The organism is Methylobacterium sp. Leaf465, from assembly GCF_001424705.1.
GTDB lineage: Bacteria > Pseudomonadota > Alphaproteobacteria > Rhizobiales > Beijerinckiaceae > Methylobacterium.
This window is the reverse complement of record NZ_LMRA01000003.1, coordinates 56,103-111,436: the sequence shown is the minus strand read 5'-3', so window position 1 is coordinate 111,436 and position 55,334 is coordinate 56,103. Positions and strand designations below refer to the sequence as shown.

At 71.3% G+C, this 55,334-nt stretch carries 50 protein-coding genes and 2 pseudogenes (1 of these 52 only partly in view); 26 read left to right on the top strand and 26 right to left on the bottom strand.

All coding sequences use genetic code 11. The annotated features are described in order from the left end of the window. Positions 1 to 875: the 5' portion of a 2-oxoglutarate and iron-dependent oxygenase domain-containing protein gene (locus ASG51_RS04110; RefSeq protein ID WP_056379282.1), read on the bottom strand. 139 nt of this gene lie to the left of the window's left edge; 875 of the gene's 1,014 nt are visible here — the first part of the coding sequence; the start codon lies at positions 873 to 875; the stop codon falls past the left edge of the window. Positions 876 to 961: 86 nt separating this feature from the next. Further along, a complete protein-coding gene (locus ASG51_RS04105; RefSeq protein WP_056215638.1) occupies positions 962 to 1,642 on the bottom strand; it encodes an isochorismatase family cysteine hydrolase in 681 nt (226 codons plus the stop codon). Positions 1,643 to 2,249: 607 nt separating this feature from the next. Here ASG51_RS04105 and ASG51_RS23845 point away from each other — a divergent pair. Together ASG51_RS23845 and ASG51_RS04095 are read left to right on the top strand one after the other, a co-directional pair. Continuing rightward, a pseudogene (locus ASG51_RS23845) lies at positions 2,250 to 2,384 on the top strand ((S)-ureidoglycine aminohydrolase); the annotation flags it as partial. Between the two features lie 59 nt (positions 2,385 to 2,443). Next, positions 2,444 to 2,950 (top strand): ureidoglycolate lyase, encoded by a 507-nt coding sequence (locus ASG51_RS04095; protein ID WP_056379278.1) that lies wholly within the window; start codon positions 2,444 to 2,446, stop codon positions 2,948 to 2,950. Positions 2,951 to 2,997: 47 nt separating this feature from the next. Here ASG51_RS04095 and ASG51_RS04090 read toward each other — a convergent pair whose 3' ends face one another. Next, entirely contained in the window at positions 2,998 to 4,245 is a 1,248-nt protein-coding gene (locus ASG51_RS04090) for an MFS transporter (RefSeq protein ID WP_082501115.1), read from the bottom strand. A gap of 94 nt (positions 4,246 to 4,339) precedes the next feature. Between ASG51_RS04090 and gcvA the strand changes: the two genes are divergently transcribed. Continuing rightward, the gene (gene gcvA, locus ASG51_RS04085) at positions 4,340 to 5,224 is read left to right on the top strand and encodes a transcriptional regulator GcvA (protein WP_056215621.1); all 885 of its coding nucleotides are present in this window, start codon (positions 4,340 to 4,342) and stop codon (positions 5,222 to 5,224) included. Between the two features lie 46 nt (positions 5,225 to 5,270). Here the strand turns inward: gcvA and ASG51_RS04080 are convergent, their stop codons facing one another. Beyond that, on the bottom strand, positions 5,271 to 6,701 hold the full coding sequence (locus ASG51_RS04080) for a phosphatase PAP2 family protein (RefSeq protein WP_056379275.1): 1,431 nt from the start codon (positions 6,699 to 6,701) through the stop codon (positions 5,271 to 5,273). 157 nt (positions 6,702 to 6,858) lie between these two features. Then, the gene (locus ASG51_RS04075) at positions 6,859 to 7,071 is read right to left on the bottom strand and encodes a hypothetical protein (RefSeq protein WP_056215615.1); all 213 of its coding nucleotides are present in this window, start codon (positions 7,069 to 7,071) and stop codon (positions 6,859 to 6,861) included. 158 nt (positions 7,072 to 7,229) lie between these two features. Between ASG51_RS04075 and ASG51_RS04070 the strand changes: the two genes are divergently transcribed. The 3 genes and pseudogenes from ASG51_RS04070 to ASG51_RS04060 all read left to right on the top strand — a co-directional run bounded on the left by ASG51_RS04070 (position 7,230) and on the right by ASG51_RS04060 (position 8,461). Next, on the top strand, positions 7,230 to 7,478 hold the full coding sequence (locus ASG51_RS04070) for a hypothetical protein (RefSeq protein ID WP_056215611.1): 249 nt from the start codon (positions 7,230 to 7,232) through the stop codon (positions 7,476 to 7,478). Positions 7,479 to 7,603: 125 nt separating this feature from the next. Then, a pseudogene (locus ASG51_RS23165) lies at positions 7,604 to 8,168 on the top strand (amidohydrolase family protein); the annotation flags it as partial. Between the two features lie 35 nt (positions 8,169 to 8,203). Further along, positions 8,204 to 8,461 (top strand): hypothetical protein, encoded by a 258-nt coding sequence (locus ASG51_RS04060; protein ID WP_056379269.1) that lies wholly within the window; start codon positions 8,204 to 8,206, stop codon positions 8,459 to 8,461. Positions 8,462 to 8,647: 186 nt separating this feature from the next. On the opposite strand, the gene glmS is transcribed toward ASG51_RS04060, so the two are convergent. The 3 genes from glmS to ASG51_RS04045 are packed head-to-tail and all read right to left on the bottom strand — an operon-like array spanning position 8,648 to position 12,219. After that, positions 8,648 to 10,474 carry a glutamine--fructose-6-phosphate transaminase (isomerizing) gene (gene glmS / locus ASG51_RS04055; RefSeq protein WP_056379266.1) on the bottom strand — a complete coding sequence of 609 codons (1,827 nt, stop codon included), beginning with the start codon at positions 10,472 to 10,474 and terminating at the stop codon, positions 8,648 to 8,650. Between the two features lie 34 nt (positions 10,475 to 10,508). Beyond that, positions 10,509 to 11,438, bottom strand: coding sequence for an NAD-dependent epimerase/dehydratase family protein (locus tag ASG51_RS04050; protein ID WP_056215598.1), 930 nt, complete (start codon positions 11,436 to 11,438; stop codon positions 10,509 to 10,511). A 4-nt stretch (positions 11,439 to 11,442) separates the two neighbouring features. Continuing rightward, positions 11,443 to 12,219, bottom strand: a complete 777-nt coding sequence (locus ASG51_RS04045) for a sugar phosphate nucleotidyltransferase (RefSeq protein ID WP_244472537.1) — start codon at positions 12,217 to 12,219, stop codon at positions 11,443 to 11,445. A gap of 645 nt (positions 12,220 to 12,864) precedes the next feature. On the opposite strand from ASG51_RS04045, the gene ASG51_RS04035 reads away from it, so the two are divergent. Beyond that, positions 12,865 to 13,278 (top strand): phosphorelay protein, encoded by a 414-nt coding sequence (locus ASG51_RS04035; protein ID WP_056379261.1) that lies wholly within the window; start codon positions 12,865 to 12,867, stop codon positions 13,276 to 13,278. Here the strand turns inward: ASG51_RS04035 and ASG51_RS04030 are convergent. Both ASG51_RS04030 and ASG51_RS04025 read right to left on the bottom strand, forming a co-directional pair. Continuing rightward, positions 13,275 to 14,576, bottom strand: coding sequence for an SLBB domain-containing protein (locus ASG51_RS04030; protein WP_056379259.1), 1,302 nt, complete (start codon positions 14,574 to 14,576; stop codon positions 13,275 to 13,277). The genes ASG51_RS04035 and ASG51_RS04030 overlap by 4 nt on opposite strands. Before the next feature lie 80 nt (positions 14,577 to 14,656). Beyond that, a complete protein-coding gene (locus ASG51_RS04025) occupies positions 14,657 to 16,117 on the bottom strand; it encodes a hypothetical protein (protein WP_056379257.1) in 1,461 nt (486 codons plus the stop codon). A 645-nt stretch (positions 16,118 to 16,762) separates the two neighbouring features. On the opposite strand from ASG51_RS04025, the gene ASG51_RS04020 reads away from it, so the two are divergent. From ASG51_RS04020 to ASG51_RS03990, 7 genes are all read left to right on the top strand, one after another. Then, positions 16,763 to 17,542, top strand: coding sequence for a response regulator transcription factor (locus ASG51_RS04020; RefSeq protein WP_056215579.1), 780 nt, complete (start codon positions 16,763 to 16,765; stop codon positions 17,540 to 17,542). A 429-nt stretch (positions 17,543 to 17,971) separates the two neighbouring features. Beyond that, the gene (locus tag ASG51_RS04015) at positions 17,972 to 18,883 is read left to right on the top strand and encodes a hypothetical protein (RefSeq protein WP_056379255.1); all 912 of its coding nucleotides are present in this window, start codon (positions 17,972 to 17,974) and stop codon (positions 18,881 to 18,883) included. Continuing rightward, on the top strand, positions 18,877 to 19,800 hold the full coding sequence (locus tag ASG51_RS23840; RefSeq protein WP_056379252.1) for a hypothetical protein: 924 nt from the start codon (positions 18,877 to 18,879) through the stop codon (positions 19,798 to 19,800). The genes ASG51_RS04015 and ASG51_RS23840 overlap by 7 nt, the downstream gene beginning before the upstream one ends. After that, positions 19,797 to 21,413 carry a GT4 family glycosyltransferase PelF gene (gene pelF, locus ASG51_RS04005; RefSeq protein WP_056379251.1) on the top strand — a complete coding sequence of 539 codons (1,617 nt, stop codon included), beginning with the start codon at positions 19,797 to 19,799 and terminating at the stop codon, positions 21,411 to 21,413. Before ASG51_RS23840 ends, pelF begins: the two co-directional genes overlap by 4 nt. Further along, the gene (gene pelG, locus ASG51_RS04000) at positions 21,401 to 22,846 is read left to right on the top strand and encodes an exopolysaccharide Pel transporter PelG (protein WP_056215564.1); all 1,446 of its coding nucleotides are present in this window, start codon (positions 21,401 to 21,403) and stop codon (positions 22,844 to 22,846) included. The genes pelF and pelG overlap by 13 nt, the downstream gene beginning before the upstream one ends. Next, positions 22,839 to 23,810 (top strand): endo alpha-1,4 polygalactosaminidase, encoded by a 972-nt coding sequence (locus tag ASG51_RS03995; protein ID WP_056215561.1) that lies wholly within the window; start codon positions 22,839 to 22,841, stop codon positions 23,808 to 23,810. Before pelG ends, ASG51_RS03995 begins: the two co-directional genes overlap by 8 nt. A 128-nt stretch (positions 23,811 to 23,938) precedes the next feature. Beyond that, positions 23,939 to 24,937: an SDR family NAD(P)-dependent oxidoreductase gene (locus ASG51_RS03990; protein ID WP_056379249.1), complete on the top strand. Its 999-nt coding sequence runs from the start codon at positions 23,939 to 23,941 to the stop codon at positions 24,935 to 24,937. Positions 24,938 to 25,040: 103 nt separating this feature from the next. Here ASG51_RS03990 and ASG51_RS03985 read toward each other — a convergent pair whose 3' ends face one another. Then, the gene (locus ASG51_RS03985) at positions 25,041 to 25,280 is read right to left on the bottom strand and encodes a hypothetical protein (protein WP_056215557.1); all 240 of its coding nucleotides are present in this window, start codon (positions 25,278 to 25,280) and stop codon (positions 25,041 to 25,043) included. 263 nt (positions 25,281 to 25,543) lie between these two features. Beyond that, positions 25,544 to 26,278 carry a Crp/Fnr family transcriptional regulator gene (locus ASG51_RS03980; RefSeq protein WP_056270124.1) on the bottom strand — a complete coding sequence of 245 codons (735 nt, stop codon included), beginning with the start codon at positions 26,276 to 26,278 and terminating at the stop codon, positions 25,544 to 25,546. Between the two features lie 1,209 nt (positions 26,279 to 27,487). On the opposite strand from ASG51_RS03980, the gene ASG51_RS03965 reads away from it, so the two are divergent. The 4 genes from ASG51_RS03965 (at position 27,488) to ASG51_RS03950 (ending at position 32,119) form a co-directional block, all read left to right on the top strand. After that, on the top strand, positions 27,488 to 28,396 hold the full coding sequence (locus ASG51_RS03965; RefSeq protein WP_056379339.1) for a LysR substrate-binding domain-containing protein: 909 nt from the start codon (positions 27,488 to 27,490) through the stop codon (positions 28,394 to 28,396). 134 nt (positions 28,397 to 28,530) lie between these two features. Continuing rightward, a complete protein-coding gene (locus tag ASG51_RS03960; protein WP_056349023.1) occupies positions 28,531 to 29,724 on the top strand; it encodes a CaiB/BaiF CoA-transferase family protein in 1,194 nt (397 codons plus the stop codon). Continuing rightward, positions 29,721 to 30,689: a hydroxymethylglutaryl-CoA lyase gene (locus ASG51_RS03955; protein WP_244480053.1), complete on the top strand. Its 969-nt coding sequence runs from the start codon at positions 29,721 to 29,723 to the stop codon at positions 30,687 to 30,689. Before ASG51_RS03960 ends, ASG51_RS03955 begins: the two co-directional genes overlap by 4 nt. A gap of 107 nt (positions 30,690 to 30,796) precedes the next feature. After that, positions 30,797 to 32,119 (top strand): MFS transporter, encoded by a 1,323-nt coding sequence (locus tag ASG51_RS03950; RefSeq protein ID WP_056379243.1) that lies wholly within the window; start codon positions 30,797 to 30,799, stop codon positions 32,117 to 32,119. Positions 32,120 to 32,163: 44 nt separating this feature from the next. Here the strand turns inward: ASG51_RS03950 and ASG51_RS03945 are convergent, their stop codons facing one another. Genes ASG51_RS03945 through ASG51_RS03930 form a run of 4 tightly spaced genes read right to left on the bottom strand, consistent with a single transcriptional unit; the run spans position 32,164 to position 37,423 of the window. Next, complete coding sequence (locus tag ASG51_RS03945) at positions 32,164 to 35,247, bottom strand: efflux RND transporter permease subunit (protein WP_056379241.1); 3,084 nt, start codon at positions 35,245 to 35,247, stop codon at positions 32,164 to 32,166. 48 nt (positions 35,248 to 35,295) lie between these two features. Then, positions 35,296 to 36,561 carry an efflux RND transporter periplasmic adaptor subunit gene (locus ASG51_RS03940; RefSeq protein ID WP_082513863.1) on the bottom strand — a complete coding sequence of 422 codons (1,266 nt, stop codon included), beginning with the start codon at positions 36,559 to 36,561 and terminating at the stop codon, positions 35,296 to 35,298. Continuing rightward, positions 36,558 to 37,187: a TetR/AcrR family transcriptional regulator gene (locus ASG51_RS03935; protein WP_056215532.1), complete on the bottom strand. Its 630-nt coding sequence runs from the start codon at positions 37,185 to 37,187 to the stop codon at positions 36,558 to 36,560. Before ASG51_RS03935 ends, ASG51_RS03940 begins: the two co-directional genes overlap by 4 nt. A gap of 2 nt (positions 37,188 to 37,189) precedes the next feature. Continuing rightward, the gene (locus tag ASG51_RS03930; protein WP_056215530.1) at positions 37,190 to 37,423 is read right to left on the bottom strand and encodes a hypothetical protein; all 234 of its coding nucleotides are present in this window, start codon (positions 37,421 to 37,423) and stop codon (positions 37,190 to 37,192) included. Positions 37,424 to 37,656: 233 nt separating this feature from the next. Here ASG51_RS03930 and ASG51_RS03925 point away from each other — a divergent pair, with 233 nt between their 5' ends. From ASG51_RS03925 to ASG51_RS03910, 5 genes are all read left to right on the top strand, one after another. After that, positions 37,657 to 39,537, top strand: coding sequence for a glycoside hydrolase family 15 protein (locus tag ASG51_RS03925; RefSeq protein WP_244480052.1), 1,881 nt, complete (start codon positions 37,657 to 37,659; stop codon positions 39,535 to 39,537). A gap of 87 nt (positions 39,538 to 39,624) precedes the next feature. Beyond that, positions 39,625 to 39,843 carry a hypothetical protein gene (locus ASG51_RS03920; protein WP_056270138.1) on the top strand — a complete coding sequence of 73 codons (219 nt, stop codon included), beginning with the start codon at positions 39,625 to 39,627 and terminating at the stop codon, positions 39,841 to 39,843. A gap of 69 nt (positions 39,844 to 39,912) precedes the next feature. After that, positions 39,913 to 40,791 (top strand): SDR family oxidoreductase, encoded by an 879-nt coding sequence (locus tag ASG51_RS03915; protein WP_056379240.1) that lies wholly within the window; start codon positions 39,913 to 39,915, stop codon positions 40,789 to 40,791. A 69-nt stretch (positions 40,792 to 40,860) separates the two neighbouring features. After that, on the top strand, positions 40,861 to 41,136 hold the full coding sequence (locus ASG51_RS23160) for a BrnT family toxin (RefSeq protein ID WP_082501120.1): 276 nt from the start codon (positions 40,861 to 40,863) through the stop codon (positions 41,134 to 41,136). Then, positions 41,105 to 41,383, top strand: a complete 279-nt coding sequence (locus ASG51_RS03910) for a helix-turn-helix domain-containing protein (protein WP_056215521.1) — start codon at positions 41,105 to 41,107, stop codon at positions 41,381 to 41,383. The genes ASG51_RS23160 and ASG51_RS03910 overlap by 32 nt, the downstream gene beginning before the upstream one ends. A 13-nt stretch (positions 41,384 to 41,396) precedes the next feature. On the opposite strand, the gene ASG51_RS03905 is transcribed toward ASG51_RS03910, so the two are convergent. The 3 genes from ASG51_RS03905 to ASG51_RS03895 form a co-directional block, all read right to left on the bottom strand. Further along, the gene (locus tag ASG51_RS03905; protein WP_056379238.1) at positions 41,397 to 42,947 is read right to left on the bottom strand and encodes a GMC family oxidoreductase; all 1,551 of its coding nucleotides are present in this window, start codon (positions 42,945 to 42,947) and stop codon (positions 41,397 to 41,399) included. Then, complete coding sequence (locus ASG51_RS03900; RefSeq protein WP_056379236.1) at positions 42,944 to 44,350, bottom strand: alpha/beta fold hydrolase; 1,407 nt, start codon at positions 44,348 to 44,350, stop codon at positions 42,944 to 42,946. The genes ASG51_RS03905 and ASG51_RS03900 overlap by 4 nt, the downstream gene beginning before the upstream one ends. A gap of 103 nt (positions 44,351 to 44,453) precedes the next feature. Continuing rightward, entirely contained in the window at positions 44,454 to 44,882 is a 429-nt protein-coding gene (locus tag ASG51_RS03895) for a MarR family transcriptional regulator (protein ID WP_056215699.1), read from the bottom strand. 260 nt (positions 44,883 to 45,142) lie between these two features. Here ASG51_RS03895 and ASG51_RS03890 point away from each other — a divergent pair, with 260 nt between their 5' ends. Then, positions 45,143 to 46,240, top strand: a complete 1,098-nt coding sequence (locus ASG51_RS03890) for a branched-chain amino acid aminotransferase (RefSeq protein ID WP_056379234.1) — start codon at positions 45,143 to 45,145, stop codon at positions 46,238 to 46,240. A gap of 24 nt (positions 46,241 to 46,264) precedes the next feature. On the opposite strand, the gene leuD is transcribed toward ASG51_RS03890, so the two are convergent. From leuD to ASG51_RS03860, 6 genes are all read right to left on the bottom strand, one after another. Beyond that, on the bottom strand, positions 46,265 to 46,873 hold the full coding sequence (gene leuD, locus ASG51_RS03885; RefSeq protein ID WP_056379233.1) for a 3-isopropylmalate dehydratase small subunit: 609 nt from the start codon (positions 46,871 to 46,873) through the stop codon (positions 46,265 to 46,267). 2 nt (positions 46,874 to 46,875) lie between these two features. Then, a complete protein-coding gene (gene leuC, locus ASG51_RS03880) occupies positions 46,876 to 48,324 on the bottom strand; it encodes a 3-isopropylmalate dehydratase large subunit (protein WP_056379231.1) in 1,449 nt (482 codons plus the stop codon). A gap of 297 nt (positions 48,325 to 48,621) precedes the next feature. Further along, positions 48,622 to 49,734 carry a hypothetical protein gene (locus ASG51_RS03875; RefSeq protein ID WP_056379227.1) on the bottom strand — a complete coding sequence of 371 codons (1,113 nt, stop codon included), beginning with the start codon at positions 49,732 to 49,734 and terminating at the stop codon, positions 48,622 to 48,624. Positions 49,735 to 49,891: 157 nt separating this feature from the next. Continuing rightward, a complete protein-coding gene (locus ASG51_RS03870) occupies positions 49,892 to 50,914 on the bottom strand; it encodes a glycosyltransferase family 4 protein (protein WP_162242116.1) in 1,023 nt (340 codons plus the stop codon). 31 nt (positions 50,915 to 50,945) lie between these two features. Then, positions 50,946 to 51,764 (bottom strand): hypothetical protein, encoded by an 819-nt coding sequence (locus tag ASG51_RS03865; protein ID WP_056379223.1) that lies wholly within the window; start codon positions 51,762 to 51,764, stop codon positions 50,946 to 50,948. 119 nt (positions 51,765 to 51,883) lie between these two features. Then, positions 51,884 to 53,113, bottom strand: coding sequence for a lytic murein transglycosylase (locus tag ASG51_RS03860; RefSeq protein WP_056379219.1), 1,230 nt, complete (start codon positions 53,111 to 53,113; stop codon positions 51,884 to 51,886). A 290-nt stretch (positions 53,114 to 53,403) separates the two neighbouring features. Here ASG51_RS03860 and ASG51_RS03855 point away from each other — a divergent pair, with 290 nt between their 5' ends. Beyond that, positions 53,404 to 53,634 (top strand): hypothetical protein, encoded by a 231-nt coding sequence (locus tag ASG51_RS03855; RefSeq protein WP_056215483.1) that lies wholly within the window; start codon positions 53,404 to 53,406, stop codon positions 53,632 to 53,634. Between the two features lie 426 nt (positions 53,635 to 54,060). Further along, a complete protein-coding gene (locus ASG51_RS03850; protein ID WP_056348982.1) occupies positions 54,061 to 54,858 on the top strand; it encodes a lytic transglycosylase domain-containing protein in 798 nt (265 codons plus the stop codon). Between the two features lie 45 nt (positions 54,859 to 54,903). Here the strand turns inward: ASG51_RS03850 and ASG51_RS03845 are convergent, their stop codons facing one another. After that, positions 54,904 to 55,278, bottom strand: a complete 375-nt coding sequence (locus ASG51_RS03845) for a hypothetical protein (protein WP_056379217.1) — start codon at positions 55,276 to 55,278, stop codon at positions 54,904 to 54,906. Positions 55,279 to 55,334: the final 56 nt, after the last annotated feature.

The window sequence follows — 55,334 nt, the reverse complement described above, 5'->3', positions numbered from 1 at the left end:
TAATTCGGCTGGTGGAAGAACACGATCGACAGGCGGTCGACGTTGTCCTCCGATCCGAACGCGGGATTGACCACCCGGTGCACCGTCGAGGACCAGGTATCGTTGGTCCATTGCTGCATCAGGTCGCCGATGTTGACGATGAAGGTGCCGGGAATGACCGGCACGTCGACCCACGCGCCGAGCTTGTTCTTGACCTGCAGGCTCTTGTCACCGAGTTCCTTGCGCAGGATCGTCATGCTGCCATAGTCGGAATGGGCACCGGCGCGGAGCTGACCGGGCAGCGGCGCGCTGGTCTGAGCCGGGTAGCGCAGCGCGCGCATCATCGAGATGTTCTTGTCGATGGTCGGGTCGAAGTGGGTCTCGTCGAGCTTCAGTCCCAGCGCGAAGATGCGCATCAGGTCACGGGCGAGCGTGTCGACGGCGCGGAAATACGCGCTCCAGACCTCCTTCAGATCGGCAGGCTCGGCGGGCCAGACGTTCGGCGCGAAATGCGGACCGGCCGCTTCGCTGGTGTAGTAGGGGTCGCCCGCCGGCACGTCGACGGGGCCGATGGACAGCGACTCCTTGATGTCCGGCGGTGTCGGCTCGTCCAGGCTGAAGGACAGGCCTTCCCCGCCCACGGCGCTGTAACCCCGGACCTGATCCGGGGCGGGCCGGTCGACAGCGAGCTTCTCCGCATGCGGCCGGTCGAAGAACTGGCGCGACACCGCGTGGGTGCGCGCGATCAGCGCTTCCGAAATGCCGTGGCCGGAGACGACGAGGAAGCCGATGTCGCGGCAAGCCTGGTCGACCTGGGCGGCGACGGCGGCTTTGCCCTCCGGCGTACCCGAGCGGTAGGGGCTGAGATCGATGACGGGAACCTGAAGCAGAGGCATGGCGGCATCCAAAGTTTGACCACCTGGTCCGACATGCCATGGCAACGACCGTGCCAAGCCGGGCCCCGGCGTCACCGGCCGCGTCCTCACGCCGCCCGGACGCGCCAGGCCGCCAGGATCTCGGCGGCCTCCGTGACGAGGCCGAGATGCGTCGCGACGATGCGCAAGGCCGCGTCCTCCAGCGCCGCACTGGTGCCGGCCACGAGGTCGGCGGCCACCACGACGTGGTAGCCGAGGTTCGACGCATCGAAGGCGGAGTTGAGAACGCAGCAGTCGGTCAGGCAGCCGTCGAAGACAACCGTGCGGATGCCGAGGTTCCGCAGAAGAAAATCGAGGTCTGTCGGGTAGAAGGCCGAGAGCCTCTTCTTGGTTTCGACGATCAGGTCGTCGTCCGTCACCTGGGTGACGAACGCGTTCCAGCGCGTCCCCTCGATCGCATGCTCGTCGGCGTTCGGGATTTCGCCCACATGCAGGGGGAAGACGAGGCGCCAGGCCGCCTTGAGGCCGTTGACGTCGTCGACTCCGCCCCGACGCAGCTTGCTCCGGACGTGGATGATCCGGATGCCGGCCGCCCGCGCGGAGTCGTGAAACGCATCGACCGCCGGCACGATGGCGCGGGCGCGCGGTGCCGGACAGGGGCAGGCGGGATCGTCGTCGAGATGGCCGCGGTGCAGGTCGATCGACACGATCGCCGTGGATTTCGGATCGAAATACGGAGCGAAGGCCGCTCCGAGATCCCGCATTTCGCCGTCGACGTAGCTTCGCATGGGTACCGCTCCCCGCTCCGGCACCGAAGGACCGGCGCCGTGTTCCGACACAGACTTTTCAAGCGATCCACACGGCCTTGAACGCGGGACCGTATGTTCGGGCATTGAGAGGAAGGGGCATGCACAGAGCCCCCCGCCAAGCTCAGAAGCCCAGCAACACCGGAGACGAAGGGGTGAGCCTTTGGCTGCCCTCTCGCCGGATGCATCGATTTTTCTATCTGGACCCTTCTCGGCGTTTCGCGGCGCAAGGCCGGACGACGAGACAATGAACAAATCAGCTGAGTTATTTCTTGGACCCGAATATCGACATCCTATTGGCAGTTTAAGCAATATTAAAATTTGAATTGCTGGGGCAATAGGCAAACTGATGGACTAATAGGCAAGTCGTGCCGCAACGTCTTGCTGCAGCGGTCCGGTGACCGGACGCCAGGGGGCTCCCGGCCCGACGCCGTCGCGGCGCGCTCGGCAGGGCTTCCCATCCCCTGGGAAACGGGACCGTCGAACCGCCACGGCCCGTGGTCCGCGTCCCGGCGTCTTGACGCGCTCCGGCGAAGTTCGTCACACCTGCCCGGCACGGAGCCCTCTGGATGACCGCCTCGCCCGACAATTCACCGAGGCCTACGCCGTCATCCCCCGGGGCGTGATGAGCGACATCGTCACCTCCGTCCTGCCCTTCTGGGAGCACACCCAGGCCTGGATGCTGGCCCGCCCCCTCTCGGGCTTCTCCGAGACCTTCGCCCAGTCCCGCCTCCACAAGGACGTCGACCGGCATCCATCCCTCGCACCCCTCCGGGGAAACCCATGAGCGACCGTCGCATCGTCGCCGCGCCGCTGACGGCGGAGGCCTTCGCCCCGTTCGGCACGGTCATCGACAAGGACGCCGTCGCGCCGCGTCCGATGAATGCCGGCAAGGCCCGCCGCTTCCACGACCTCGCACAGGTGCATGTGGCGGGCGCGGACGGGCACGTGGTGATCGGCTACGTCGAGGCCGACCCCTACGGCCTGCCCCTCGCCGTCAGCCTCGTGGAGCGCCATCCGCTGGGCGCACAGGCCTTCCTGCCCCTGAATGGGGCGCCGTTCCTCGTGGTGGTCTGCCCCGACGAGGGCGGCCGCCCCGGCCGGCCGCGGGCCTTCGTCACGGCGCCGGGGCAGGGCGTCTGCTACGCCATCGGGACGTGGCACGGGGTGCTCACCCCCGTCGGCGCCCCCCAGGACTTTCTCGTGGTCGACCGCGGCGGGCTGGGCACGAACCTGGAGGAATACGTGTTCGACCAACCCTGGACGATCCAGGCGCCCCCGGCGCCCTGAGCGGTCTCGAGCCCCCGGACCGGACAAGGCGGGACCGCGCCCGCCCGTCAGCGCGGCTCCGCGGCCGGGGAGGCGCCGGCGGCGAGGCGGGGCGACAGGACGACCATGAGCGGTACGACGGCCAGCGCCGTCGCGGCGGCGGCGAGCATCGCGACGCGGGGCCCGGCCGCATCGCCCAGCGGCCCGTAGAGCAGGGGGGCCGCCAGGGCGCTGCCGCCCAGGGTCCAGGTGTAGAAGACCGCGAAGGCCCTCTCGACCTGCCCCCCCGGCGCCAGCTCCGGCACCGTGCCGTAGAGCACGGAAGAGGTCCCGTTCAGCATGATGCCGAGGACCGGCAGGAGTGCCAGGACCGGCCAGAGCGGGAGCACGGTCACGGCCAGGATCGCCAGCGCCGTGCCCGTCTCGGTCAGGATGACGGTCCGGGTCACGCCGAAGCGCTCGCCGAACCGCCCGCAGACGGCCTTGCCGAGGGCGCCTCCGATGAACACCGCCGAGAGGGCGAAGCCCACCAGGGTCAGGCCGGCGCCCTTCTCCTGAAGCAGGAAGGGGAGGTAGAGGAGGAAGGCCGGACGCGCGGCGTTGTCGAGGGTGCCGATGGCCACGAGCAGCCCGAAGCCGGCGCCTCCGGTCCCGCCGGGCGCAGCGGCCCGCGGCGATCCGGCCGCCCCCCCGTCCCGTGACGCGGGATCACGCGGCAGCAGGCGCAGGAGGCCGAGCGCCACCGCGAGGCCCAGGGCGGCGATGAGCCAGAGCGCCGAGCGCCAGTCCATCAGCGACAGCAGCAGGCCGAGCAGGGGCGGCACGCTGGCCTTTCCGAGGTCGCCCGTGAAGTTGTAGGTGCCGAGCGGGCCGCGGGCCGAGCGGCCGTAGGCGCGGGCGATCACCGCGGAGGCCAGGGGATGCTGGGTGCTGCTGCCGATGCCCCCGAGGGTCAGGGCCAGGCAGAGGCCGGCCAGGCTCCCCGAGAGGCCGGCCAGGGCATAGCCGCCGGCGCTCAGCAGGGTCCCGAGCACCAGCACCCGCCGCGCGCCGAACCGGGCCGCAAGCTGGGCCGACGGCATCTGCAGGGCGGCGAGGGCACCGTTGTACAGGCTGCGCAGCAGGGCGAGGGCGGCGTAGCCGAGGGCGAACTCCGCCTGCCAGACCGGCAGGAGCACGTAGATCAGGTCCGTGTAGCCGTCGTGCAGGGCGTGGTTGAGGCCGACGGCCGCCAGCGTCCGCCGCGCCCCCGGGCAGGGCGGGGCGCCGACGACGGACGTTCGAAACGGAGCGCTCAGGTCCTGTGCGGACGACATGCGGGACTGATCCTGGTTTGCCGACGCAGGATCACCCGCTCGTCCGCGGCTGACAAACGCCTTATGCTGACACTCGCGTGAGGAAACCTGACCCGTGCTGCGTCGCCTGCCGCCCCTGAACGCGCTGAAGGCCTTCGAGGCCGCCGGGCGCCATGCCAGCTTCACCCGGGCCGCCGAGGAGTTGCGCGTCACCCACGGGGCGGTGAGCCGGCACGTCCAGGCGCTCGAAGCCTGGCTCGGCCAGCCCCTCTTCGAGCGGCACAACCGCCGCGTGGTCCTGACGGAGGCGGGCGCGAGCTACCTCGCCGAGATCGGCGCCGCCCTGGACCGCATCGCCCTCGCGACGACGCGACAGGTGGAGCGCGGACGGCCACGCCTGCTCCGCGTGAACGCGCTGGCGACCTTCACCCTGCGCTGGCTGATCCCGCGGCTCTCCGGGTTCCAGCGCGCCAATCCCGCCGTGGAGGTGCGCCTGACCACCTCGAACGTGCCCCTGGCCAACCTGGCCGAGCCCTTCGACGTCGCCATCCGAGGTGGGCCCGACCGGCGGACGGGCCATATCGGGCGCCCCTTCCTCACCGAGCGCCGCATCCCCGTCTGCAGTCCCACCCTGCTGCGGCGCCTGCCGCTCACGGAGGCGGGACAGCTCCGGGGTCACACGCTGCTGCACGCGGCGACGCTGCCCCAGGTCTGGCCGCAATGGCTGGAGGCCGCCGGGGTGCCAGGCCTAGAGCCGCGGGCCTCGGTGACGCTGGAGCATTTCTACCTCACGCTCCAGGCCGCCCTCGACGGCCTCGGCGTGGCGATGGGGCCCGAGCGGCTGATCGCCGACGACGTCGCAGCCGGCCGGCTGACCTGCCCCTTCGCCGGCCCCTCCCTGCCGGCCCGAAGCTACTTCACCTACGTGCCGGAGGCCCGCGCGGACGACCCCTCGGTCCGCGCGTTCTGTGCCTGGCTGGTCGCCGCGGCCGACCCTTGAGGCCCGGGGCCGTCGCCGGTCCCCCGGCGAGCCCCGTCCGCCGGTCTCACCGGGGGGCCGGAGACGGGGCCTGCTTGGCGGCGGCCAGGGCGGCCGCCTTGCCGGCGGCGGCGTAGAGATCGAGACGCGCATAGATGCCGAAGGCCGATCCGTCGTCCAGGAACCCGCCGCCCGGTCCCTGGGTCTCCGTCAGGATCGCGTTGGCCTCCGCGAGGCTGAGTACTGGGAAGGCGGCCGTGAGCAGGTGTCCGGCCTCCGGCGCGAGCCGGCCGACATCGTCCGTCGTGCCCACCCGCTGCGGATGCACGACGGGCAGGCCGTAGGTCTGGGTCGCGTCGTAGAGGGCCGCGTTGGCGGCGGCATCGCGGAAGCGTCCGGTATCGGCGCTCGCGCAGGCTGCGACGGTGCCGCCGCAGGCGTCTTTCAGGAAGGCGGTCAGGTCCGTGCGGGCGGCTTCGACGGCCGCCCGATAATCGGGGATCGTCACGGCCGCGTGGGTCTCGCGGCCCATCTCGGCGACCACCGCCGGGTTGCGACGCATCTGGCCCACATAGGCGGGATCGTTGGCCAGGAGATGGGCGACCGCGTGCAGGGCGACCGCCCGTCCGCCCAGCACATCCATGGCGTAATGCGCCCCGACGACGATGCGGTTGGTGCCGTACTCGGCGGCGCGGGTGATCATCTGCTGGTAGCGCTCCGGCACCAGGATCGCGAGCACGACGGATTCGGTGTAGCCGTAGGTGGTGTGCCCGCTCGGATACGAAGGGCTGTCGAGCAGGTTCATGCGCGGGCCGCGCAGCCAGTCCAGGCTGTGGGACGGCCGGCCGAAGTAGTCGGTGCCGCGATAGGCGAACAGGCTCGGCAGGGTCTGGAACGGACGGGCATCGCCGTGGGCATCGCTCCCCGGCGTCCCGGCGGGTCGGCCATAGGCCTTGCCGAACACGTCCGTCGTGCCGCCGCGCTCCGTCAGGAGGACGGCGGCGGCCTCCGAGACCGGCGCCTTGCCGTTGGTGGTGGCGTTCGCGAAGAAGTACTTGCCCGCATTCGAGTCGGACTTGGCGACGTGGTTGGTGTAGCCGAGGAGGTCGGCGACGGACGGCGCCACGTTGGTGAAGGTCTCGTCGGCGGCGTAGCGGGCCTTGGCCTGGTAGACGCCGCCGAGCCTGCTGCCGAGCCCGTCGGCGAGTTCCGTCGCGTTTCCGTCGGTGATGAAGGAATCGCGCAGGGCGAGCTGACGCTGATCGCGGAGCGGCAACAGGAAGGGCACCGCGCCGGTCCCGGCCTGAATCGCGCCCGTGACCGTCAGGTTGGCATCGAGGGCGGCCCGTCCCGTCTCGCTAGCGCCCAGGGCGCTGACGGGCGCGAGCCCCTTCAGGGCGGCGAGGGTCTGCGCCGACTGCGCCGCGGCCGGGAGGGGCGCTAGGAGGGGCGACAGGAGGCACAGGGCCGTCGTCCAGGATCTCAGCGTCTTCGCCATGGTGTCGTCTCCGGTGCCCGGTGCCGCTCCCGGTCCAGAGGCTCCGGCCCCCGGGAATCCCGGGCCCGGACCGGACGGGATCGGGAAGCTCGGATCGGGTCATAGAAGTTGTATGTGACGGCCGGACGTCGGGACCGTGCCGGATGCGGTCGACGGGTCAGGCGGATCGACCGGGGCCGATGGAGGCGTCCCGGTCCGCGTCGAGCTGGACCATCAGCTCGGCGAGCCGCGGGTCGAGGGGCTCGTCGATGACGGGCTCGTAGAGGGCTTGCAGCTGACGGCCGAGACGGAGCCGGGTGGCCTCGTTCAGGGTCGGCAGGGAAATCTCATCGGGACGGCGATGCCGTTCGTGCTCAAGATCGCTGGCCATACGCCTCATGTGGCGGACGAACGGTTGCCGGCAATGGGCGCGGCCGGCCCGGACCACAGCCTTTCGCGCCGTCGCCGATCCGTCCCGTCTCCGTTCCCCGCTGGAACACGCCGATCCCGCATCCGGTTGGACGCTCACGGCAATCGGAGGAATCATCCATGAACAAGGCGTCATCCGTGAAGACCAGTCTCGCCTGGACGGCCGGCCTCGCCCTGGGTCTCATCGCCCTCGCGGGCCAGGCGGAGGCCAAGGGCTGCATCAAGGGGGCGGTCGTCGGCGGCGTCGCCGGACACATGGCCGGGCATGGAAAGATGGGCGCCGCCGCCGGCTGCGCCGTCGGGCACAGCAAGGCGAACAAGAAAGACAAGCAGCCGAGCGGGGCTCAGCAGCCGCCGCAACAGAACTGAAGCCCTGAACCTCCAGCCGCGGCGGCGGCCCTGAACGCGGGTGGGCCCGGAGGAGCCGGCCGGGCTTCTCCGGGCCGGGCGTCATCGAGAAGGCCTGCGCGGATCGACAGGAGGTCGGACAAGACTTGATTCCCCTCGGCCTGCCCCACCGGGCGCTCGCCGCGCTCCAGGAGGCCGGCGTGACGGCGCTTTGCCTCAACGTCCTCGTCGGCGGCGGCGTCGGTCTCGCCGACGTCGAGGCCTACGAGCAGCTCGCCCGCGAGATGGGCTGGCACCTGCAGGTCCTCCTCGACGCGCGCGACCTGCCGGTGCCGGTGGTCATCGATCACATGGGCGATCCCATGGGCCATGTCCCCACCTCCGCGGGCCGCGCGGATCCGGGCTTCCGCACCCTCGTCGACCTCGTGCGCGACGGCGCCTGGCTGAAGTTCCAGGGCGCGTCCCGCACCTCCACGGCGGGGCCGCCCTACGCCGACACGGTCCCGTTCGCGCGGGCCCTGAACGAGGCCGCGCCGGATCGCTCCCTACTGGGGCTCGAACCGGCCGCACGTGGCGACCTGGGGCCCGATGCCCGCCATCGGCGACCTGCTCGACCTGATGGCGGACTGGGTTCCGGACCCGGAGCGGCGGCGGAAGTACTTCGTCGACGATCCGCACCGGCTCTACGGCTTCCCGCCAGGGCTTCGTTAAGGCTCCGTGCAGGGGAGGCGGATTAGGGTCCGGTCATGCGCTACATCTCGGCCGCCGGCCTGCTCCTCTGCGTCTCGCTCCACGCCGCGGCCGTGGCGGCCGGACCGCTCGATCGCCTGATGGGTGCGCCCGACACCCCCGGCGTGGTGACCGGCGGATCGTTCGGCCCGAGCGGAAACGACTATTACGGCGACATGCGCCTGCAGCCCGCGGGCTCACGGTCCCTCGCGACCCGTTACGCCAGGGTCAAGCCGCGCCACTCCAAGGTCGACAAACCGGTTCCGAAATCCTGACGCCCGCACAAGAAACCCGCCGCGGCCGGAGCCGGGCGGGTGGAGGTGTTCGCCTCTGGGAGGAAAGCGTCCGTCCTTCCTAACGGGTCCTCCGGCCGGCACCACTTCGCCGGGCGCGGGTCTGGTATGCCAGAACGGCGCAAGCCCCGGGACGGGCCGTTCCCCTGGGGGCCGACCCCGTGACGGTCACTCCACGGTAACGGACTTGGCGAGGTTGCGGGGCTGGTCGACGTCCTTCCCCATGGTCACGGCCGCGTGGTAGGCCAGGAGCTGGATCGGGACGGGGTAGAGGATCGGAGCCACCACCGGTTCGACCTCCGGCATCATCACCGTCGCCAGGGTATCCAGGCCGTGCGCGGCCGCCCCGGTGGCATCGCCGATGAGGACGATCCGTCCCCCGCGCGCGGCGACCTCCTGCATGTTCGACACCGTCTTCTCGAACACCGCGTCGTGGGGCGCGATCACGATGACCGGCATCGCCTCGTCGATCAGGGCGATCGGGCCGTGCTTGAGCTCGCCCGCCGCGTAGCCCTCGGCGTGGATGTAGGAGATCTCCTTCAGTTTCAGGGCCCCTTCGAGGGCGAGCGGATAGGCGGTGCCGCGGCCGAGATAGAGCACGTCGCGGGCCTTCGCGATCTCCTGGGCCAGGCCCTGGATCTCGGATTCCTGGCGCAGGGCCTGCGCCAGGAGGCCGGGCATGGCGATCAGCGCGTCGACGAGCCGGCGCTCCGCGTCGGCGTCGAGATGCCCGCGGGCCCGGCCCGCCGCGATGGCGAGGCACAGGAGCGTCGTCAGCTGGCAGGTGAAGGCCTTGGTGGAGGCGACCCCGATCTCGGGTCCGGCGAAGGTCGGCAGCACCACATCGGATTCCCGCGCCATGGTGGAGGTCGGCACGTTGAGGACCGCCAGGATGTGCTGACCCTGGGCGCGGGCGTAGCGCAGGGAGGCGAGGGTGTCGGCGGTCTCGCCCGATTGCGAGATCACCAGGGCGGCCTCGCCCCGGCTCAGCGGGGCCTCGCGGTAGCGGAACTCGGAGGCGACGTCGATCTCGACCGGCAGGCGCGCCAGGCTCTCGAACCAGTACTTGGCCACGAGGCCGGCATAGTAGGCCGTGCCGCAGGCGGTGATGGACAGGCGCGTCAGGTCGGCGAAGTCGAAGGGCAGCGTCACGGGAAGCCGGACGCGGCTCGCCGCGAGGTCGATGTAATGGGCCAGGGTCCGGCCCACCACCTCGGGCTGCTCGTGGATCTCCTTGGCCATGAAGTGGCGGTGGTTGCCGCGGTCGACCAGGTAGTTCTGCGTCACGATGGTCTGGCGCGCCCGGGTGGCCGGCGCCCCCGCGGCATCCCGGATCTCGGCCCCCTGGCGCGTCAGCACGGCCCAGTCGCCGTCCTCCAGGTAGGTGATCGAATCGGTCAGCGGGGCCAGCGCCAGGGCGTCCGACCCGAGATAGGTCTCGCCCGCGCCGAACCCCACAGCAAGGGGAGCGCCGTGGCGGGCCCCGATCAGCAGGTCGGTCTCGCCGGCGAAGAGGAAGGCGAGGGCGAAGGCGCCGCGCAGCTGGGGCAGGGTGGTGGCCACCGCCTCCACCGGGTCCAGGCCGCGCTCCATGTGCCAGCTCACCAGCTGGGCCACGACCTCGGTGTCGGTTTCGGTCTCGAAGGCGACGCCGTCGGCCTCCAGCCGCCGCTTGAGCGTGCGGAAGTTCTCGATGATGCCGTTATGGACCACCGCCAGGCGCGCGGTGGCATGCGGATGGGCGTTGGTCTCGTTGGGCCGCCCGTGGGTCGCCCACCGGGTGTGGCCGATCCCGATGGGGCCGGTGAGCGGCGACTGGATCAGCTTGAGCTGGAGGTTGACGAGCTTACCCTCGGCCCGGCGCCGCTCCAGCCGGCCCGCCTCCAGGGTGGCCATTCCGGCGGAATCATAACCCCGGTACTCCAGGCGCCGCAGCGCCTCGACCACGGGCCCCGCAACCGCCTCGCGGCCGACGATTCCGACGATTCCGCACATGGGTGGACTCCTGAAGGCTGGAAGGACGGCAGGCTCAGGCGGCGCGCAGGGGCGCCGTCAGCATCGTACCGGCGGCTTGGCGCAGGTCGCGCCGCGGCGGCTTCGCGCCGAGGGCGGCCAGGGCGTCGGGCGAGCCGACGATGACCCGGCGCTCGCCGCGGCGCAGCCGGGCCGGGTCATGGGCGATCGTGATCGGCTTGCCGGAGGCCAGGATCATGCCCTCCAGGAGGTCGCCGATGCGGGTGGGGACGCCGGTGCACAGGTTGACCACCCCGGAGGCCGCCGGATTGGCGGCGAGCTCGGCGAGGGCCCAGGCGACATCCTCGACGAGGAGCATGTCACGGCAGACCTCGATGTCGCCGGTGACGAGGGTTCCGCCGCCGGCACCGAACGCGTCGATCTGGCGGGCAAAGTCGCCCAGCGCGAGATGGCCGGGCAATCCCCGCCCGATCGGGTTGAAGATCCGCGCCACGAGCACGCGGATTCCGGTCTCGGCCGCGAAGGTGAGGGCGGCCCGGGTCTGGGCGAGCTTGCTCCGGCCGTAGGCCGTGAGCGGTGCGCAGGGCGCGTCTTCCCGCACCGGAACCCCGTCGACCACGGCCTCGCCGTATTCGGCGGCGCTTCCCGCCAGGATGACGGTCGGGCGCAGCCCGGTGCGGCGCAGGGCGGCGAAGAGCGCCTGGGCCAGGCCGAGATTGACCGCCTGCAACCCCTCGGGCGTCCCCTGCGTCGCGCCGGCGAGGTGGAACACCGTGGCGGGCCGGAAATGGTCGAGGGCCTTCCCCCAGGTCGCGACGCTCCAGTGCCCGGGCGCCACGGTCCAGTGCTCGGCCCGGACATCCCGCCGGGTGCCGACCGTCGCGACGGGCAGTCCGCGCCCGTCGAGATGCGTGGCGAGGGCCCGGCCGATGAAGCCCCCCGCGCCGCTGATCAGGATGCCGCCACCCGGCTGGTGCGACGACATCGGGTCACGAGGCCAGGAACAGGCTGCGATCCGAGACGAACATCTGCTGGGCGAGGGCGAAGTCGTCGGGACGCCCGATGTCGAGCCAGACGCAATCCTCGTGGAAGCAGGCCACGTCGCCGCCGGCCGCCTTCACCTGGGCGATGAGGTTGGGCATGTCGAGGAAGGTGTTGGGCACGAGGTGCTGGCGCACCGCCTCCCGCGACAGGGCGTAGACGCCCATGCTGACGAAGTGCGTGCTCTTCGGCTTCTCGCGATAGGCCGTCATGCGGCTGCGCTCGTCGATCTCGATCAGGCCGAAATCGATCTTCACCTCGCGCTCGAACACGCCGATCGAGATGTCGGCCCCGGCCTCCCGATGGGCCGCCATCATGTTCTTGAGGTTGAGGGTCGTGAGAAGGTCGCCGTTGGTGACGAAGAAGGCCTCGTCGAGGTCGTCCAGCATGGCGCCGAGGGCGCCGGCGGTGCCGAGGGGCTGGTCCTCCAGCCGGTAGCGGATGTTGAGGCCCAGACGCTCGCCGTCCCGGAAGAACGCCTCCAGCAGGTGACTGAGGTGGTTCACCGCCAGGATCACGTCGGTGATGCCCGCGCATTTCATCTGGCGCAGCAGCAGCTCCAGGACCGGCATGTCGTTGAGCGGCATCAGGGGCTTGGGGAACAGCGCCGAGTAGGGATGGAGCCGCGTCCCCTTGCCGCCAGCCATCACCACCGCCTGCTTGATCGCCGGCGTCGAGGTGATCTGCGGCGCCAGGCGCTCGGATGCCGCGTCGTAGAGATGCAACGCATGCGCGGATTCCGAAGATCTCAGATGATGATCTGCCCGGTCCGGAACGACCTCAAGCATTGCGCCCTCCTAAATTTTCCGATTGAAATTGAATTTGTGGCTGACGAATATTGTCCTCGCAGGAAGGATTAACGGATTTTTAAGACTTCATAGCAACCGCCATGGTGGGCTTAGCGGCCGCATCCAAGGGACGCGCGCACTAACCCGATTTCGCTACGGTGTAGAGCAGTTGGGGGGAGCCCCTCCAAAGCGTGAAGCCCGGACATCGCTCCGGGCTCCCACGTGCCGCCGGGACGCCCCTCCCGCAAAGTCGCATGGACCGACATTCGTCGACGAGGTTGATGCGTGGCCTGCCCGGTCACGGCTCCGCTCCAGGCGAGCGCACGCGCAGGTCGCCGATCGTATCCAACGAAGCCGAACGCCTGGCGGCGCCGATCATCGCCATGACGGCCAACGTCCTGCCCGAGCAGATCCGGATGTTCCGGGAGGCCGGGATGGACGACCCTATCGGCAAGCCGTTCCACCGGGCCGCCCTCGACCGGATGGTCGACAAATGGCCGTGCTCGGGGTCGGGGGCGATGCCGCCCGCCGACCAGGCGGCCGCGGAATCCGGCCTCGTCGATCGCCGCATCGAAAACCGAGATGGTCGTAAGACGAGATCGTCGCCCTATCGGCGCGCCGCGCACCACCGGCCTCCTCCTGGCCTTCGCGGAGGAACTGGACACGCGCTTCCTGTACGAGGCCGAGACCGAGGAGGCTCGCAACGGCCTGCGCTTCGAAGCCCGAAGCTGCGTCTCATCGGCGGGGACGCTCGGCTTCACGGCGCTCTCGGACGCCTGCCGCACCCTCGACGGCCGCGACGAGCGGCGAATCGCGCAGGCCGGGCCCGAGACCTTCCGCCGGCGGCTCGGCGCGGTGCGGATGCTGGCCCGCCGGTCCGCCGCATGCGCGGCGGCGCTCCCGCCCCACGGCCGGCCGCGGGCGACCAGCCCGGCGACCCATCCGCGATCCGCCGCCGGCCAGGGCCGACCGTCCGGCGTTCGATCCGACGGCTAGGGTGCCGCGTCGGCCCGGGATGGGGTCGCCTCGGCCGTGGCGTTCCGGGGATGCTCGTCTCCGCGCGGATCGATCACGACCTTGAGCACGTCGCCGGGCTCGAGGGTGTCGGTCTCCGTGACGGAGAGGACCTGTGCGCCGCCGGCCCCGCTGCGCACGATGCGATAGGCGAGGACCGGATCGCGTGCCCAGCCCGCACTCATCGTCGCGCCCACGACGGAGGCCGTCGACAGGGCGCGTTCGGCGGAGGCGATCTCGGCATCGATCAGGGCGATCTCGCGCTCGGCGGCGAGGCGGTGCCGGGCATTGCCCTGGTCCAGGGCCTCGCGGGCCATCCTCTGGCGCTGCTCCGCCTGCAGGATCCCGACTTCGTAGTCGCGCCGGCGTCCCTCCATGTCGATGAAGTCGCGGCGGACGTCGGCGACGCGCTCGCTCTCGACCACCTGCCGGGAGAACAGCGCCTCCATGGTGCGCAACCGGTCGCCGCGGGCCGCGATCTGGGCCCCATAGGTCTCCAGGCGCTTGCGCAGGAGGTCGACTTCGGTGCCGGAGGCGTCCGCCGCGGCCTTGCGCGATCCCTCGTCGCTGGTCTGGAGGCTCGCCTCCAGGCGCAGCACCTTCGCTTCGGCGCCCAGGAGAGCCGTCGCCTCCTCGGGTCCCGCCAGGGTCCGAAGCCGCTCCTGCGCCTCCGTGCCCATCCGTCCCGTGGTCAGCGCGGCCTTGCGCGCCAGCGCGCGCTTCAGCCGGGTGCGGGCACCGTCCTCCCGCTCCCGTTCCCGCAGGGTCTCCACCACCCCCGAGAGGGTGGCGGGATCCTTGTCGCGCCCCCCCGCGAGGGCCACCGCCTGCAGCACGATCATGCCGCCCGCGTACGGGTAGGCACCCGGCGCGCGGACGGACCCCACGACGAAGACGGGCGCACGCTGCACGAGGCCGACCGTGACCCCGCCGTGCCGGCCGAAGGCGGTCTCGAAGACGCCCATCAGGTCGGTCTTGAGCGTCTCCAGGGGCTTTCCGGCCGCCGGGACGAAGCCGAAGAACGGCAGCGAGAGGGCGCCACCCTGTTCGACGGCGTATTCGCCCGAGAGGTCCACCCGCTGGTAGAAGGTCTGGATCACCGCGGCGGCGCCCGCGGACTGGCCCTTGTCGCCGGGCGCCGGATTGGGGATCTCCATGGTCTCATAGAAGGTGATCTTGAGCCGGTCCCCGGCGCGGAGGACCGGCCCGCCCTCGGCCAGGGCCGCCCGACCGGCCAGAAGGGTGAGCACCGCGAAGGCGACGGCTCGGCATCTCGACATGACCTCGGCTCCTTGAGTTCGTGGGATTCGGCGTGTTCGTGGGATTCGCCCCGGTGATCGGGGTGTCGTCGGGGCGCCGCTCACTGCACACTCCGGGCGTCGAGCCCGGCCTTCGCTGTGGATTGAACCTGCGCCTGCTGGGCCTGCGCCTGCCGCGCGATGGTCGCCGGGGCGAGGGCGCTTCGACGCAGGGCGTCGAGGCCGAGGCGCTGCTCTCCGCCATGGCCGAGGCGCTCGGCCAGCCGCAGCTGGACCGGGAGCAGGTCGGTCGGGAGCCGGTCCCGGCGCAGGAGATCGCCCAGGGCCGCCAGGGCCGCCGCGTCGCCGGAGATCAGGCTGACGAGCGCCACCCACTCGATCCGGGCCGGAGCGGTCAGGGTCTCCGGATCGACGGATTCGAGGACGCGGCGGGCCAGGAACGGGTTGCCCTCGTGCAGCGCCAGCCGCGCGGCGAACAGGGGCTGGCGCTGCAGGGCGGCCCAGGGCAGGCGGGGACGCAGCGGCGCGATCGCATCGAGGCCGTAGCGCAGGGCCAGGGCTTCCACGATCGCGATCTGCGCCTCGTACCAGCCGGGTTCGGCGAGGATCCGCGAGGCCTTGCGCCAGAGCGCCGCGACGTCTCCCACCGCATAGGCGGCCGCCACGTAGCCGGCCACCGCGTCGGAGGAAGGCTGTGGACCGCCCTGCGCCCAGTCTTCGAGGAGCAGGGTGGCGATGCGCCGGCTCCCGTCCTCAGCCACCACCCGCGCCAGGTAGAAGCGCGTCGCCGGGCTGAGGGCGATCACCTGCGCGCCGAGGGCGACGGCGGAAGCCGGGTCCCCCCGCGCCGCCATCCGGCGCACCACGTGCACGCCGAGCCAGGGCTTGTCGCGCCAATCGGCGACCCAATGGCCGGCGCGCTCGGCGGCCTCCTCCCGCAGGCCTTCGGCGAGAAGGAGGTCGAACAGGACGATCCGACCGATCTCCTGCGTGGCCGGCATCAGCGCGTCGGCCCGGCGCAGGGCGTCCAACGCCGCCGCGCGCTCCCCGGCCCAGGACAGGAGAATGCCCAGGCGCTCGACGTCCACGGGCCGCAGCAGCGTCTCGTCGACGATGCCCTTCAGGAATTCGCGCTCCTCGTCGAGGCGCTCCTGGGCCCGGTAGAGGTCGAGGAGCGCCCACAGGCGCGGCCGGGTCGGGGCCAGGGCCACCAGGGTCACCAGGGTACGGGTGGCGGCCGGACGGTCGTCGGACGCCCGGTAGAGATTGGCGAGCCATTCCAGGACCTGCACGTCCCCGGGCCGCTCCACTAGGTACCGCTCGAGGAGATCCTCCGCGAGCCCCCGGTTGCCGGTGGACTCGAGGGCGCGCGCGGCCGCCGCGAGGAAGGCCGGATCCCGGCGTCCCAGGGCGAGGAGCCGCGCCAACTCGCTCGCAGCCTCGCTGGTTCGCCCGTCCCGCGCCAGCATCGCGAGCTGCTCCTCGGAGCCGGGCGAGAGGGCGTAGGCGGTCGCGGCGGCGGCAAAGGCCCAGAGACCGAGGAAGCGCCAGCCGATCCTCATGGCCGCCCCGCCGCACCCGCGCGTCCGGGTTCACGAGGACGACCGATCGACGATGTGCCGTGACTGGCCAACATGACGCGTTGTCCGCACCCAAGCTCCGATGCGAGCCATGAGAGCAAGTAAAAAACAAAACACAAGAATTCAAAACTAAGGTTTTCAAGCTGGATGATACCGCGAATGCGTCCAAAACCGGTGAAACTAATTCTTTTTCGCTAAAGGATGACCTCCTTTTTCATCGGGATCTGCTCGACGGACGCAGGCGATCCTCGGTCAACAGACGTAGGAGACCGTGAGCGTTGCCGCTTGGGAACCGTACCGTCCGCTCCCCCTGTGGCGCACGGAGGACAGCTCCCAGCCGCGCGTGGGGAGCCTGCGCGCGCCGAGGCCAGCGCCCATAAGGTTTCAGCAGAGCATTCGGAGCCGGATTTCCGCGATCGATCCCGAAGGAGACCGGTAATTCGCTATTCCGGAAGTCGAAAAACTACCGATATTCTATCAAAGATTAATACTGAAACGATCGTTAAGTAATTGCTTGTAATCCGCACAATCCCAATGTAGCTAATCAAATCGTCGCGGCACACATCTCGGATCTCACGAGTGGTGCTGGAGTCGGCGCATGCCGAAGACCGCATGGGAGGGCTGACTATGTCACTCGTCGCAATCGAATCGGGCATTTCCGTTGCGAGGGCTGAACAATCCACGGTCGTCATCATCGACCCCCGGGTCCTGTTCCGGGAGAGCTTGATCTCCCAGATCCAGAAAAGTGCCGACGCCCCCCAGGTCCTGGGCTTCTGCAGCGTCGGACTTTGGCAGAAGGCCGCGACGGAACGGCCCCCGGCCTCCGTCATCGTGATCGCGGCGACCCATCGCAGCATCGCCCAGATGGAGAGCGAGCTGGATACCCTCGTCAGCGTCAGTCCCGGCGTTCCGATCGTCCTTCTGTCGGAACTCGAGGATTACCATCAGGTCACCGAGGCGATGCGACGGGGGCTCAGCGGATTCATCCCGATGACGAGTTCCGTGAAGGTGGCCCAGAGCGCCATCGCCCTGGTGCTGGCCGGCGGCTGCTTCGTCCCGTCCGGGATCGTCTGCACGCCCCCCGCGCCTCCGGCCGCGGAGGCGCGCGGACGCGGGTCGGTCCGGCTGACGGAGCGCGAGGCGGCCGTGCTCGGCGTCCTGCAGATCGGCAAGCCGAACAAGGTGATCGCCTATGAGCTCAACATGTGCACCAACACGGTGAAGGTGCATGTGCGCAACATCATGAAGAAGCTCCAGGCCAAGAACCGGACCGAACTCGCCTATCTGGTGAACACCAAGGGCGTGGTGTCCTGGGCTCCCCATCTCGGCGGCGCCTGGTTCCACGCCCGGCCCTCCGCGGATCAGGCGAAGGCCGCGCAGACCCTGACGGTGACGCACAACGCCTGATGCGGGCTCCGCTCGATCGCGAAGCGGTGTCCGTATCGGCAAGCCGGCGCGGCGCTCGAGCGAAGCCCGCATCCGCCATCCCCAAGGGATCGGACGGATGTGGTCCGACACGGGGCTTCGTCCGCCGCCCGGGTCCGATCCGAGCCGCGCCCGGCCGACCGGGCGCGCCCCCTCGGCCGGGCGGAAGACGGGCGGCCGGACGGGTAACACGGATGGATGACAGCATTGGTCCTGCGCTAATCCAAGATCGCTAGGTCCGGCGATATTTCTTCCCAGCTGAATTCCTGCTCTTTTCAAGATGTTTCAGGATCTTGCGGTGCGCCGGCGATCGACTTCGATGGCCTGCCGCGGATGCCTGTGGGGGGCCATGCGGTGACGACTGCGGCGGCGGGTGAGCGGGGCGCATCGGATCAGGATCGGTCCAGCCCGTTGCTGGGATGGCGGCGCTACGTCCCGGAGGCCATCGGGCTCGTCCTGCTCCTGGTCCTGATCGACCACCTGGTCTTCGACGGCAGCCGCTATGCCTGGATGACACCCCGGCCGTTCTGGATCCCGGTCATCCTGATCTCGGCGCAGTACGGCCTCGCGGGCGGCGTCTTCGCCACCCTGGTGGCGACCCTGGCGCTGTACAGCTCGGCACTGCCCTCGCAGCTCGCGACCCAGGATTACTACGCCTACTCACGCCAGGTCGTCGCCGAGCCGACGGCGTGGCTGGCCTGCGCCCTGGTCCTCGGCGGGTTGCGCAGCCTCCACATCTTCCACGCGGCCGAGTTGCGCCAGCAGCGGGACGACGCCCTCGACGAGGCCGACAGCCTCGGCCGGGGCCTCTCCGCCGCCATGGCGGAGATCGGTCGCCTCGAACTCCGATTCGCCGCCGAGACCCGCACCCTCGGCAGCGTGAGCAAGGCCTTCGCCTGCCTGGACGCCGAGGATGGCCTCCGCCTGGCGACGAGCCTGGCGGAGCTGGGCCGCCGGCTCGTGGGAGCCTCCCGACTCACGGTCTACGCGGCCACGCCCCGGGGCCTCGCCCCCCTGGCCACGGTCGCGGAGGGCGGAGCGCGCGACCGGGCCACCGCACCGGCCATCGATGGCATGCTGGCCGAAGCCGTCGCGCAGGCGCCGGACCGGCTCTGGCGCCGGGATCGCGCCGCGGATGCCCGGAGACTGCCGGACGGCGCGGTCCTCGCCGTCGCCCTTCCGGCCCACGGCGCCCCGGGCCCGCGCGGCCTGCTCCTGATCGAGGGCCTGCTGCCCAACCAGACCCTCGCCGAAGCCGCGCCGCGCGCGCTGGACCTGGCGCTGGCCATGGGGAGCCTGGTGGCCGGGGCGGAGCGATGCTGATCGACGTCCCGGATCCGCTCGCCGCCGCGCGGCCCCGGACCGCCTGGGACGCGCACCTTCGCGTCCCCCGTTCCCCGACCGTGGTCGCCCTCGCCACGGCGCTCGGGGAGCTCGCCCTCGCCGCGGCGCTGCTCCATGCCCTCGTGGGTCCCGTCGTCGTCCTCGCGGGGCATGTCGGCCTGTGCCTGATCCTCGGCCTGCGCACCCTGCAGGACGCTCAGGCACCGGGCGAGGCGGCGCGGCTGGCGCACCTCACCCTCTGGACCTTCATCGGCGGTCCCTTCGGCACCCTCCTGGCGATCGGCCTCGCCCTCCTCGATCGCGGCGCGGCGCCTCCGCGACCGGCCGAGGCTTTCGGAACCTGGCTCGAGACGGAGGGTCATCTCGACCCGCGAACGGATTGCGGCCGGCTCAGCAGCGACCTGCGCGATGGGCGTCTCCGGGTCGGCAAGGCCAGCAGTGTGGTGCCCCTGGCGGACATCCTCGATGGCGGCGCGAAGGAAGCCAAGTTCGAGGCGCTGGCGATCGTGGGGCGGCGCTTCGATCCGTGCCTCACCCATGTGATCCGCGCCGCGCTCCAGGATACCGACGCCTCCGTGCGCGTGCTGGCCTCGACGGTCCTCGCCAAGCTCCAGACCCGCTTCACCCGGGACCTCATCGCCCTGGAGGTGGCCGTCGCCCAGGCCCCGGGCGCGGCCGGCCCCTGGCTCGCCCTCGCGGCGGCGCGCCGCGCCTACGCCGAGTCGGGCCTGACGGAGGCCCTGCAGGCCCGCACGGAGATGGCGGCCGCCCGCGTCGCCGCGAGCCAGGCCCTGGCGGCCGAACCGGAGAGCATGGCCGCCCGGGCGCTGCTGGCCGCCATCGAGGCCGAGAGCGGCGCTCCGACCCCGCCCCTCCCGCGGGAGGCCCTGCCGTGAGTACGCAGACCGCCTCCGGCCCATCGGACGTGTGCCTGCTCGTGGAGGGCGGGTACCCCTACCTCCTCGGCGGCGTCTCCTCCTGGACCGACAGCTTCATCCGCAGCTTTCCGGACAAGCGCTTCAGCCTCGTGGCCTTCACGACCTCGGACCAGGAACGGACCCGGAAGTTCGACCTTCCGGCGAACGTCGAGCGCATCGTCGACGTGCCCATCGACGCCTGCCCGCCGGGACGCCTGCCGCTCCTGCGGGGGCGGGAAGCGATCGCGCCGCTGATCCGGGACCTGCAGGCCGTCCTCACCGATGGGGGCGCGCAGGCCTGGGTCCGGTGCGTCCGGGAGCTCGACCGGTGCGATCTCCGGCAGCGGGCCCTGCTCGATTCGCGCCCGGCCTGGACCGCGCTCGAACGGATCTACGAGGAGATGCTCCCCGGGGCGCCCCTCGTCGATTTCTTCTGGACCTGGCGCTTCCTAGCCCGCAGCCTCATCGCGATCGCCACCGCGCCGATCCCGCCGGCCCGCATCTATCACGCCATCTCGACAGGCTATCCGGGACTGTTCGGGGCCCGGGCCAAGGCCCTGACGGGGCGGCCCTTCGTGGTGACCGAGCACGGCATCTACACCAACGAGCGCCGGATCGAGCTCTCCGTCGCCGACTGGATCTACGAGTCCGGCGCGGGCGGGTTCGACGTCACCGGCACGGCTCCCGAGCTGCGACGGGTCTGGCTGAACGCCTTCAACGCCATGGCGCGGATCACCTATGACGTCGCCGACCTCATCACGACGCAGTTCCGGACCAACCAGCTCTACCAGATCGAGGACGGGGCAGCCGAGGCGAAGCTGCGCATGATCCCGAACGGCATCCGCCTCGACCAGTTCGCCGACATCCCGCCCGGTCCGCAGCCGCGCCGCCCCACCGTCCTCCTGGTCGGCCGCCTCGTCCCGATCAAGGACATCCGCACCTTCATCGAGGCTGCCGGCCTGCTGCGCCGTCAGGTCCCCGACGTCGACGCGATCATCATCGGGCCCGAGGACGAGGATCCCGCCTACGCGGCCGAGTGCCGGGCCCTGGTGCGCCAGCTCGGCCTGCAGAACACCGTCCGGTTCCTCGGCCGGGTTCGGGACGTGAAGACCTATTTCGGACAGACCGACGTCATCGCCCTCACCAGCATCAGCGAGGCCCAGCCCCTGTCGATCCTGGAGGCGGGAGCCGCCGGCGTGCCCGCGGTGACGACCGATGTCGGCTCGTGCCGCGAGATCCTCGAAGGACCGGACGGGCCCGACTCCGACACGGCGGGCGGATTCGTCGTGCGCGCCTGCGACCCGCAGGCGACGGCCGATGCCCTCGCGCGCCTCCTGCGCGACGGCGACCTGCGGGCGCGCATGGGCCGGAGCCTGCGCGCGCGCATCCGTACGGTGTTCGATCAGGACCGGGTCGTCGGGCTCTACGAGGCGCTTTATGCCTCGCTCGACCCGGCCTCGCTCGACCCGGCCTCGCTCGACCCGGCCTCGCTCGACCCGGCCTCGCTCGATCCACCAGCCCCCCGAAGCTCTCAATCCCTGCGGGATGACGGTCCGGCGGCGGAGATCGGGAGGATTCCATGGCCGGCCTAGGCTTCGCCCTCGAGCGCATGACGCAGGGGCGCTCCCTCACCAGCACCGCCGGAGCCTACGTCTACGCGGCCCTGCTGGTGGCGGGTCCGTGGATCTTCACGGTCCTGGCGATCGGCGGCATCGATCTCGCCGCCTGTCCCACCGACGACTGTCCCGGACTGCCGCTCTTCCGCTCGGTCATCATCTACAACGCCCTGATCTCGGCGATTCTCACCGGCCCGATCGCCTTCGTCTGCACGCGTTTCGTCTCGGACCAGGTCTGGCTGAAGCGCGACACGAGCGTCACCTACGCGTTCGTCGCCGCGCAGGCCCTCTTCGCCGCCGCGGCCCTCGTCGTCGCCGGCCCGCTCTACCTGTTCGCGGCGGACCTGCCCGGCCCGGATACGGTGGCCGGTCTGCAGAACCTGCTGCTGATGGGCGCGGCCTGGCTCCTGATCCCCTTCATGGGCGCGATCCGGAGCCACGTCATCGTCGCCGTGGCCTTCGGCGCCGGTGCGGCCGTCATGGTCGCGCTCATCGCGATCGCCCCGAGCAGCGAGCCGCTCCGGCTCCTCACGGCCTTCAACATCGGGCTGACGGTCGTCGACCTCGTCCTCGCCCGCCGCCTGCTGCAGGAATACGGGGTGGCGCTCGTGCCCGATGCCGCGCTGGCGCGGTCCCTGCGCACGCACTGGGACCTGCCGCTGATCGGGCTCACCTGCGCCCTCGGCCTCTGGGTCGACAAGCTCATCATGTGGGTCGCCGCGCCCATCGGCGTGACCACAGTGGGCGGCGCCTTCCGGACCATGCCGAACTACGACACGCCGATGTTCTGGGCGCAGCTCGCGTCGATCCCCATCCTGGCGGTGTTCTTCGTCCACGTGGAGACCAACTTCTTCCGCCTGAGCCGCGCCTTCTACGGCAGCCTCGCCCACGGGGTCAGCCGTCGCGACCTCGCGCGAAAGCAGGCACGCCTGTCGCGCTTCGTCATGGCCAAGCTGTCCGGGTTGTTCATCGCCCTCGCGGCCGTCGCCCTCATCGCCATCCTGGTCTCCTACGTGGCGATCGAACCCCTCGGACTGCGGGCGAGCCAGATGGGCATCCTGCGGGCGGCCCTGGTCGGAATGGTGTTCCAGACCAGCGCCTCCTTCTGCTTCATCTTCCTGCTCTACTTCGACCTGCGCCGCCACGCCCTCGCGGTCTCGGCGACGTATTGCATCCTGAACGGAACGCTCACCGCCGCCCTCCTGCCCCTCGGATTCCCGTTCTTCGGATACGGCAACCTGTTCGCCTCGGCCCTCACGTTCCTCCTCGCGGTGACGCTCCTCGCCCACGAGCTGCCCTGGCTGCATTTCCATGCCTTCGTCACCAACAACACGTCCCTGCGCCCGGCCGAGGCACGGGCCCGGCCGGTTCGCCGCTACTTCCGATTCAGAAGGTCGAGCGATGCGTGATCCCGCCGATGGACGCCGCAGCGTCGGGCGCCCAAGCATCCTGCGTCCAAGCATCCTGCATCCCAGCATCCTGCGCCCCAATATCTTGCGCCGAAGCGTCCTGCGGCTGCTCGCCGGCCTCGGGGCCGCGGGCCTGCTCCTCGACCGGCCGGCCCGCGCGCGCGACCGGCTCCGCCACCCCCATCTGGCCTGGACGCTGTTCTACGGCGAAGACCTGGAGCCGGCCGCATTCGAGGGCTTCGACCTCGTCGTGCTCGATCCGGGCTTCAAGAGCCCCCTGACGCCGATGCGGGACCTCGGAACCGAGGTGCTCGGCTATCTCAGCCTCGGCGAGATCAAGCGCACGAGTCCCTTGTTCGCGCAGCTCGACGACCCGGATCTCCTCCTCGGCGAGAACCCGAACTGGCCCGACACCGTGCTGTGCGACGTGCGCCGGCCCGCCTGGCGTGCCCTGATCCTGGACGTCGCGATTCCGGCTCTGCTGGAACGCGGGTTCTCCGGGCTGTTCTTCGACACCCTCGACACCCCGCCCCATCTCGAGCAGACCGACCCCGAGCGCTATGCCGGCATGCGCTCGGCCGCCATCGACCTCGTCCGAACCATCCGCCGGCGCCATCCCGACCGGATGCTGCTGATGAATCGCGGCTACGCCCTGCTGCCCGAGCTCATCGGGCAGGTCGACGGGGTCGTCGCCGAGAGCCTGCTGACGACCTACGACGCCCCAGCGAACGGCTACCGCTGGACGGAGCCCCGCGAACTCGACCCGCACCGGCAGGCCCTGCGCCCCCTCGCCGAGGCGGAGCCGCCGGTGCCGATCCTCAGCCTGGATTACTGGGACGCCGAGGACAGCGCGACCATTCGCGAGATCTACACCCGTGAACGCGCCCTCGGGCACCGCCCCTACGTCGGACAGATCCTGCTCGACCGGGTCCTGCGCGAGCCGCACGCCCGTGCTGAGCGCTGAGCATCCTTCGGCCCACGCCCGAAATCCCGCTGAAAGCTTCCTAATCCGTTTGTGTCGATTGCGCAGATCCTGACCGTGCGCTGAACTACTTGAAACTGTGTTTCGGTAAAGCCGTTGGGGAGCATGAGATGGACGGAACAGCATGGCAGGGCAAGCGGGTCGCGGTGACCGGCGCCGGCGGATTCATCGGCAGCCACCTCGTGGACGCCCTGGTGCGGGCCGGCGCCGAGGTCACGGCGATCGTGCGCTACAATTCCAGCGCCCGGGTCGGCAACCTCGACTTCCTCGACCCCGAGGTCCGGGCCGCGATGACGGTGGCCTTCGGCAACATCGAGGACAGCGACTTCATCTACCAGACCCTCGAGGGCCTGGACGTCGTGCTGCACCTCGGCGCCCTGATCGCGATACCCTATTCCTACGAGGCGCCGCGCAGCTACGTCCGCGCCAACATCGAGGGCACCCTGAACGTGCTCCAGGCCGGGCGCCGCAGCGCCGTCGGGCGGATCGTCCATACGAGCACCTCGGAGGTCTACGGGACGGCCCTGCGCACGCCGATCGACGAGACCCACCCGCTCCAGGGGCAGTCTCCCTATTCCGCCTCCAAGATCGCCGCCGACAAGCTCGCCGAGAGCTATGCCCGCTCGTTCGAGCTGCCGGTGGTGACCCTGCGGCCCTTCAACACCTACGGGCCGCGCCAGAGTGCCCGCGCCTTCATCCCGACCATCATCTCGCAGGCCTTCGCCCGGGACGAGATCCGTCTCGGCTCCCTGACGCCGGAGCGCGACATGACCTACGTCTCCGACACGGTGGCGGGCTTCCTCGCGGCCGGCTCGCAGCCGGACATCGAGGGGATGACGATCAATCTCGGCACGGGCGAGACCTACTCGGTCGGCTGGTTCGCCCACCGCATCCTCGAACTGATGGGTGTCGACAAGCCGATCGTGACCGAGGCGCAGCGGATGCGGCCGGAGCAGAGCGAAGTGCTCAAGCTGATCTCCGACAACGGTCTGGCGCGCCGCGCCATGGGCTGGGCGCCGCGAATGTCGATCGATGACGGCCTCTGCCGGATGATCGACTTCGTCCGCTCGAACCCCGGCTTCTACGCCACCGACCGTTACGTCACCTGACCCGGGCGCCCTGTCCCTGGCGCGGCGTTTCGCCAACCCGGCCCCGGCCGGCGCCGGACGCAGCCGGGGCTTCCCCGGCGTGACGGGGGGCCCGGACCGGCGATCAGCGAAGCAACCAGGTTCCGATGCAACACAGGGCGGCCGAATACACCGGATGGCCCTCGTCGTCCGTCACCAGCACCGTGAAGGCTTGGCAATGTCCGTCCGCCCAACCTTCGTGGATCGCGATCTCGGGCAGGATGCGCTTGGCATGAAGGACGGCTTCCCGCGGACCCGCGAATTCCGTGCCGACATCGTCGCGCTCGGTGTGTCCGTCGTAGATGTCGAAGAAGTACCGAGGCATGGATCCCTCCGCACAGGCCCCGAAGAGCCGCGACGGCTCGTACGTGCGGGAAGGCCTCAAAGGAGCGCGATCACCGGACGCGAATCCTGTTCAGCACGCCGCCGGGCGGCATTGATCCATCGCAATGCAAGCGAAAGACCGCGGATCATGGTCGGCAAGCTGTCCATGATGACAGCCGCTACCGCTGGTGTCTGGACCTCTCCAAACAGGCGCCGGCGGTGGCGTCATGCCTCCGAACGGCCGCGGCATCGCGGGCCGACGGCCTACGCCACACGCGGTGCGTTCGCCTCGGGCGCGAGGTGCAGGTAGGCCGGGTCGAACATCGCGAAGTCCTTGAGCGCTTCGACATCGGGGATGGCCACCCGCTTGCCGTCGAGGGCGATCAGCCTCCGGCGCTTCAGGCTCCCGAGCGTCCTGTTCACATGAACGGGCGACAATCCGAGCGCATCGCTCAGGTCGACCTGCGTGAGGGGAAGCTCGTACCCGTTCCCGGTCGCCAGCCCGACGGATTGGAAGCGCACCAGAAGTTCGCAGAAGACATGCGCGAGCCGCCTGTCGGCCGGGCGATGCCCCACGACGAGCAACCACTCGCGCAGGATCGCCTCATCGACCAGCGCGGCGCAGCGAAGGACGTGATCCAGCGACGGATAGCTGGCCGTGAGCCGGCCCAGAACGTCGTGCGGGACCCGCGCCACCTCGCACAGGGTGAGCGTCGCGATGGAATGGTCGAGCGCACCGATGATCGGCACGTTGAGATCGCAGACATCCCCCGGAATGAGGAAGGCGAGGATGACCCGGGTCCCGTCCGGCAGGAATTTGCAGCGGCAGGCCAGTCCGCTGCGAATGATGTGGAGGTGATCCGGAACGTCGCCCTCCGAGACGATGTCCGTCCGGGGACCGACGAAGCGGCCGTGAACGTTGGCCTGCTCGAGAGCGTCCCGGTCCGCATCCGAAAGACTGAAACGAGGTTCGAACTTGCGGATAAAAGATCCGAACACGTGCCCCTCTGAAGTCGCCACCGAAGATCAACATTTGATATTAGATCATAGCGATCCTCGAAAATATATAGTCAAAAAGTATGATCGTCTCCGATCAGCATCAGGATCGAATAAGTCGCTTTTGACGGATCATGCTGGGTCTGACGCCGGATATCGCGATCATCCAGGGCAGGATGCTTGCGAAGGGGTAGAGAATCCGAAGCATTACCCGAAGCTCTGATCTTCGGAAGAGTGTCGCGGCAGAGACCCATCGCAGGGCCCGCGATGGCGCGCTCATTCTCACCCGGGCAGCGCCTTCACCTCTCCGGGGCCTCTGTCCGCCCCCTTGGGCGTTCGGAGGGTGGCACCGGGAACGTCGGCGGCGCGGGAACCTCCGGCACTGCGGCCGGCGCGAGGGGCCGCGTCGTGGCGGCCGAGATCCGTCGGGGTCCGGCAGCGCCCGTCGTTCAGGGGCAGCGACGTGTCGAGGTCGTGGGGCAGAGCGGGAAGCCGAAGCGGGAGACCCCGAAAAGGCAGGGCGAGCGTCGGCCGCCGCCACGCGGTCGCGATCGGCCCGAACCGCTGCGCCGGCGTGGTCACCCCCCGGACCTCGTCCGCACCGCCGGCCATGGCGTGCGGGACGATTCCGTCGCCTCGGCGGTCGTCCGGTCCGAAGGGGCCCGCCCGAGCACGCGGACCGACCGGGTCGCGGCGCTCGCCCGCTGCGACACCCTCCCGGACGACCTGCCGTCCGCGTCTTCCCGCCTGCAGCCCTGTCCCTCGACACCGCCGTCCTGCGGCTCTCCCGGCCCGTGCCCGGACGCGAACCGCTCCGGCTCGGCCGGCCCACCGTGCCCCAGGCGCTGACCCTCACCGGGGTGGGGCTGTCGCGCCAGGGGCATCGGCTTCCTCAGGACGACCCGCCTCGACCCGGTGCTGCGCACCACGACAGGCCTCCTCATCGCGGTCGCCCGCGGCGGGGCTGAGGTCTGCATGGGGGATTCGCGCGGCCCCGTAGTCGCCGACGGCCCGGGCGTCTGGGGCGTCGCCGGCGCCGTCCGCTGGCCCGAGGCCGACCCATCGGCCCCGGAGGCCGGTTCTCCGGGCCTTCGGAGACGGACGCGCCGATCTGCCGCCGCCGGGCTGGTCCGTCGGGCCGTCCGGCGCTGTAGTCTCGCCGGAGCCCCGGGGTGCAGTCCGCGCCGGTCGGGGCCGGTGAGAGGGATGGACATGCTGGCCCCGACGCTCCTGCGGCGCCTCGATCCGACGACGCTGCGCCTGTTCGTGGCGATGTGCGAGGACGGCACCCTGACCCAGGCGGCCCGGCGGGCGGCGATCGCCCCCTCCGCCGTCAGCAAGCGCCTGGTCGAGCTGGAGCAGAGTCTCGGCGTCCAGCTGATGACGCGCCAGGCGCGGGGCATGGTGATGACCCCGGCCGGGGAGACCCTGCTCCATCACGCCCGGCGCATGCTGCACGACGTCGAGCAGATCGTGGTGGAGCTCGCCGAGCACGCCAAGGGCGTCCGGGGCATCGTGCGGATGTTCGCCAACCTGTCGGCTATCGTGCAGTTCCTGCCCGAGGACCTGCGCGCCTTCCTGGCGCGCCAGGAGGCCATCAAGATCAGCCTGGAGGAGCGCCCGAGCGGCGGCGTGGTGGCCGGCGTCGAGGCGGGCCTGGCCGAGCTCGGCATCTGCTCCGGCAGTATCCCGGCCCGAGACCTGACCAGCGTGCTCTACCGCCGCGACAGCCTCGTCGTGGTCATGCGCCACGACCATCCCCTGGCGGACCGGCCCGCACTCGCCTTCCGGGACACCCTCGACCACGACTTCGTCGGGCTGCACGCCGAGAGCTCGATCTATGCCAGCGTGCGCGGCGAGGCGCAGAGCATCGGCCGCCCCTTGCGCCTGCGCGTCCACGTGCCGGGCTTCGACGCGGTCCTGCGCATGGCCCAGGCCGATATGGGGCTCGGCGTGGTGCCCCTCGGGGTCTTCGCCCTCCTGGGAAGCGCCATGGACCTCGCCGCGATCCCCCTCACCGACCCCTGGGCCCAGCGCGAATTGCGCATCGTCTCCCGCCCCGGCGAACGCTCCCCGGCGGCGAGCCTCCTCGTCGCGAGCCTCACCGCCGACGCGGTCTGAGCCGCGAAGCGTTCTCCGGACGCGAACGGTCGTCGCCGAAAGACGGTTGGCCTTCGCCGGCCCTGCGCGGCTATCGATGGGCAGGAAGACGATCCGAGAAGACCGTCGCCGACAGACCACCGGAGGAACCGTTCATGGCCGGACCGCTCGCCGGAATCCGCGTTCTCGAACTCGGACAGCTCATCGCCGCCCCCTTCGCCGCCCGCCTGATGGCGGAGTTCGGTGCCGAGGTGATCAAGGTCGAGGCACCGGGGGAGGGCGATCCCCTGCGCAAGTGGCGCAAGCTGCACGAGGGCACCTCCCTCTGGTGGTACCTCCAGTCCCGCAACAAGAAATCCATCGCCGTCGACCTGAAGGCGCCGGAGGGCGCCGCGGTGGTGCGGGCGCTCGCCACCAGCGCCGACGTGGTCATCGAGAATTTCCGCCCCGGGGGGCTGGAGAAGCTCGGGCTGGGCTGGGCGGACCTCTCCGCCCTCAACCCCAACCTCGTCATGGTCCGGATCTCCGGCTACGGCCAGACCGGTCCCTACCGCGACCGGCCGGGCTTCGGCGCCATCGGCGAGGCGATGGGCGGCCTGCGCTTCACCACCGGCCATCCGGACAGCCCGCCCGCCCGCGTCGGCGTCAGCATCGGCGACACCCTGGCCTCCCTGCACGGGGTCATCGGCGCGCTGATGTCGCTCCTCCACGTCAAGACCGCCGGCGGCAAGGGCCAGGTCATCGACGTCTCGCTGGTGGAGAGCGTCTTCAACGTGATGGAGAGCCTCGTCCCGGAATACGACCTCCTCGGCGAGGTCCGTACCCGGACGGGCGGCGCCCTGCCGGGCATCACGCCCTCGAACACCTACCCGACCCAGGATGGCGGCTACGTCGTCATCGCGGGCAACAGCGACCCGATCTTCCGGCGCCTGATGCGGGCGATCGGCCGGCCCGACCTCGCCGACGACCCGGCCCTGCGCAGCAACGACGGCCGCTCGGCCCAGGCCGCGCGGCTCGACGCGGCCATCGCGGACTGGTCGGGCGCGCGCAGCATCGCCGATGCGCTGGAGGCCCTGGAGGCGGCGCAGGTCCCCGCCGGCCGGATCTACTCGGTGGCCGACATCGTCGCCGACCCGCACTACCAGGCCCGCGACATGATCCTGCCGACCGCGCTGCCCGGCGGCACGGCGGTGAAGATGCCCGGCATCGTGCCCAAGCTCTCCGAGACCCCCGGAGAGGTGCGCTGGTCCGGTCCGGCCCTCGGCGCCCACACCGACGCGGTGCTGGCGGATCTCGGCTACGACGCCGCGGCGATCGCGGCCCTGCGGACCACGGGAGCGGTGGCGTGAGCGGCGGCTTGAGGCGCAGCGGGACGGGAAGCCCGGGCGACGAGACGCCCCTGATCGTCCAGGAGGTCGCGCCCCGCGACGGCCTGCAGATCGAGCCCGCCTTCGTGGAGACCGCCGACAAGGTCGCGCTGATCGACGCCCTCTCGGCGGCGGGCTTCAGCCGGATCGAGGCGACCTCGTTCGTCTCGCCCAAGGCGGTTCCCGCCTTGCGCGACGCCGCCGAGGTGCTGGCCCGGATCACCCGGCGCCCGGGCACGCTCTACGTCGCCCTGGTGCCGAACCTGAAGGGCGCCGAGCGGGCGCTCGCGGCCCGCGCCGACGAGCTCAACCTCGTCATGTCGGCGAGCGAGACCCACAACCGCGCCAATATGGGCCTGACCCGCGAGGCCTCCCTCGACGCCTTCGCGCGGATCGTCGCGGCGGCGCGCGGCACCGGCGTGCGCCTCAACGCGACGGTGGCCACCGCCTTCGGCTGCCCCTTCGAGGGCGGCCAGCCGGCGGAGCGGGTCCTCGACATCGTCGCGCGCTACCGCGCCCTCGGGATCGACGGCATCACGCTGGCCGACACCACCGGCATGGCCAACCCGCGCCAGATCGGCGACCTCGTGGCCCGCGCCCTCCGGCTCGTCCCGGCCGAGGCGCTGACGCTCCACTTTCACAACACCCGCGGCCTCGGCCTCGCCAACGTGCTGGCGGCGCGGGCGGCCGGCGCCCTGCGCTTCGACGCGGCCCTCGGCGGCCTCGGCGGCTGCCCCTTCGCCCCGGGGGCCACCGGCAACATCTGCACCGAAGACCTCGTGAGCATGGCCCACGAGATGGGCATCCCCACCGGCCTCGACCTCGACGGGCTGATCGCCCTGTCGCGCGGGCTGCCGGCCCTCGTCGGCCATCCCGTCCCGGGGCAGGTGGCCCAGGCCGGGCGCCCCGGCGACCTCCACCCGCCGCCGCCCGGGATCGCGGCCTGAGGCGGGGGTTCGACGCAAGACAAGCCCAACACGCAAGATCGGCAGAACCCGCAAGACCGCCCGGATAAGGGCGGCGCGCCATCGAGACGCCTCCAGGGAGAGACACCATGACCCTCGCCGCTCCGGCCGCCCTCGGCGCGCCCGCAGAGACCCGCGAAGCCGCCACCTACCGGAAGATCGCCTGGCGGCTGATGCCGCTGATCATGGTCTGCTACTTGTTCGCCTTCTTCGACCGCATCAACATCAGCTTCGCCAAGTTCCAGCTTCAGAGCGACCTCGGCTTCAGCAACACCGCCTACGGCCTCGGCGCGAGCCTGTTCGTGGTCGGCTACGTTATCTTCGAGGTGCCCTCGAACCTGATCCTGTACCGGGTCGGCGCCCGGCGCTGGATCGCCCGGATCATGATCTCCTGGGGGCTCGCCACCGCCGCCATGGTGTTCATCACCCAGGAATGGCACTTCTACGCCCTGCGCTTCCTCATCGGCGCCATGGAGGCGGGCTTCGCCCCCGGCATCCTCTACTACCTGACCCTGTGGTTTCCGGCCTCGCGCCGCGGGCGCATCACCTCGATGCTGTTCGTGGCCTCGGCCTTCTCGGGCATCGTCGGCGCCCCGGTCTCGGGGCTGATCCTGAGTTCGCTCAACGGCGTCGCGGGACTGGCCGGATGGCAGTGGCTGTTCCTTGCCGGCGGCCTGCCCTGCCTGCTCCTTGGCGCCCTGGTGATACGCCGCTTCGACGACCGCGTCACCGATGCCCGCTGGCTCACCGACTCCGAGAAGAGCCTGGTGGCGAGCCAGATCGCCGAGGCCAACCGCGGGATCGGCGACCACTCGCTCCTGGGCGCCATCCGCAGCCCCGGCTTCCTCAAGGTCGGGCTGATCTACTTCCTGCTCCAGATCGGCTCCTACGGCCTGAACTTCTGGGGGCCGGACCTGATCCGGACGGCGAGCGGTGCCAGCACCGGCCTGGTCGGGCTCCTGGCGGCGCTGCCCTACATCTGCGGGGCGATCAGCATGGTGGTGATCGGGCGGCTGTCCGACGCCTCCGGGAACCGACCGAAATTCGTGGCCGGCCTCGCCATCGCGGCGGCCCTGGGCTTCTTCGCCGCCGGCCTGTTCGACCGGCAGATCGTGCCGCTGATGCTGGCCCTCTGCCTCGTCGGCACCGGGATCGTCGCCTCGATCCCGACCTTCTGGACCCTGCCGCCGAAGCTCGTCACCGGGGTCGGCGCCGCCGGCGGCATCGCCCTGATCAACACCCTCGGGCAGTTCGGCGGCATCGTCAGCCCGGTCATGGTGGGCTGGGTCAAGGACCTGACCGGATCGACCACCCCGGCCATCTGGGTGATCGCCGGGCTCTGCCTCGCGGCCGCCGCCATCAGCCTGTTCGCCCTGCCGGCCCAGCTGCGCCGCAGCGACCGGATCGACTGATCCGTCGCGGGGGCGCCCCTTGCCCGGGGGCGCCCCGCGTGACCTCAGGCGTGGGGGACGGGGAGGGGCGCCTCGTCCGTCGCGCCGACGAAGCGGCCGAGGAGCCGGCCGAGGACGGCGCCGAGGCTGTCCATGAGCAGGAACACCGCCGGCACGAAGACCAGCGAGAGCAGGGTCGAGACGATCAGGCCCGAGATCACCGCCACCGCCATCGGCGCGCGGAACTCGCCGCCGATGCCCAGCGCCATGGCGGAGGGCACCATGCCGGCCGCCATGGCGATGGTGGTCATCACGATGGGCCGGGCGCGCTTGCGGCCCGCATCCACGATGGCGGTGACCCGGTCGACGCCGCGGGCCATCTCCTCCACGGCGAAGTCCACCAGCATGATGGCGTTCTTCGTCACCAGCCCCATCAGCATCAGGATGCCGATCACCACCGGCATCGAGATCGGCATGTTCAGGATCAGCAGACCGAGGATCGCGCCGCCGATGGAGAGGGGCAGCGAGAACAGGATGGTCAGCGGCTGCAGGAACGAGCCGAACAGCAGCACGAGCACCGCGTAGACCATCATGATCCCGGCCCCCATCGCCATGAGGAAGCCCGAGAACACCTCGCCCATGATCTCGGCGTCGCCGGTCTGCCGGATGGTGACGCCCGGCGGCAGGGTCTTGGCCGTGGGGGTCTCCAGCGCCTGGGCGATGAGGGAGCCGAGGGCGTCGGAGCCCTCCATGTTGGCCTCCACGGCCACGCGCACCACGCGGTCGTAGCGCTCGATGGCGCCGGGCCCCTGGTCGAGCTCGATGTCGGCGACGGCCGCCAGCGGCACGGCGGCGCCGTTCTTGGCCGGCACCTTGAGGTTCTCGAGACGCGAGACCGCGCCGCGGGCGCTCTCCGGCAGTTGCACCCGGATCGGCACCTGCCGGTCGGGCGCGTTGAACTTCGCCAGGTTCAGCCCGATGTCGCCGATGGTGCCCACCCGGACGGTCTCGGCGATGGCGTCGGTGGAGACGCCGAGATCGGCCGCCGCCCCCGCCTTCGGCCGGATGCGGACCTCCGTGCGGTTGAGGGGGGCCGTCGACATCACCGAGACCAGGTGGGGGATCGCCGCCATGTCGCGCTGGAGCCGGGCGGCGACCTCGGTGACCACGTCGACATCGGGTCCGCCGACCACGAGAGCGAGGTCGCGCTGGCCGCCGTCGCGCAGGGTCCAGGAGCGGATGTCGGGTTCCTGGGCGAGCAGGCCGGCGATCTCGGTCTCGATGGCGGCCTGCTTGGCGGAGCGCTGATTCTTCGGCGTCAGGTTGACGATCAGGGTGGCGAGCCGGGTCTCCTTCTTGCCGCCGGCCTGGCGGCCGCCGTCGACGAAGACCGAGACCACCTCGGGCAGGGCCCGGATACGGGCCACCACCCGGTCCGAGACCGCGACGGTGTCGGGCAGGCGGGCGCCGGGCGCGAGCTCGACCATGAACAGCGTGCGGGCATTGTCCTGCTTCGGCACGAACCCCGAGGGCAGGAGGCCGGTGGAGGCCAGCGAGCCGGCGAACAGCGCGAGGCCGACGATCAGCGTGACGACGCGGTGGCGCACCGACCAGCCGACGACGCGGCCATAGGCGCGCATCACCGGGCCCTCCTTCGCCTCCTCGTGGTCGTGGTCGCGCAGGAAGTAGGCGGCCAGCATCGGGGTGATCAGGCGCGCGACCAGCAGCGACATGAACACCGAGACCGCGATGGTGAGGCCGAACTGCATGAAGTAGCGGCCCGCGATGCCGCCCATGAAGGAGACCGGTGCGAACACCGCGATCAGGGTCGCCGTGATGGCGATGACCGCGAGCCCGATCTCGTCGGCGCCCTCGATGGCGGCGCGGTAGGGCGATTTGCCGAGCCGCATGTGCCGGACGATGTTCTCGATCTCCACGATGGCGTCGTCGACGAGGATGCCGGTGACCAGCGTGATGGCGAGCAGGCTGATGCCGTTCAGGGTGAAGCCCATCGCGTCCATCGCCCAGAAGGTCGGGAAGACCGAGAGCGGCAGGGCGATCGCGGCGATCAGCGTCGCGCGCCAGTCGCGCAGGAACAGGAACACCACCAGCACGGCGAGCGCCGCCCCCTCGATCAGGGTGTGCATCGCCGAATCGTAGGAGCCGATGGTGGCCGCCACCGAGGAGTCGATGGTCTCGAACCGGATGTCGGGATAGGCGGTCTTGAACGCGGCGATGCGCGTCTCGACACCGGCCGCGACCTCGGCGTCGCTGGCGCCCGAGCCGCGCGAGACCGCGAAGGCGACCACCGGCTCGCCGTTGAAGCGCGCGAAGGTGCGCGGCTCCTCGATGGCATCCTCCAGCGTCGCCAGTTCGTCGAGGCGGACCTTGCGGCCCCCGGAGAGCACGATGGAGGTGGCCTTGAGGTCGCGCAGCGAGCGCGAGGCGGCCAGCGTCCGGATCGACTGCTCGCGCCCGCCGACCTCGCCGCGACCGCCCGCCATGTCGGCGGAGGTCAGGCGCAGCTGACGGTTCACGTCGGCCGCCGTGATGCCCAGCGCCAGCAGGCGGTCGGGGAGCAGGGTGACGCGCATCTCGCGGGCGACGCCGCCGACGCGCTCGACGCCGCCGACGCCCTTCACGCCCTGGAGCGAGCGGGCGACCTTGTCCTCCACGAACCAGGACAGCTCGGCCGGCGTCATGCCGGGCGACGTCACGCCGTAGATCAGGATCGGCAGGCCGGTGATCTCGACGCGCTGGATCACCGGCTCGTCGATGGTGCGGGGCAGGTTGATGCGGATCTTGGAGACCGCGTCCTTGACGTCGTTGACGGCCCGGTCGGTGTTCACCTCCAGGCGGAACTCCACCGTGGTGACGGAGGAGCCCTCGGTGATGGCCGAGGTGATGTGCTTGACCCCGCGCACCCCGGCGATGGAATCCTCGACCCACTTCGTGACCTGCGTCTGCAGCTCGGCGGGGGCCGACCCGCTCTGCGTGATCGTCACCGAGACGATCGGCACGTCGACGTTGGGCATCCGCGTCACCGCGAGGCTGCGGAAGCTGACGAGACCGAGCACGATCAGCACCAGGAACAGCACGAGCGGCGCGATCGGGTGGCGGATCGCCCAGGCGGAGATGTTCAGGCGCATGCGTCGGCTCGATGGGGGGTTCGGATCGGGAGACGAGGCGGCGCCCGGTCAGGGCGTCCCGGCCTCGGCGGTCTCGCGCGGGGAGGGGGCGGCGGCCACGGCCGGCTCCGGCACGGCCAGCGCCACCGGGCGGACCCGGTCGCCGTCGCGCAGGAAGCTGCCGGCGCGGGCCACCACGCGCTCGCCGTCGGCGAGTCCGGCGCGGATCTCGATGTCGTCGTCGTCGGACAGGCCGGTGCGGACCTCGCGGGCCTCGACCACGTCGTCGGCGACCACGAGGACGGAGCTGCGCTTGCCCCCGCCGTAGAGCACGGAGGCCTGCGGCACGGTCACGCCGCGGGTCCGGGCGAGCTCGACGGCGCCCCGCGCGAAGGTGCCGATGCGCAGGCGCGGATCCGGCTCCAGGCGGACGCGGACCTTGCCGAGGCGGGTCGCCCGGTCGACCTCCGGGTAGACGGTCCGCACGCTGCCCGACAGGCGGACACCGTCGCCGAGGTCGATCCAGGCCGGGGCGTTCTCGCGCAGCTGCGGCAGCTTGGTCTCGATGACCTCGCCCTCGAGTTCGATCTCGCCCCGGGCGATCAGGCGGAACAGGGGCTCGGCCGAGGCGGAGGCGGCCAAGCCCACCCGGGCGGTGCGGCGACTGACGATGCCGGCCTCCGGCGCGCGGATCTCCGTGCGGGCCAGGCGCAGGTTCAGTTCCTCCAGCACGGCCCGGGCCTGGGCGAGGTCGGCCCGGGCGATGCGCAGGCCGTTGCGGGCGAAGGCGAGCTTGCCCTCGGCCTGGCGCAGGCTGGCGGTGCGGCCCTCCATCACGGCCGCGGTGGCGTTGCCGGTCTTCAGGAGCTGCTGCACCCGCTCGAAGGCGAGGCGCGCCTCGGTCTCGGCGGCCTCCGCCTGCTCGATGCTGCTCTGGGCCTGGGGCACGGCGGCCTCGGCCTTCTCCACCAGGGCCGCCTGCTGGGCGAGCTGACGGTCGATGAGGTCGCGCGAGAGACGGGCGAGCACCTGCCCCCGGGCCACCCGGGCACCTTCCTCCACCAGCACCTCGGTGACCCGGTAGCCCTCGATCTCGGGCGTCACCAGGATCTCGTCGCGCGGGACCAGGGTGCCGGTGACGACCACCGACTCGAAGATCTCGCGCCGCCTGGCTTCGACCACGCTGATCGTCGGCACGAGGCCGGCCTTGACCGGCTGGGCCGCGCCGGCCGGCGGCTGGGTGGAGCCTGCCGGCGGCTGGGCCGGGCCGGCGAGAGCTGCGGAGGCCGGCAGCGCCAGGGCGAGCAGGGCGAGGCCGAGGCGGGCGGCGGTCATGGGCGGGGCTCCACGGCGGGGAGGGGGGCGCGGCCGGCGAGCCCGGCCTCGATCAGGGCCTGGAGCTGCGCCACGGCGAGCCCCGTGTCGAAATCGGGGAGGATGGCCCGGCTCAGGACGATCCCCTTCAACTGGGGCGCCAGCAGGGCGTAGAGGGCCACCGGATCGCAATCCGGCGCGGTGGCGAGGTCGGCGAAGGTCTCCTCGAACCAGGCCCGGGCCTCCGCCTCGGTCTCCGCCGTGAGCGCCGCGATGGCCGGGTTGCGGGTGCCCTCGGACCAGATCTCCAGGCGCAGCACCGCCGCCTCCCGGGTCAGGGCGCCGAAATACTGGCCGAGCACGCCGAACAACGCGCCGCGCCGGTCGCCCTCCTGCTGGAGGCGCGTCACCAGCTGGGCGCCGCTGATCCGTTCCCGCTCCACGAGGCCCAGGACCAGCGCCTCCTTGGAGCGGAAGTAGTGGTAGAAGTTGCCCGCCGTCATGCCGGCCTCGCGGGCGAGGTCCTGCATCGTGGTGCGGTGGAACCCGTTGCGCACGAAACAGGCGCAGGCGGCGTCGAGGATCTGTTCCCGGCGCGCGGCCTGGCTGGCGCGGGCGTCGATGAGGGTGCCGACCGGCGAGGCCATGGTCAGGAGACCCGTCCGTCCGCCGACGGCGCGACCACCCGGCAGGCGGCGACCGAGGCGTCCGCATCGGCACAGAGGCGGGCCTGCCAGCCGACCGGGCCGTTGCCGGTCCAGGCGATGAGCGCGGCCCAGCCGAGCACCAGCACGGCCCCGAGCAGCAGGTGCTCGGGCGCGAGGAGCGCCCGCGCCTTCCGCACCAGCGCCTCGAACGGGAAATCCTCGTGCGTCCGCTGCATCGCATCCTCCAACCGACACAATCGTCGTATTGAATGTTCATTCACTGGTCAATGAGCGTTCATTCTGTCCGTGTGGAAGGGCACGGCGATGGGGTCTCACGGCCACGAGCGCCCTGCCCCGCGGGCCGCCGTGTCAACATGAAGCAAGCCGGGACCGGAACGGCCGCCCGCCGCGCGGGTTCGAGCAGACCCCCGCGGAGGATCCCGGTCGGCTCGGTTCGGACACGCGCGACGTGCGCGGACGGCCCGTGGCGCCACGCCCGGCCCCGGCCGGTATCGTCCGCTCACCACCCGAGGTCGCCCGCACCGTGCTGAAGCCTTTCCCCCGCGAGGGCGGTGCCGTCGGCCGCACCGACGGATTTCTCCCGATCGAGGGCTACGCGGCGATCGGCGAGGGCCGCTCGGTGGCACTCTCGGGGGCCGACGGCTCCATCGACTGGTGGTGCTGTCCCAATCTCGACTCGCCGCCGCTGTTCGACCGCATGCTCAGCCCGGAGGAGGGCGGCTACTTCGCGATCACGCCGGAGGAGCCCTTCACCGCCGAGATCGGCTACCGCGATGGCAGCAACGTCCACGAGACCGTCTTCACCACGAAGACCGGACGCGCGCGCCTCACCGAGAGCCTGAACAGCGGCCCCGCCGGGCGCCTGCCCTGGGCGGAACTCGCGCGCCGGATCGAGGGTCTGGAGGGGCACGTGCGCTTCCGGGTGGCCTTGGTCTTAGGCACGCGGGGCGACACGGCCGCCCCCTATCTCTCGGGCAACAGCAACGGCACCGCCTTCCACGTGGCCGGCATGATGGGCCTGTTCCGCACCAGCGACGGCATCCGGATCGAGACGGAGAACGACCACGTCATCTCGGGCTCCGTCGAGGTGCGGGCGGGTCAGCGCGAGGTCGTCGCCATCGTGGCCGCCGAGAACCAGCCCCTGGTGGTGGCGCCGATCGACGAGATCGACGGGCGCATCGACGTCTCGTGCCAGGAATGGCGGGACTGGACCGAGCGTCTCGCCTATCGGGGCCGCTATGCCGAGCAGGTCGAGCGCAGCGCCCTCGCGCTGAAGCTGCTGCTCTACTCGCCCACCGGCGCCATCGCGGCGGCGGCCACGAGTTCCCTGCCCGAGGGCATCGGCGGCTCCAAGAACTACGATTACCGCTACGCCTGGATCCGCGATGCCGGCTACGTCATCAAGGCCTTCCTGCGCCTGGGTGCCCAGGCCGAGGCCAACGCGGCCCTGTCCTGGCTGATGCGCCACATCGGCGAGCACGGGGCGCAGGTGCTCTACACCCTCGACGGCGGCTGCGTGCCCGGCGAGCGCGACATCGATCTGCCGGGCTATCGCGGCTCGCGCCCCGTGCGCACCGGCAACGCCGCCACGGGCCAGCACCAGCACGGCATCTACGGCGACATCTTCGAGACCGCCGAGCGCTTCGTGGCCGACGGCAACATGCTTGACCTGCGCACCGGGACGCTGCTCGCCCAGCTCGCCGACCAATGCGCCGAATCCTGGAAGCTCAAGGATGCGGGCATCTGGGAGTTGCCGGAGGCCGAGCACTACACCGGCTCCAAGATCAGCTGCTGGCAGGCGCTGGCCCGGGCGGTGGAACTCGCCGATGGCGGCCACCTACCGGGCACCTGCCGCGAGCGCTGGGCCCGGGCCCGCGACCGCGTCGCGGACTGGATCGACCGGAACTGCTGGTCGGAGGCCAAGCAATCCTACGTCATGTATCCCGGCACGGAGAAGCTCGATGCCTCCCTGACGCTGGCCGTTCGCTTCCGCTTCGGCAACCCCGAGCGCCTCGCGGCCACCTGCCGGGCCATCGACCGGGAGCTCGGACGCGGCCCCTATCACTACCGCTACACCGGCGCCGAGGCGGAGGAGGGCTGCTTCCTCGCCTGCACCTTCTGGCTCGTGGAGGCCAGGGCCCTGCTCGGGGAGACGGCGGAAGCGCAAGCCGCGTTCGAGGCCCTGGTGAAGGCCCTCGACCGGAATTCCGGCACCTATTCGGAGATGGCCGACCCGGTCAGCGGCATCTATCTCGGCAACCTGCCGCAGGGGCTGACCCATCTGGCCCTGATCCAGGCCGCCGCCACCCTGTCGGGCCTGAGCCTGTAGATGACTGCGGCGCCCGGCGGGAGCTTTGGTCGCAGATCCGACCAGGGCCCTGCCGCGTTGCCGGGGAGCCCATCAGGAGACGGCAGCATGGCCAAGACCACGAACAAGACCACGGACACGACCAATCCGGACGTGACGACCTACATCCTGAAGCAGGCCATGGCCGCACGCGTCGACGATCACGTGGAGATCGCGGTCGAGGCCGAGGACGGAACCACCTTCAAGATCCGCGCGACGCCCGACCAGCTCGATGCCCTCACGGGCGACCTCGAGACCATTCTCGAGGCCGACGACGCGGACGCCTGATCGTCCCGGGGCCCGCCGCCCGGTGGGCCCCTTTTTGTTGAAGACAGCCCCGGAAGGCCTCAGACGCCGATGACCATCGATCCCCGCGACGCCGGCCCGCGGCCGCCCTTTCCCGGCGACCAGCAACAGGAACGGCCGGGCCTGACCTCGCGGATGCGTCCGGCCCCCGACCACGGCGAGACGAGCTACGTCGGCAAGGGGCTCCTCACCGACCGCGTCGCCCTGGTGACCGGCGGCGATTCCGGGATCGGCCGGGCCGTGGCCATCGCGTATGCCCGCGAGGGCGCCCACGTGGCGATCGCGTACCTGCCGGTCGAGCAGTCCGATGCCGAGGACACCGCCGAATGGGTGCGCAAGGCGGGCCGGCGCGTCCTGCTCCTGCCCGGCGACCTGCGCGACCCGACCTATTGCCGCGACCTCGTCGCCCGCACCGTGTCCGAACTCGGCGGGCTCGACATCCTCGTGAACAACGCCGCCGCGCAGGTGGTCAACGAGGACCTCGACGACGTGACGCCGGAGGATCTCGAGGGTTCGTTCCGCGCCAACGTGTTCGCGATGCTCTACCTCGCCCAGGCCGCCGTGCCGCACATGAAGCCGAGCTCTGCCATCGTGAACTCCACAAGCCAGCAGGCCAAGATCGCCGACAAGACCATGCTGGTCTACGCCGCCACCAAGGGCGCCATCGCGAGTCTGACCATCGGCCTGTCCAACCTGCTGGCGCCGAAAGGCATCCGGGTGAACTGCGTCGCCCCGGGCCCGGTCTGGACCCCGATCCAACCCATCGTGAAGAGCCCCGAGCAGATCGCCTCCCTCGGCGCCGACACGCCCCTGGGCCGCGCCGGCCAGCCGGCCGAACTCGCCCCTGCCTACGTGCTCCTCGCTTCGCGGGAGGGCAGCTACATGACCGGTGCGCTGGTGCCGGTCACGGGCGGGACGCCGATGTATTGAGGGGCTGTGCAGGCGAATACCGCTGAGAGACTTTACAGACCGTACGGAAATTCCGTATGTTCACGGCTGATGACGCGGGAGCGGTATGACCCTGTCAAGAACGCAGCCAACCTGGAGAAACACCGGGTCTCGCTCGCACTCGGGGATCGGATTTTCGCGGACGACGATCATGTGATCGTTCCCTCCATCCGTGAGATCGATGGAGAGGAACGATTCAAAGTGATCGGGATCGTCGGCGATAAGCTCTTTACGGGCGTTTTCGTCCGCCGGTCCGGTCAGCCCCGCTTCATTTCGGTTAGAAGGAGCAACACGGGTGAAGAACGAGCCTATCGCGCTTCCGACTGATCCAACGGACGATCAGGATTTCGACGCGACGTCCGAGGCCTTGGACCGAGGCCAGCGCGCGCGGCTCATCCGTCGAACGCGGACCGGCCTCGGTCTGTCGCAGTCCGAGTTCGCCAGCCGATTTCGGGTTCCGGTCGGCACCCTACGCGACTGGGAACAGGCACGTGCGACCGCACCGGATTTCGCCATCGCCTATGTCAGGGTGATCGGCCGCTACCCGGACATTGTGGCTCAAGCGGTGGCCTGAGCCGAGTCGACTCTCAGCGTCCGGCCTTGAGGAAGGCCTCGGCGCTGCGCAGGCTCAGTGCCATGATCGTCAGCGCCGGGTTGGCGGCGAGCGAACTCGGGAAAGTCGAGCCGTCGCAGATCCAGAGGTTCGGGACCTCGAAGCTGCGGCCGACGGGGTCGACCACCGCCGTGTCGCCGTCGCGGCCCATGCGACAGGTGCCGATGGTGTGGGCGACGCGCTCCAGGGTCCAGAGATCCGTGGCCCCGGCCGCCTCCCAGACCTGATTCAGGAAGCGGGTCGCGTGAGCGTTGAGGCGCTCCTCGTTCCGGCTGTAGCCGAAGCTGATCGCGGCCTTGCGCATGCCCAGAGCGTCAACCTCGTCGGACAGCGTCAGGACGTTGGCGTCGCAGGGCAGGGTCTCGCCGTTGATGCCGATCCCGGCCATGTGGTTGTAGCGGGCCAGTTGGTCGGCCAGCGCCCGCCCCCAGAGCTTGCGGCCCCGCGCCAGGGAATTGGCGAAGGTGAGGGGCACCACACCGAGGCTCTGGACGAGGTAGCCGCCGGCGAAGTCCGCATCGGCCGGGCGGATCATGTCCTCGGTGATGAGCGAGGACGGGTAGCCCTTGTTCATGCGCATCTCGGGCTCGAAGGTGCCCCAGACCTGAGTGGCGACGTGGCCCATGTAGTTGCGCCCGACCTGGCCGCTGCCGTTGGCAAGGTCGAGATGCAGCAGGAGACGCGCGGATTCCACCGAGCCGGCGCAGAGGAAGACGGTGCGGCAGGGCTGACGATGGTCGACGCCGCCCTGGCGATAGATCACCGCCGTCACCCGGCCGTCCTTCGCGCGCTCGATGCCGTGGACCCGGGCCTCGGCTCGGATCTCGGCGCCGTGATGGACGGCGAGCGGCAGATAGGTGACGTCCATGCTGGTCTTGGCGCCGGTGCGGCAGCCCTGATGGCAGTAGCCGCAATTGATGCAGCCGGGCCGGGTCGGGCCGTGCTCCTGCGCGAAGGCGCGCGAGACCACGGCCGCCGGCGCATCGGCGTAGCGCACGCCGAGCGCCGCGCAGGCGCTGGCCATGGCCTGGGCCGGGGCGTTGCGGGCGACGGGGCCGAGCGGGTAGGTGCGTGCGTCGTCCCAGGGATACGAGGCCGGGCCGGACACGCCGATGAAGGCCTCGACGCGCGCGTAGAAGGGCAGCAGCTCGGCGTAGTCGAGGGGCCAGTCGACGCCCTCGCCGGTCTCGGTGTGGAGGCGCAGGTCGCGGGCATCGGCCCGGGGCGTGAAGGCGCCCCAGTGCAAGGTGGAACCGCCGACACCGGTGCCGCTGTTGTTGCCGCCGAAGGCCTCGGGCGTCGAGCCGCCGCTGATCCGCTCCTCGGTCCAGTAGATCTCGTCGGCCAGGGTCTCGTCGAAGGCGAATCCCTTCGGATCGAAGTTGGGTCCGGCTTCCAGGGCGACGCAGGAGAGGCCGGCCTGAGCGAGGCGCGCCAGCAGGGGCGCGCCGCCGGCGCCGGTGCCGATCACCACCGCGTCGACGGTCTCGGAGGTAGCAAAGCGACGCATCGCATCGAGGTTCATCGGGCGGTCTCCAGGGGGGCGTTCGGTTCCCAGGCCTCGCGCTGGCCGATGCCGACCGCGTGGAAGCCGGGCAGGGGGGCGGTATCGCCGCCGGCGCCGATGCCGCCGAAGTTCATGCGGGCGAGGGCGACGGGGTGGGCGAGATAGGTGCGGGCCACGTCCGCGCGCAGGTCCTCGAACCAGAAGCCCATCTGCTCCGCATCGAGATCACCGGAGACCGCACCGGATTCCAGGCTTCCGAGCATCGCGTCCTGCGCCTCGGCCCCGAGGGCGACGAAGGGCGCGTCGTGGGCGGCGCGGGCGGCAGCGTCCAGGGTGCGAAGGGCGCGCCGGTAGGCTTCCGGGTCGGGCGGAAGCCGGGCGAAGCGCCAGCCATCCCCCGCCCCGCTCGCCAGCCGCGCGTCGATGCGGGCGGCAAAATCGATGGTCCCGGCGCCGTCCAGCGGAAGCACCCGGGCGCAGGCGGCCCGCAGGATGGCGAGGCCGACCGGATCGAGGGCCCGGGGCTGATAGGCCGGATCGTCGGGCTCGGCGCGCTGCAGCAGGGCCGCGCGCAGGCGGGCATTCACCCGGTCGGACCGGATCAGGGCCGCGTAGGAATCCGGGATCGCGGGCGCCTCGGCTTCGTTCGAGACCGCTCCGGCCGCGAGGCTCCGCACCGCTTCGGCCACCGCCTCGGGGCGCTCCAGGGGGATGAGGTGCCCGGTCCCTGCGAGAGACACGAGACGATGATGGGCGAGGTGCGGCGCCGTCAGCGCGGCCTGGGCGGCGGGGCCGAGATCGGCATCCTCCGCCCCCGCCAGGAGGATCGCCGGGCTGCGCAGCACGCCGATGCGCGCGCACCAGTCCTCGCGGCTGCCCGCGGTGAGCCAGAGCGTCCAGGCATCGGGGCTGGCACGCAGCACATCCGCCACCGTCTGCGCCATCCGGTCCGGGTCGAGGGGCCGGGCGATGTTCGCGGCGACGAAGGCCTCGGCCTCCCGCTGCCGGGTCTCGGAATCGGCGCCGATCCAGGCGATCATGGCGGCGCGCTTGTCCTCGCCCATGGGCTCGGGGGAGGGTGGCGAACCCGCCATGAGCACGAGGCCGGTCAGGCCTTCGAGGCCGGGCGCGCCGTCCTCCGCCTGCCGGGCGACCGCCAGGGCGACCTTGGCGCCCATGCTGTTGCCGGCCAGCATCCACCGTTCCGGCGCGTCGGCGCGAATCCGGGCGGCCACGCCCTCCGCCATCGCGGCGACGTCCCGGCCGGCGTCGGCACCGTCCGCGCCGAAGCCCGGCAGGTCGAGGGCGACGCAGGTCACGGCATCCGCGAGGTGTTGCGCGACCATCTCGAAAGTCCCGGCACTGCCGCCGAGATAATGAAGACAATATAAGACCGGGCGGTCGGATGATGTGATCGACATAGGCCCGAAAGAGCGCGCGGCGTCGCGCGTTCAAGTCATCGGGGACGCGGCGTTCGGCAGCAGCCCGGGCGCGGAACGAACGCCTACGCCGGTTGCGCGGCCTTCAGCGGGGCGCGGAGGCCTGCAGAGCCGCGAAGACGCGCAGGCTCGCCTCGAGATCGGCGGTGCCGACCTCGGCGAAGACCGCGGCGCGCAGGCGGGCAAGATCGGCCTCCATGCGGGCGACCACGGCCATGCCGGCGGGCGTCAGGCTGAGCACCTTGGCCCTGCGGTCGGTGGGGTCCTCGCGGCGGAGCGCGAGGCCGGCCTCGCAGAGCTGGTCGAGGAGACGGACCAGCGACGGGCCCTCGATGCCGACGGCCTCCGCGAGGGCGTTCTGACGCGGAGCGCCGTCGAGACGGGCGATCATGATCAGCGGCACGGCGGTGGCGTCCGAGAGGCCGTGCGCCTCCATCACGGCGTTGGCGGCGCGGCGCCAGTGCCGCCCCGTCAGGAGCAGGGTGTGCGTGTAGGCGAGGCGGAGCTGGTCCAGGCGGCGGTCGGGCGGCACATCGACCGGCGCCGGATCCGCGGACGGTTTTCGGGGCGGCACGCGTGAGGCTCCTGTGACACCGACCGGTGGACGATCCGGTTCTCTTTTCGTTTGCGTATTATTAGGATGCAATCCGTTTGATCGCAAGCGGACATCGTCGTATCAGGGCACCAGCCCACGTCTCGTCGTCCGGATGCGCCCGGCGGCCCGCGCCGCACCGGCCCTTGATTGATCCGACGAGACGTAAGTAAGGACTGACGATGAGCGCCCCCGACAACCTCTCCTTCACCACGCAGCCGCACGCCTCGCCCGTCTCGCCGGAGCGCCGGGCCGAGCTCCTCGTCGATCCCGGCTTCGGGCGGGTGTTCACCGACCACATGGTGACGATCCGCTACGTCGAGGGGCGGGGCTGGCACGATGCCCGCGTCGAGGCGCGCGCGCCGATCGCCCTCGATCCGGCGGCGGCGGTGCTGCACTACGCCCAGGAGATCTTCGAGGGGCTGAAGGCCTACCGCACCGCCGACGGCGGCGCCGCCCTGTTCCGGCCGGAGGCCAACGCCCTGCGCTTCCGCCGTTCGGCCGAGCGCCTAGCGATGCCGCCGCTGCCCGACGCCGTCTTCGTCGAGTCCGTCAAGCAACTGGTCAGCGCCGACCGCGACTGGATCCCGTCGAGCGAGGGCGGCAGCCTGTACCTGCGCCCCTTCATGATCGCCAGCGAGGTGTTCCTCGGGGTCAAGCCGTCCTCGGAATACCTCTACCTCGTCATCGCCTCGGCGGTGGGCGCCTACTTCAAGGGCGGCTCCGAGACCGTGACGGTCTGGGTCTCGCGGGACCAGACCCGCGCCGCCCCCGGCGGCACCGGTGCGGCCAAGTGCGGCGGCAATTACGCGGCCAGCCTGCGCGCCCAGGCGGCAGCGGTGGAGCATGGCTGCGCCCAGGTGGTGTTCCTCGACGCGGTCGAGCGCCGCTGGGTCGAGGAACTCGGCGGCATGAACATCTTCTTTGTCTTCGACGACGGCTCGATGGTCACCCCGCCCCTGAGCGACACCATCCTGTCGGGCATCACCCGCGACTCGATCCTGACCCTGGCGAAGGCCGACGGCATCACGGTCGCCGAACGGCCCTATTCCATCGACGACTGGAAGGCGGACGCCGCCAGCGGACGGCTGCGCGAGGTCTTCGCCTGCGGCACCGCCGCGGTCATCACCCCGGTCGGGACCGTGCGCAGCGCGGACGGGGAATTCTCGGTCTCGGACAACGTCGCCGGCCCGGTGACGAAGCGCCTGCGCTCGGCCCTCGTGGACATCCAGCGCGGCAACGCCCCCGATCCCCACGGGTGGGTCACGCGGGTGTACTGAGCCGCCGGCAGCCCCGAGCCCGGCTCAGGCGAGCCAGGGCTGGGCCGCGAGGTGCCGGGCCTGGAACGCCCGGATCGCCTCCGCGTGGTCGAGGGTGGCCCCGATCGCGTCGAGGCCCCGGACGAGGTGATCCTTGCGCCGGGCCGGGATGGCGAAGCCCTGCACCGCGCCGTCCGCGGTGGTGATGGTCTGGGCGGGCAGGTCGATCGTCATATGGTTCCGGGCGGGGTCTGCGGCCCGGGCCGACAGTTCCGCGACGGGTCCGGGCGCCAGCTCGATCAGCAGCAGGCCGTTATTGGCGGCGTTGTCGGCGAAGATGCCGGCGAAGCTGGTGCCGATGACCGCGCGGATGCCGCCCTGGAGCAGGCCCCAGACCGCGTGCTCGCGCGACGAGCCGCAGCCGAAATTCAGGCCGACCACCAGGATGCAGGCCCCCTGCCATGCGGGCCGGTTGAGGACGAAGTCCGGGCGCGGCTGGCCGGGGCCGGCATAGCGCAGGTCGTGGAAGGTGGCCGCCCCCAAGCCCGCGCGGTCGATCCCCTTGAGGAACTGCTTGGGCATGATGACGTCGGTGTCGATGTTGGCCGCAGGCAGGCCGGCGGCCGGGCCCGCGACGATCGTGAACGGCTGCATGGTCAGGTCTCCGGCGCGAGGCGGTTTTCCGGCGCGAAGCGGCGGCTGTCGGTGAGGTGGCCGGCAATGGCCGCGGCCGCCACCATGGCGGGGCTCATCAGGTGGGTGCGCCCGCCCGCGCCCTGGCGGCCCTCGAAGTTGCGGTTGGTGCTGGAGGCGCAGCGCTCGCCCGGCGCCAGCACGTCGTCGTTCATGGCCAGGCACATCGAGCAGCCGGATTGGCGCCACTCGAAGCCGGCATCGCGGAAGACCCGGTCGAGCCCCTCCGCCTCGGCCGCCCGGCGCACGCTGGAGGAGCCGGGCACCACCATGGCCTGGACGCCGTGCGCGACCCGCCGGCCGCGCACGAGGGCGGCGGCCTCGCGCAGGTCGGAGAGCCGGGCGTTGGTGCAGGAGCCGATGAAGGCGCGCTGGATCGGGATGGCCTCAAGGGGCGTGCCCGGGACGAGGTCCATGTAGGACAGTGCCCGGACCATGTCCCGGCGACGGGCCGGATCGGGCTCGGCCGCCGGATCGGGCACGCGGCCGTTGACCGGGCCCGCCTGGTCCGGGCTGGTCCCCCAGGTCACCATCGGCTCGATCGCGGCGGCGTCGAGGGCGACCTCGCGGTCGAACACGGCCCCGTCGTCGCTGCGCAAGCTCGGCCAATGGGCCGCGGCAGCCTCCCAGAGGACGCCCTTCGGCGCGCGGGGCTTGTCCGCCAGGTAGTCCAGCACGGTCCGGTCGGGGGCCATGACGACGCCGCGGGCGCCGCACTCGACGGCCATGTTGCAGATCGTCATGCGGCCCTCGACGGACAGGGCCTCCACGGTGGGGCCGGCGAACTCGACGGCGTAGCCCGTCGCCCCGTCGGCGCCGATGCGGCGGATCAGGGCCATGACCACGTCCTTGGCGGTGACGCCCGGCGCCAGGGTGCCCGAGACCGTGACCCGCAGGGTCTTCATCCGGCGGTACACCAGGGTCTGGGTGGCGAGGTAGTGCTCGATGTCCGAGGTGCCGATGCCGAAGCCGAGGGCGCCCAACGCCCCGTAGGTGGTGGTGTGGCTGTCGCCCGCCGCCACGATCATGCCCGGCAGGACGAAGCCCTGCTCGGGGGCGACCACGTGCTCGATGCCCTGGAGCGGGTGCAGCACGTCGAGGAGCTCGATCCCGAAATCCCGGCAGTTCTCGTCGAAATACGCGACCTGCCGCGCCCCGCCGGAATCGGGCATGGCGGCGACGCGCTCCGCCGCCGTGGGATTGACGTGATCGACCACCGCCAGGGCGGCGTCCGGCCGCCAGACCCGGCGCCCGGCGGCCCGCAGGCCGCTGAAGGCCTGCGGGCTGGTGTACTCGTTGAGCACCGTGCGGTCGACGTAGAGCAGGACGCTGGCCCCGGGGCCTTCGGCGTCGTCCAGACGGCGCACGGTGTGGGCGTCCACCAGCTTGTCGTAGAGGGTGCGGGCCTGCATCGATCGGCTCTCGGGCTCCGGCGGGACTGGGTTCAAACGGGAAACGCGGTGCGGGACTGAACCCGATCCAGGGCCGCGAAGCCAATGCCGATGCGGCATCGGGTGATGCCGGGCGCCGCACCCGGAGCCCGCCGGCCGAACGACCTCGGGCGACGGTGGCGGCCGGGTCCGGCGGAACCAGGGGCGGATACGGGCTTTGCTCGATCAGAGCGGAGACCGGATCGGCAAGCCCGCGCGACGCTCGAGCGAAGCCGGAATCCGCCACCCCGAGGGATCGAACGCATCGGGTTCGAGGGGTCAGGGCAGGGCGGCGCGCTTGCGCAGGATCAGGTCACCCCGGAACAGGAACTTCTGGGCGCGCTTGCCGGTGTCGACCTCGGTGGTGAAGACGTTGCCGTGGCTGTCCACCGCAAGGTTGTGGACCCAGTGGAAGTCGCCCGCCATCCGGCCGTTGCGGCCGAAGGCGCCGAGCACCTCGCCGGTCGCGCGGCTGAGCGTCCGGACCTCGTTGTTGGCCCCGTCCGCGTTCAGGAGGTAGCTCTGCTCGGCGTCGGGCCAGAGCGCCAGCTCCCAGACGGAGCCGTTGGCGCGGGTGTTCGCCTCGACGAAGAACTCCTTCACGAAGGTGCCGTCGCGGCGGAAGACCTGGACCCGGTCGTTGGTGCGGTCGCAGACGTAGACCAGGCCGTCGCGGGCGATCTGCACGCAGTGGACGGGATTGCGGAACTGCTGAGCCGGAGCCGCGACCGGGTCGTAGGCCGGCAGGGTCTCGTCCGTGGGCGGCTTGCCGTAGGCGCCCCACATCCGCTTGAACGCGCCGGTCTCGGCATCGAATACGATGATTCGATGGTTGAAGTAGCCGTCGGCGACGTAGAGCTCGTTGGTCTCGGGATCGACCTGCATCGCGGCCGGCTTGCCGAGCCGCGAGGTGTCGAGGCTGTTGGTCTGCGGGCCCTGCTTGCCGATCTGCAGGACGAACCGGCCCTCGGTGGTGAATTTCAGGATCTGCCCGTCCGTGTCGCCGTTCCCGGCAAGCCAGACGAAGCCCTTGTGGTCGATGTGGATGCCGTGCTCGTTCTGCGGCCAGTCGTAGCCCTCGCCGGGGCCGCCCCAGCTGCGGATCAGGGTGCCGGCCTGGTCGAACACCAGTACGGGGGGCGCGGGGCGGCAGCACTTGGTGCGGGGCGGCGAGAGGCTTGCGGCCTTCTCGTCATCGGTAAGGGTGCGCGGGCGCTGCACCACCCAGATGTTGTCCTGCGCGTCGACGGCGACGCCCGAGGCCTGACCCATGATCCACTGATGGGGCAGCGGTTTCGGCCAGGCCGGATCGACCTGGAAGGTCAGCGGATCCGCACACGCCACACCCGACCACGCGACCGCGAGCGCGGCCAGACCAAGCCGAAGCCTCATGCTTTCCTCCCGATGTCGTCCGGCCTTGGCGACCGTCTCTTGATGATCGGCTGTTGCCGATCAGATCTTTCTGATCCGATCTTGCACACAGTATTCGCGCCCGGCGGCGAGGCGTCCAGTCGCGCCAGGGCGGAGGCGTGTCGCCGACCCGGATCTGTCACCCGGCCGGCGCGCGTCGGGCCCCCTCCTGGGACGCCCCCCGGAGGACCGCCTCCCACAGGATCGCCGCCCGCTCCCAGGTCAGGGCCCGGCGCTGGAGGAGCGCGCCGGCGCTGAGTTCCGACCAGAGGTCGTCCTGGGTGGCGAGGCTCACGACGGCCTCGGCGAAGGCCGCATCCGTCCCGGCGATCCAGCCGTTCACGCCGTGCTGCACCCGCTCGGCGAGGGCGCCGATACCGGCGGTCACCACCGGCAACCCCATGGCCTGGGCCTCCGCCGCCGCGAGGCAGAAGGTCTCGTCGGGGGAACCGGGGCAGACCATGGCGCGTGCAGTGCCGTAGAACGCCGCCAGGGCGGCGGCCCCACGGCGGGGGTGGAACACCACCGGTCCGCGATCGTCGGGCGAGTCGGGCTGTTCGGATCCGAAGACGTGGAGCTTCGCGCCCGACGCGATCAGGGGCGCGGCGCTGCGCCAGAGCCGCAGCATCCGGTCGAGGCCGCGCTGGGGCTGGGAGGCGTAGACGAAATCCCGGCTCCGGCCCCGCGTCGGCTCGGGCGTCAGGAAGACGGGCGAGACGCCGTGCGGGACGACGTGGCGGCGCCGGAAGGGATAGAGCGGCGACATGTTCCGCGCCGCGAGGGTGCCGACGAAGACGGCCTCCGGCCGCAGGGAGAGGAAGGGCAGGAGGTAGCCCTTCCGCACGGACTTCTCGACGTTCAGCGGATTGTGGACCCAGACGATGCCGCGCCGGCCCGGATGGGCGCGGAGCGGGCGGGGGTCGTTGCTGGTGACCACCGCGTCGGCCTCGCAGGTCGCCGCCTCGCCGAGGGGGATGTTGCGGACGCCGTCCCGCTCCACCGTCCCGCTCCGGCGGGTGGCCAGGGTCACCGCCCAGCCCCGTCGAGCCAGGGCGCGGGACAGGGCGATGTTCGTGCTCTCGATCCCGCCGAGGCCGATCGCGGGCGGCGTGTCGAGGCCGAAGGCCACCGGCGTCGCGCAGATGAACAGGACCCGACGCATCGACATCTCCAGGGATCGCGTGTCCGGCCGGTCAGAGGCCGAGGCTCCGAGCCTGCTGGCCGAGCCAGGAGGTGGGCGGCGGGGGAGCGTCCCGGCCGATCGACCAGAGCTTGCCGCGCCAGGCATGCACCGAAACCGTCTCGGGCCCGATGAGCGTGCGCGCCGCCCGGTCGTCCGCCTCGGTCAGGAGGTGGGCGTCGTCGTCGCCGAGGGGATAGAACACCGCCCGCGCCCGGGCATGGCCCTCCAGGCGGAGCTTGCGCACGAAGTAGGTGAGGGCGCGCGGGCCGATCGCCAGGCGCTCCGGGTGGAACGGGATGCGCTTGCCGACCAGCAGTTCGAGGCGGCGCTTGACCCGGATGTGTCCGGTCGCCCAGGGCGCCCGGATCGGCACCGTCGAGATCGCGTCCCAGTAGCGGGTGACGAGCTCGGACTCCGGGGGGGCCGACAGGATCGCGTTGTTGAGGCGGCTCGCGTTGAGCCAGCCGAACAGGTACTCGGCCGCGCCGGCGGGCGTCTCGAGGGGGCGCTGGAAGACGCAGTCGAGGTCCGACCAGATGCCCTTGCCGTCGCGGATCAGGCTGAGGCGCAGGTAGTCGGCGTAGAAGGCGAGGACCCCGCGGCTGCGGTAGAGATCCGCCATGACATTGGGGCCGATCCCCTCGCGGGCATCGATCACCGTGCCGGGCAGCCCCTGCGCGCGCAGGGCGGCGACATCGTGCGCGTAGATGTGGAGCGGGTGTCCGGCCGCGACGATCGAGGCGGCGCTGAGCCGTTCGAGCCAGGTCACCGGCCCTTCCCAGTAGGTGACGATGGTCCTCGGTGGCGTTCGCTCGGGCGCAACGGGCATGGCCGCGGATCGACTCATTCCCTCTCATGCCCTTCCGTCTCGCCGCCGCGCGGCCTCGGTTCCCCGGGGCTGCTCTATCGCGGCCCCTCCGGCGCGACCACCGCTAAATCCGGTCCGGATCACGGGGAGGCCAGGATCCGCTCCCGCAACGGGGCATCCGCGTAACCGTCGGGGGGCAGGCCGTTGGCGGCCTGGTAGGCACGGATCGCCGCCCGCGTCCGGGGGCCGATCTTGCCGTCGGCGCCGCCGGCCGGAAACCCGCGCTCGGCGAGGCGCAGCTGCAGCGCCCGGACGTCGCCGGTACTGGGCATCACCGCGTCGCGCGGCCAGTCCCGGATGAAGCCCGGCTCGCCGCGCAGGCGGTCGGACAGGTGCGCCACGCTGAGCGCGTAGGCGAGGGCGGTGTTGTAGCGCAGGATGACCCGGAAGTTGGGCTGGAGCAGGAAGGCCGGCCCGCGCGCGCCCGCCGGCAGAACCAGCGTCGCCGGGCCGCCCGCCTCCGCGAGCGGCTGGACCGGGATCACGCCGCGGTCGCGCCAATCCGCGAGGCTGCGCTCCGTGGTCTCGTCGGCCAGGGCGAGGTCGAACCCCTCCGGCAGCCGGGCCTCGCTGCCCCAGCGCGCGCCGGAGCGCCAGCCCATCGCCACGAGGTAGTTGGCCGTGGAGGCGAGGGCGTCCGGCACCGAGGTCCAGATGTCGCGCCGGCCGTCCCCGTCGAAATCCACCGCATAGGCCTGGTAGACGGTCGGCATGAACTGGGTGTGGCCCATGGCCCCGGCCCAGGATCCGGTGAGCGGCCCGGGGGGCGCCTTGTCCTGGGCCTGGATTTCCAGGGCGGCGATCAGTTCCGCGCGCCAATAGGGCGCCCGCGCCGTCTCGGTGCAGGCCAGCGTCGCCAGAGCGCGCAGGACGGGACGGACGATCCCGGGATCCTCGAGCACGCTGCCGTAGGTCGATTCGACCCCCCAGAAGGCCGCCAGGACGAAGCGGTCGACGCCGTATCGGGCCTCGATGGCATCGAAGGTCGCGGACCATTCCGCCAGCTTGCGCCGGCCTTCGGCGATCCGCGCCTCGGTGAGGTTGGCATCGAGGTAGGACCAGATCGGCGTCACGAATTCCGCCTGGGCCTGCGGCGCGGCGGCCACCTCGGAATCGGGGGAGAGGGCGCGCAAGCCGTCCGCCACCCGCGCGGGAACGCCACGCGCCTCCGCTTCGGCGGCGATCGCCCCGGTGCACAGCCCGAAGGCGCGGGGTTGCGCCTCGCCCCCGGATGCGGCACCCGCGGCGGGGGCCGCGGTCTCGGCCGACGCGGTACGGCCCGCCTCGGGAAGCAGGAACAGGGCGGCCATGAGAGAGATCGCGGCGGCAGGCCCGCGCAAAACCCCGGAGCGTCGCTGGCGGCACCACATGCGGGTCGTCTCCTCTCCTCGTTCCGTCGGGAGCCTAGCGTCGCCGATCGGAGGGCGGAAGCGGTCCCTGGCGACGCCTCGCTCCCCGCGGACCGCCGCGTGATCGGGACGCGCCGGCCTGGCCGCGGCACCCACCGGCCGTTGCGAAGCCGGCGCTGCGCGTCCACGATCGGGCGAGGGAGGATCGTTATGCGTTGCCGGAACCGGCGTGATCGCCCGCGAGGCGGCCGATGCTGATCGCGCTGCTACTGGTCGTAGGCGGGATCGCGATCGGCTTCTGCAGCCGGGTCATGACGGCCGTCGGATTGTCCGGTCTCGTGGTCGTCCTGTCGGTCGTGGTCTGGATCGCCCGGGGCGACGCCTCCGGCATCGGCGGCCTCGTGCTGCTCGCCCATCTCAGTGCCCTGCAAAGCGGCTACCTGCTCGGCGCCTATCTGCGCGTCCGCGCCGACGACCCCTGACGGCGCGGCGGCCTCACCAGAACCAGACCGCCGTCTCGCTGAGCGCCAAGATCGGCCACCACAGAAGTAGGGCCGTCGCGCAGGAAACGAGCACCAGCGCCAGGGGCGGGCGCCGGTTCGGGCCAGGACGGCGTGTCTTGATGCGGAACATGATCGATGCGGCCCGGGACAGTTCGACGTTCGTCTAGGGCTGAACTGCAGGGTCCGGACCGTCCCGGCGGCGAGGTCGACGCGACGGCGCGGCGCTGTATTCGGACATCTCTGCGTAACCAAACGCGGGGAAGTGATGTCCGTGGCCTGGTTCACAAGCAAAATTGCCGCAATGTGGCTCGACTCACGGCCGCGTTTGCCGCCTTGCTCCGCGCAAGGGGTCACCATCGATCCGTGCGGCCCCGGGGCGGCGCCGCACGGCCAGGGAGTTTTGACATGATCGGACGTGGGTATCGGACGCCGTGGCTCGCGGCGGCCTTCGCGGCGCTCGTCTGTGCGACGGGCGGGGCGAACGCGGCGCAATGCGGCAACAGCGCGGCCGGCTTCGAAGCCTGGAAGCGGGAATTCGCCGAGGAGGCGCGCGGCCGGGCCAGCGCCGCGAGCCTCGCCGCCCTGATGGGCACGTCCTACTCGACGGCGACGATCTCGGCCGATCGCGGCCAGAAGAGCTTCAAGCTCTCGCTGGACCAGTTCCTGGCCAAGCGCGGCGGCAACACCATCGTGTCCCGCGGCCGCGCCCTCAAGGCCCAGAACGCCGCCCTGTTCGACTCGATCGAGCAGCGCTACGGCGTGCCGCCGGGTCCGCTCCTGGCGATCTGGGGCATGGAGACGGGCTTCGGCGCGGTGAAGGGCAACGTGAACACGCTCTCGGCGGTCGCGACGCTGGCCTACGATTGCCGCCGCTCGGCCTACTTCACCGATCAGCTCTACGCCGCCCTCACCCTGGTGGATCGCGGCGTCCTGACCGCGAGCACCCGGGGCGCGGCCCACGGCGAGGTCGGCCACACCCAGTTCCTGCCCAAGAACGTCCTGAACTACGGCGTCGGCGGCAGCCTCGACAGCTCGGCCAACGCCCTCAACTCCACCGCGAACTTCCTCAAGGGCCATGGCTGGCGCGCGGGCGCCGGCTACCAGCCGGGCGAGCCGAACTTCGCCGCCATCCAGGGCTGGAACGCCGCCTCCGTCTACCAGCGCGCCATCGCGCTGCTCGGCGAGCGCATCGACGGCCGCTAGCGGCCCGGTCCGCGCTCCGCGCCCCGGCGCGGAGCGCGTCCGGCCTCAGGGCCGCAGCCCGGCGACGTCGTCGCTGCAGAGCATCAGGTCGGTCGCGCCCGCCACGAGACCGGCGACGGCGCGCAGGTCCTGCGGCTCGCGCGGGCTCGCCGCCACGCGGCCGGCATCGCGCTTGAGGGCGCGGTTGCAGCCGCAGGAGGGCAGGCCTCCGTCGGGCGTGCAGGCATCGTGCCTGCGGCACGCGGCATCCAGCGCGTCGACCGGAGCCACATCCATGCCGTCGTTGCCGGGGCCGCAATAATGCCCGTGCATGAGCAGGGTCGGGCGCGGCGTCTGACCGGGACCCGTCAGGTCCTGGGCGGCGAGGGGCGTGGCGAGGCTGAAGGCTCCGAGAAGCAGGGCGAGCGTCAGGGTCCGCATGGCGGGTCTCCGGTCAGGGGATGGGGTCGGGAAATCGCGGGGTTCGAGCCCGCCGG

What these genes read in the sequence shown, in the direction of transcription:
- ASG51_RS03860 (WP_056379219.1), bottom strand. Translation starts at nt 53,113, where the DNA reads ATGGCCGCCCTGTTCCTGCTTCCCGAGGCGGGCCGTACCGCGTCGGCC.
- ASG51_RS04070 (WP_056215611.1), top strand. Translation starts at nt 7,230, where the DNA reads ATGAACAAGGCGTCATCCGTGAAGACCAGTCTCGCCTGGACGGCCGGC.
- ASG51_RS03905 (WP_056379238.1), bottom strand. Translation starts at nt 42,947, where the DNA reads ATGAACCTCGATGCGATGCGTCGCTTTGCTACCTCCGAGACCGTCGAC.
- ASG51_RS03935 (WP_056215532.1), bottom strand. Translation starts at nt 37,187, where the DNA reads ATGGCCTCGCCGGTCGGCACCCTCATCGACGCCCGCGCCAGCCAGGCC.
- glmS (WP_056379266.1), bottom strand. Translation starts at nt 10,474, where the DNA reads ATGTGCGGAATCGTCGGAATCGTCGGCCGCGAGGCGGTTGCGGGGCCC.
- ASG51_RS03915 (WP_056379240.1), top strand. Translation starts at nt 39,913, where the DNA reads ATGACCATCGATCCCCGCGACGCCGGCCCGCGGCCGCCCTTTCCCGGC.
- ASG51_RS03950 (WP_056379243.1), top strand. Translation starts at nt 30,797, where the DNA reads ATGACCCTCGCCGCTCCGGCCGCCCTCGGCGCGCCCGCAGAGACCCGC.
- ASG51_RS04075 (WP_056215615.1), bottom strand. Translation starts at nt 7,071, where the DNA reads ATGGCCAGCGATCTTGAGCACGAACGGCATCGCCGTCCCGATGAGATT.
- ASG51_RS03940 (WP_082513863.1), bottom strand. Translation starts at nt 36,561, where the DNA reads ATGACCGCCGCCCGCCTCGGCCTCGCCCTGCTCGCCCTGGCGCTGCCG.
- ASG51_RS04030 (WP_056379259.1), bottom strand. Translation starts at nt 14,576, where the DNA reads ATGTCGAGATGCCGAGCCGTCGCCTTCGCGGTGCTCACCCTTCTGGCC.
- ASG51_RS03920 (WP_056270138.1), top strand. Translation starts at nt 39,625, where the DNA reads ATGGCCAAGACCACGAACAAGACCACGGACACGACCAATCCGGACGTG.
- ASG51_RS04020 (WP_056215579.1), top strand. Translation starts at nt 16,763, where the DNA reads ATGTCACTCGTCGCAATCGAATCGGGCATTTCCGTTGCGAGGGCTGAA.
- ASG51_RS03990 (WP_056379249.1), top strand. Translation starts at nt 23,939, where the DNA reads ATGGACGGAACAGCATGGCAGGGCAAGCGGGTCGCGGTGACCGGCGCC.
- ASG51_RS03985 (WP_056215557.1), bottom strand. Translation starts at nt 25,280, where the DNA reads ATGCCTCGGTACTTCTTCGACATCTACGACGGACACACCGAGCGCGAC.
- ASG51_RS04105 (WP_056215638.1), bottom strand. Translation starts at nt 1,642, where the DNA reads ATGCGAAGCTACGTCGACGGCGAAATGCGGGATCTCGGAGCGGCCTTC.
- ASG51_RS04060 (WP_056379269.1), top strand. Translation starts at nt 8,204, where the DNA reads ATGCGCTACATCTCGGCCGCCGGCCTGCTCCTCTGCGTCTCGCTCCAC.
- ASG51_RS23160 (WP_082501120.1), top strand. Translation starts at nt 40,861, where the DNA reads ATGACGCGGGAGCGGTATGACCCTGTCAAGAACGCAGCCAACCTGGAG.
- ASG51_RS03870 (WP_162242116.1), bottom strand. Translation starts at nt 50,914, where the DNA reads ATGCGTCGGGTCCTGTTCATCTGCGCGACGCCGGTGGCCTTCGGCCTC.
- ASG51_RS03965 (WP_056379339.1), top strand. Translation starts at nt 27,488, where the DNA reads ATGCTGGCCCCGACGCTCCTGCGGCGCCTCGATCCGACGACGCTGCGC.
- leuC (WP_056379231.1), bottom strand. Translation starts at nt 48,324, where the DNA reads ATGCAGGCCCGCACCCTCTACGACAAGCTGGTGGACGCCCACACCGTG.
- ASG51_RS03875 (WP_056379227.1), bottom strand. Translation starts at nt 49,734, where the DNA reads ATGAGGCTTCGGCTTGGTCTGGCCGCGCTCGCGGTCGCGTGGTCGGGT.
- ASG51_RS04080 (WP_056379275.1), bottom strand. Translation starts at nt 6,701, where the DNA reads ATGGCGAAGACGCTGAGATCCTGGACGACGGCCCTGTGCCTCCTGTCG.
- ASG51_RS03995 (WP_056215561.1), top strand. Translation starts at nt 22,839, where the DNA reads ATGCGTGATCCCGCCGATGGACGCCGCAGCGTCGGGCGCCCAAGCATC.
- ASG51_RS03865 (WP_056379223.1), bottom strand. Translation starts at nt 51,764, where the DNA reads ATGCCCGTTGCGCCCGAGCGAACGCCACCGAGGACCATCGTCACCTAC.
- ASG51_RS23840 (WP_056379252.1), top strand. Translation starts at nt 18,877, where the DNA reads ATGCTGATCGACGTCCCGGATCCGCTCGCCGCCGCGCGGCCCCGGACC.
- ASG51_RS03855 (WP_056215483.1), top strand. Translation starts at nt 53,404, where the DNA reads ATGCTGATCGCGCTGCTACTGGTCGTAGGCGGGATCGCGATCGGCTTC.
- ASG51_RS04090 (WP_082501115.1), bottom strand. Translation starts at nt 4,245, where the DNA reads ATGTCGTCCGCACAGGACCTGAGCGCTCCGTTTCGAACGTCCGTCGTC.
- ASG51_RS03845 (WP_056379217.1), bottom strand. Translation starts at nt 55,278, where the DNA reads ATGCGGACCCTGACGCTCGCCCTGCTTCTCGGAGCCTTCAGCCTCGCC.
- ASG51_RS04035 (WP_056379261.1), top strand. Translation starts at nt 12,865, where the DNA reads ATGGTCGTAAGACGAGATCGTCGCCCTATCGGCGCGCCGCGCACCACC.
- ASG51_RS03850 (WP_056348982.1), top strand. Translation starts at nt 54,061, where the DNA reads ATGATCGGACGTGGGTATCGGACGCCGTGGCTCGCGGCGGCCTTCGCG.
- ASG51_RS04095 (WP_056379278.1), top strand. Translation starts at nt 2,444, where the DNA reads ATGAGCGACCGTCGCATCGTCGCCGCGCCGCTGACGGCGGAGGCCTTC.
- ASG51_RS03900 (WP_056379236.1), bottom strand. Translation starts at nt 44,350, where the DNA reads ATGTCGATCACATCATCCGACCGCCCGGTCTTATATTGTCTTCATTAT.
- ASG51_RS03930 (WP_056215530.1), bottom strand. Translation starts at nt 37,423, where the DNA reads ATGCAGCGGACGCACGAGGATTTCCCGTTCGAGGCGCTGGTGCGGAAG.
- leuD (WP_056379233.1), bottom strand. Translation starts at nt 46,873, where the DNA reads ATGCAGCCGTTCACGATCGTCGCGGGCCCGGCCGCCGGCCTGCCTGCG.
- ASG51_RS04050 (WP_056215598.1), bottom strand. Translation starts at nt 11,438, where the DNA reads ATGTCGTCGCACCAGCCGGGTGGCGGCATCCTGATCAGCGGCGCGGGG.
- ASG51_RS04025 (WP_056379257.1), bottom strand. Translation starts at nt 16,117, where the DNA reads ATGAGGATCGGCTGGCGCTTCCTCGGTCTCTGGGCCTTTGCCGCCGCC.
- pelG (WP_056215564.1), top strand. Translation starts at nt 21,401, where the DNA reads ATGGCCGGCCTAGGCTTCGCCCTCGAGCGCATGACGCAGGGGCGCTCC.
- ASG51_RS03890 (WP_056379234.1), top strand. Translation starts at nt 45,143, where the DNA reads ATGAGCGCCCCCGACAACCTCTCCTTCACCACGCAGCCGCACGCCTCG.
- ASG51_RS03945 (WP_056379241.1), bottom strand. Translation starts at nt 35,247, where the DNA reads ATGCGCCTGAACATCTCCGCCTGGGCGATCCGCCACCCGATCGCGCCG.
- ASG51_RS03960 (WP_056349023.1), top strand. Translation starts at nt 28,531, where the DNA reads ATGGCCGGACCGCTCGCCGGAATCCGCGTTCTCGAACTCGGACAGCTC.